We start from the raw sequence: 57671 nt of genomic DNA, 5'->3' as shown, positions 1-57671 counted from the left end.
CCAGCGCGCCTCAATATATTCGAGGCCTTTGTTCATCATAGTGGCAGAATCGACGGAAATTTTAGGCCCCATCGACCAGTTCGGATGCGCAATAGCTTGAGCTGGTGTCACTTCCTGAAGAAGGGCCAAATCAGTGTAACGGAACGGACCACCAGAACCTGTAAGAAGGATTTTGCTAACCCCTTCTGAGGCCAAATCACAAACACCCGGACGCGATTGAATACTTGCAGGAAGACACTGGAAAATCGCATTGTGTTCACTGTCGACGGGCAGGAGCTCAGCGCCGTATTGGTGAACCGCATCGATAAAGAATTGCCCAGACATCACCAGCGCTTCTTTATTTGCTAACAGTATGCGTTTCCCAGCCTTCACTGCTGCCATAGTAGGAATAAGCCCCGCCGCCCCCACCACTGCAGCCATGACAGTATCAACATCAGTGTGCTCAGAAATCGCAGAAAGACCTTCAATCCCGCTGAGCACTTCTGTCGCACAGCCTTGATTTTTCAATGCCAGACGTAAACTTGCAGCAGCTTCAGCATTCGCCATAGCGGCAAACTTTGGACGCCACTTCAGACACAAAAGAAGCATTTCATTGACGTTGGCATTCGCCGCGAGCGCGAAAACCTCGTAGGCGTGAGGATTCTTTTCAATCACAGAAAGCGTGCTGGTACCAATTGAGCCGGTTGCACCAAGAATCGTTATCTTACGCATAGGAAACTCTGAATTTTTGTTCCATAAAGCCTGAATACAACTCACCGGCGAAACGCCGGTGAGAGAGTTACGCAAGCCAGAAATACAATACGGTGAAAACTGGGAATGCGGCCGTCAGGCTATCTATTCTATCCAGTATACCGCCATGTCCAGGCAAAATGCTGCCACTGTCTTTCACACCCGCGACACGCTTAAACATGCTTTCCGCAAGATCGCCCAAAACTGAAGCGAAGGAAGTGATCAAAGCAACAAGACCTAACATAGCAAGAGAGGAGAAAGGAATAGAGAAATACTGGGCAGCGGTCAAGGTGACAGCAACGGCTGCAATCAACCCGCCAATCAGACCTTCAACCGTTTTATTTGGGCTCACTGAAGGTGCCATTTTGCGCTTACCGAAGGTCTTACCCGCAAAATACGCACCAGTATCAGCAGACCAAACCAACAAACAAACCAAAAGCACCATCTTCGCGCCAAGGTAAGGGGAAACATCGAAGTGGTAGGCACGGAGAAGAATAACGCTCCAAAGGAATGGAAGCAGCGTCAGTACGCCAAATCCTTGCTGCACTGCGTTGCTATCACCCCACCAGCTAGTCCCTCTTGGATAGCGCAGCACCATCACAGTAGCAGCCAGCCACCATAATGCACCAGCAATCGCCAACACACTGCCACTTGTAGTGGTGAGTTGAAGGCCATCTTGAGTCACAGGTAACGCAAACAGTGAACCGACAAGAATGATTGCAGGGAAAACAAATGCGCTAAAACGGGACGAGGCAGCCACAAACTTGGTCCACTCCCAGTGGCCAAGTAAAGTGACACCTGCCACAGCAATCACGAAAAGTTGTAACGGCAAAAAGAAAATACCGGCGATAACAAGCGGTGCCAGTACCAGTGCCGTTAAGACACGTTGTTTCAGCAAACGAAACCCTCTATTTTTCTACTTGTAACATGGCCTTGATCTGCTCACCGGTACACCCAAATCGGCGTTCACGGTTGATAAACCAAGCAATAGCATCGGTGAGACTTGTCTCGTCGAAATCAGGCCAGAATTGTTCGGTGAAATACAACTCTGCATAGGCCGCTTGCCACAGCATAAAGTTGCTAATGCGGCATTCGCCACTGGTGCGTATCATCAAATCTACGTCTGGTAGACCAGAACAAGACAGGTGCACCTGAAGATCACCTTCAGTGAGTTGCTCTGCAGGAATTTCGCCACGCTCTACCTGAGCCGCAAGCTTTTTGACAGCCTGCATAATATCCCACTGACCGCCATAGTTGGCAGCCACGTTCAATACCAATCCGGTATTGTTGGCCGTTAAAGCTTCCGCCGCGGCAATTTTATCTTGTAACGACTGGCTAAAGCGCGTGGTATCGCCAATTACCTTGAGCTTTACACCATTTTTGTGAAGACGTTTCACTTCACGTCCCAGCACAGTGACAAAAAGCTCCATCAACAGGCTGACTTCTTCCTCTGGACGACGCCAGTTTTCACTGCTGAATGCAAACAGGGTTAAAACCTGAATACCAAGACGATTAGCAGCTGAAACAGTTTTTCGAACGGCGTCAACACCGGCTTTGTGGCCAAACATACGCGCTTTGCCACGCGCTTTGGCCCAACGGCCATTTCCGTCCATGATGACGGCGATGTGTTTGGGAAGTAAGCTGGGATCGATTTCTTGATGGAAAGATTGGGAGCTCATCATTATCCTTCGCAAATAAAAAGCGCTGTACTGCTAGCACAGCGCTTCGGCAATGGAATCAGAGTGTAGCCGGAATTAAACTTCCATCAACTCTTTTTCTTTGGCTTCAAGAATTGTGTCAATTTCTTTAACAGCCGCGTCAGTCAGTTTTTGGATATCGTCCTGACCACGACGCTCTTCGTCTTCAGAAATTTCTTTCTCTTTCAGCAAACCTTTCAGATCGCTGTTGGCGTCACGGCGGATGTTACGAACAGCAACTCGGCCACCTTCAGCTTCACCACGAACAATCTTAACCAAATCGCGACGACGCTCTTCGGTCAACGGTGGCAATGGAACGCGGATAACGGTACCCGCAGACATTGGGTTCAGACCCAGATCTGAAGTCATGATCGCTTTTTCGATAGCTTGCGTCACAGACTTATCGAATACAGTGATAGCCAGAGTACGTGCATCTTCTGCAACGATTGAAGCCAATTGCTTCAGCGGAGTTGCAGAGCCATAGTAATCGACAGACAGGCCATCAAGCAGTGCTGGATGCGCACGACCAGTGCGGATTTTAGATAGAGTGTTCTTCAGCGCTTCAACGCTTTTCTGCATGCGCTCTTTCGCATCTGCGTTAATTTCATTGATCACGAGAATATCCTTGAAGATTCTTTTTTCTAACGACGGAGATTATGCCACTAAAATTGATTAACCGTTATTAATTAGTGTGCCTTCTTGCTCACCCATCACAACTCGGCGCAGTGCACCTGGCTTATTCATGTTGAAAACACGAATCGGCATCTTGTGATCGCGAGCCAGAGTAAAGGCAGCAAGGTCCATCACTTTCAATTCTTTTTCCAGCACGTCCTGGTAAGCCAGGTGGCTGTAAAGTTCTGCATCCGGGTTTTTCGCTGGGTCGTCAGTGTAAACGCCATCAACCTTGGTGGCTTTAATCACAACATCAGATTCGATTTCAATGCCGCGCAGACATGCTGCTGAATCTGTGGTGAAGAATGGGTTGCCTGTACCTGCAGAGAAAATTACCACACGGCCGTTGCGCAGTTGACTGATAGCTTCCGCCCAGTTGTAGCTGTCACACACACCGTTCAGAGGGATAGCAGACATAACCCGCGCGTTCACATAGGCACGGTGCAGTGCATCACGCATAGCCAGACCGTTCATTACAGTCGCCAACATACCCATGTGGTCGCCCACAACCCGGTTCATACCCGCTTCTGCAAGGCCTGCACCACGGAATAGGTTACCACCACCGATAACCAAGCCAACTTGTACTCCAAGTTCAACCAGTTCTTTGATTTCTTGTGCCATGCGGTCAAGCACAGCCGGATCGATACCGAAGCCTTCTTTACCTTGCAGCGCTTCGCCACTCAATTTAAGCAAAATTCGTTGATAAGCTGGTTTTGGGTTTGTAGTCATTCTCACTACCTTTAGGCACTAACTTCTACGGATGGGATTGTGAAAAGACCGCAGGGTTCTGCGGTCTTTTGGGTCTCAAAGAGGAATTAACCTTTCTGAGCGGCTGCAACTTCTTCTGCGAAGCTCATGCCAGCTGCTTTCTCGATACCTTCACCCACTTCCAGGCGGATGAAAGTAGAAACAGAAGCGCCTTTCTCTTTCAGGATGTCACCTACAGATTTCTTAGGCTCCATGATGAAAGGTTGACCAGTCAGAGAAACTTCGCCGGTGAATTTCTTCATGCGGCCTTCAACCATTTTCTCTGCGATTTCTTTAGGCTTGCCTTCGTTCATCGCGATTTCTACTTGAACTTCGCGCTCTTTAGCAACTACGTCAGCTGGTACGTCGTCAGGAGTTACGTACTCTGGACGTGATGCAGCAACGTGCATTGCGATGTGCTTCAGAGTTTCTGCGTCGCCTTCACCAGCAACAACAACACCGATGCGCTCGCCGTGACGGTAAGAAGCCATCGCTGAACCTTCAACGTAAGCTACGCGACGGATAGAGATGTTTTCACCGATTTTAGCAACCAGCGCTACGCGGTCATCTTCGAATTTCGCTTGCAGCTCTTCTACAGTCGCTTTGGTTGCCGCTGCTTCATCAGCAACTGCGTTTGCGAAAGCAGTGAAGTTGCCGTCTTTAGCAACGAAGTCAGTCTGACAGTTAACTTCAACCAGAGCAGAAACACCATCAACTTCTTTGATGATGATTGCGCCTTCAGCAGCTACGTTACCTGCTTTCTTAGCAGCTTTAGCAGCGCCTGACTTACGCATGTTTTCAATCGCCAGCTCGATGTCGCCGTTAGTTTCTACCAGCGCTTTTTTACATTCCATCATGCCTGCGCCAGTGCGTTCGCGCAGTTCTTTTACCAGGGCAGCGGTAACAGCCATTGTTCATTCCTCGATTCGAAACTATTTGGGTAAAAATCAGGGGCCCATAGTTGGCCCCTGCTAACCTACTTAGCTTACAGTGCTGTCTGTGACAGTCTGATGGCTAAGAACGCTCACAAGGAGCAAGTGTCTTATTCAGCGACTTCAACCAGCTCGTCTTCTGCTTGAGCTACGATGTCCTGGCTACGGCCTTCAGTGTATGACTGAGCTGCAGCATTCAGGTACAGTTGAACTGCGCGAATCGCGTCGTCGTTACCTGGGATAACGAAGTCAACGCCGTCTGGGTCAGAGTTGGTATCAACTACCGCGTACACTGGGATACCCAGGTTGTTTGCTTCTTTAATAGCAATGTGCTCGTGATCAGCGTCGATTACGAACAGTGCGTCTGGCAGACCGCCCATGTTTTTGATACCGCCCAGAGACTTCTCAAGTTTCTCCATTTCACGGGTGCGCATCAGAGCTTCTTTCTTAGTCAGCTTCTCGAAAGTACCGTCAGTTGACTGAGTTTCCAGATCTTTCAGACGTTTGATTGACTGGCGAACAGTTTTCCAGTTAGTCAGCATACCGCCCAACCAACGGTTGTTCACGTAGTACTGATCACAGCTTTCTGCTGCTGCTTTAACAGATTCGCTAGCGGCACGCTTAGTACCAACGAACAGTACTTTACCCTTACGCTCACCAACTTTGGTCAGCTCAGCCAGTACGTCGTTGAACATTGGTACAGTTTTTTCTAGGTTAATGATGTGAACCTTGTTACGTGCACCGAAGATGAACGGCTTCATCTTAGGGTTCCAGTAACGAGTCTGGTGACCGAAGTGAACACCAGCTTTCAGCATGTCGCGCATTGAAACAGTAGCCATTTTAATTCCTCTTGGGGTTAGGCCTCCACATATCCCATACATCCGACCCTCAAAGGGCACCCCGGAGCATGTGCCGATATGTGTGTGTGTTAAAAAATAAGTGTTTGTCGAAACCACCTAAACAGAACCGGAAGACCCGATTAACCATTAAGGCGTATTTCGGCGCGCTTTATACCATAAAAAGCGCCTTAGAATCCAGCATAAAAAAGTCAGTGAGTCGCCGGGTAAGGTTCCCACATGGCGATGCGATTGATAATATGTAGTAATAGCAGTCAATTCCTCCCTTGCTGTTTCAGTTAAGGGAGCCAACTGAGAGAAAGCAATGAGCGCCACTATTAAATCGGCTGAAGAAATCGAAAAAATGCGTGAGGCCGGTCGCCTTGCGGCAGAAGTGCTTGAGATGATCGAACCGCACGTAAAAGCGGGTGTGACGACTGAAGAGCTAGATGATATTTGCCACAAATACATCACAGAGACACAGCAAGCGATCCCAGCACCGCTCAACTACCACGGCTTTCCAAAGTCTATTTGTACATCAATTAACCACGTTGTATGTCACGGTATCCCGAGTAAAACTGACGTGTTGAAAGATGGTGATGTCATCAACATCGACATCACAGTGATTAAAGACGGCTACCACGGCGACACGTCAAAAATGTTCCTGGTAGGTGAAGTGTCAGCGGAAGACAAAGCACTGTGTCACGTCGCACAGGAAAGCCTCTACCAAGCCCTGAAAAAAGTGAAACCTGGCGCGCGCATTGGTGACATCGGTACGGAAATCCAAAAGTTCATCAAAAACCGTCCAAAGCGTTACTCAATCGTGAAAGATTACTGTGGTCACGGTATTGGTGCTGAATTCCATGAAGAGCCGCAAGTGGTGCACTACAAGAACAGTGACCGCACCGTCATTAAAGCGGGTATGTGCTTTACCATTGAGCCAATGATCAACGCAGGTAAATTTGGCACTCTGCTGGATGATGATGATGGCTGGACGGTATATACCGTTGATGGCAAGAAATCCGCGCAATGGGAACACACGATTCTGGTCACGGACACCGGTTGTGAAATCCTGACTCTGCGCAGTGAGGAAAAACTGCCTCGCATTTTGAACAACGCATAATTCAAAAAACAGAAGTCGGCCAATGCGCCGACTTTTTTTATCAAGGATGACAATGAACAACGTTTTGCTCTCACCCAATGAACTGACCGCTGAGCAGCTGAATCTTACTGAGCTTAAAAATCAGCTGTCACTGTTCGGTGAACAACAGAAAGCCGCTTTTCTTGAACGCAAGCCCGTCACGGATTTGGTTTACCAGCGTTCAGATTACATTGACGCCTTGCTGGAAAGGCTGTGGCAACATTTCGAATTTCATCATCATCCCAACCTTTCGCTGATTGCCGTAGGCGGTTACGGACGCAGAGAGCTTCACCCTCTTTCTGATATCGACCTTTTGATCCTCTCTGAAAACGGCATAGATAAAAACTACCAAACGCGTCTCAGTGAGTTCGTAACACTGTTATGGGATTTAAAACTGGAAGTTGGTCATTCCGTGCGTACCCTCGCTGAGTGCATGGATGTCGGCCTCGACGATTTGACCGTCGCCACCAATTTACAGGAATCCCGATTGCTTTGCGGCAGTGAACGAATCTTCCATGAATTGAAAAACCGCATTCACTCTGAGCAGTTCTGGCCCAGCGAAAGATTCTTCAAAGCCAAAGTTAAAGAGCAAAAAGAGCGTCATGCCCGATACCATGATACAGCCTACAATCTGGAGCCAGACATCAAATCCAGCCCAGGCGGTCTTCGTGATATCCATACCCTGAGTTGGATTGCGCGCCGTCATTTCGGTGCCACTAGCCTGCGAGAAATGAGCAAATACGGTTTTTTGACTGATGCCGAATTCCGTGAACTCGACGAATGCCAGACGATGCTGTGGCGCATCCGTTTTGCCCTGCACCTTGAACTCCGTCGTTATGACAACCGCCTCACCTTCGCCCATCAGCCTTCTGTTGCTGAAACTCTCGGTTACCAAGGCGAAGGAAACCGTGGCATAGAGCTCATGATGAAAGACTTCTACCGCACACTGGGAAGAGTGTCTGAGCTCAACAAAATGCTGATCCGCCTGTTTGCACAGGCGATTGAAAACGAGCCCGACAGCAAAACCATTGAAGTGCTGAGCGATGATTTCCAGCGTCATGGCCGCCAGATTGAAGCGCGCAAGCCAGCATTGTTCCAGGCACGTCCCGACACCATCATCGACATGTTCCTGCACATCGCTAACGACAAATCGATTGAATCCATTTCAGCACCGACGCTCAGACAGCTCCGCACCGCGCGCCGACGTTTGAACCGCTTTCTGTGCGATGTGCCAGAAGCGAAAGAGAAATTTATCGCCCTGACCCGCCACCCAAATGCGCTGCACAAAGCTTTCCCTTTGATGCATAAGCACGGCGTGTTGTCAGCCTACCTGCCACAATGGAGCCAAATAGTTGGCCAGATGCAGTTTGACCTTTTCCACGCCTATACCGTGGACGAGCACACTATCCGCCTGCTCAAACACATTAACGGCTATAGCTACGAAGAAAACCGCGACAAGCACCCTATCTGTTGTGATGTTTACCCTCGCTTGGCGAAACCGGAGCTTCTCTTACTGGCAGCGATTTTCCATGACATTGGCAAAGGACGCGGTGGCGATCACTCAGAAATTGGCGCAGAAGAGGCCTATAGCTTCTGTATCGATCACGGCTTCTCTCGCCCTGAGGCGAACCTTGTCAGCTGGTTGGTCGGCAATCACCTCCTGATGTCTGTCACCGCTCAGCGCCGCGATATTTACGATCCGGAAGTCATTACTGAATTTGCCCAGAAAGTGCGTGATGAAGAACGCCTCGACTACCTGATTTGCCTGACCGTGGCCGATATCAACGCCACCAATCCAGAGCTTTGGAACAGCTGGAAACGTACTCTTCTGGCAGAGCTTTACTACTCCACCCAGAAAGCGTTGCGTCGTGGGTTGGAAAACCCGCCAGATATTCGTGAACGTATCCGCCATAACCAACATTTGGCATCAGCCCTGCTGCGTAAACACGGTCACACACCGCGGGAAATTGAGCTGCTTTGGCAGCGTTTTAAAGCGGATTACTTCTTGCGTCACACCCACAAGCAAATCGCCTGGCACAGTGAGCACATTCTGAGCCACGAAGGTGATGAGCCTTTGGTACTGGTCAGCAAGAATGCCACCCGTGGTGGCACCGAGATTTTCGTTTACAGTCAGGACAGACCAAGCCTGTTTGCCCGTGTGGTCGCCGCGCTTGATAAGAAAAATCTCAGCGTCCACGACGCACAAATCATGACCAGTAAAGATGGTTTCGCACTGGACACTTTTATGGTGTTGGACTCACATAACGAAGCGATTCAACCCGACCGGCACGAGAAAATCCGCGAGGGTGTCACATTGGCACTCACTCAGGATGGGCCGATCACGATTCCGGTCAAACGTGCGTCCCGTAAGTTGATGGCCTTTAATGTGAAAACGCAGGTCTCTTTCCTACCGACTCGCACGGGACGTCGCACACTCCTTGAACTGGTCGCCCTGGACACACCGGGACTCTTGGCACGTGTAGGTGCAGTATTCGCCCGCGAAGGTGTGTCTCTGCAAGCGGCAAAAATCACCACTATTGGTGAGCGTGCAGAAGACTTTTTCATTGTGACTGATGGTGAACGCCAGGCGCTTTCTGACGAAGTTCAGAAAACGCTGAAAGAAGCACTATTTGATGCCTTAAATGATGCAAATTAGTGGTGAATGAAACTGGAGAATTTCGCTCAGTCAGCATATTGGGCGATCTCGACCACAAGTCTCAGACATTGATCATAACAATGGTTGGGGCTGAAGAAAGGATGCTGCTAAAGTGAACAATAAGTGATTGAACCGTAGTCTGTTCTGACGATAGAAGGGGTAAAACATGTATCAGAATCTGAAAAACATCGGTATCGAACATCCAGAGAACATCGAGCGTTACACCCTGCGTCAAGAAGCCAATTCAGACACGCTGAAAATCTACTTTCACAAAGCCAAAGGCGAGCTGTTTGCCAAGAGCGTTAAGTTCAAATACCCACGCCAGAGAAAGAATGTGGTGGTTGACAGTGGCAGCGGCCGCTTCCGTGAAGTCACGGAGATCAACCGCAGTTTGTCGCTGGTCGTAGATGAACTGGATAAAATCGTGCGCCACGAGAAAAGCGAGCAGGATACCAAGAAGAAAATCCTTCGCGACCTACGTCACTTAGAAAAAGTGGTTGCCAGCAAGATCGCCGAAATCGAAGCCGATCTGGAAAAACTCTAGAAAAAAGGTCTCAGGATCTAGGATCCTGAGACTTGCTCTTCCTCAGAGCGCTCTGCCCCATCCCAAACCTTCAAGCACCCTTCGCCAAACTTCATCAACCTTGGCCTCAATCACCAGGTTTTCACCGGTTACCGGATGCTGAAATTCCGTTCGTGACGCATGAAGCAGCAGTTGATGACATTCAAATTCCTGACGGAACAGGCGATTGTGTCGCCCGTCTCCATGATTCACATCACCCACGATATGGTGACTCAAGTGATGCATGTGACGGCGGAGCTGGTGCTTACGGCCAGTATGCGGTTTCATTTCCACCAGCGTGTAACGGCAGCTTTGGTAGCGCCCCATAGGGATCGGTAACTCCGCATGCGCAACCGGTCGGTATTCAGTGACCGCCTCTTTGGCTTCTGGCTCAGCCGTCGCGAATTTATCAGCCACCTTATCCAGTTCTTCTTTGAGTGGATAATCGAGCGTTGCACCTTCTTTAATCCAGCCACGAACAACCGCATGATAGGTTTTGTGAATGTCGCGCCCGGCGAACTTTGGCATCATTTGTGAAGCCATTTCGGACGAAAGCGCAAAAAGCAAAACACCGGAGGTTGGGCGGTCCAATCGATGAAGTGGAAAAACATGCTGGCCAATCTGGTCTCGCAACGTTTGCATGACAAAGCGGGTTTCGCCTTTGTCGAGCCAAGAGCGGTGCACCAACATACCTGAAGGCTTGTTAACGGCGATCAGCCACTCATCGCGATAAATTATTTCTAGTTCAGTTTGCATCTTAAAAACGGTTATTGCGGTATAAACAGAGCATCAATGTCCATCGAAACACGGGTAATGTCTGCATGCCCTTCCTGACCACGCATGGCTTCTTCCACATAAGGAGCAATAGAAAATGACTCTGGCAAAGGTTGGCCGTGTTGTAACAGGAACGCCATTTTCGGGATAAAAATCCATTGAAGCCATTCGGCACAACTCAAAGTATCAACCGCGAAAGGCTCGACACTTGAAAGAGCCTCGCTCGAGGGTGGCTCACTTTGCCAGTGACCATGCACTTCTAGCGTGTCTTTGAGTGCCAACAGCAAGGCACCGACTTTTTCGTGTTTGCTCATAGAAATTGCTCTCTTTTACCCGCTTTTGCGTCCAATGGGTTGAAATATCAAACTGGCGCAAGCATATCACTAATCAATGCCGAGCGATCTGAAATCCACACTCCCATCGTTCAGCAACATTCAGTGAAAAGCGCTGTTACGAATCCATCGCCGCCCAAAGCCGCGAGAATGGTACACTCACCGCTGTTTCACTCTCCGCCAATGAAGGCAACACGAATTAGAAGTCATCATGGAAAATACGCTCTCTCTTAACGCCATATTGAGTCAGGCAAACTGCGAATTTCTGGTATTCGATCTCAGCCGACGCGTCACGCCTATTAGTAACAAAGATTTTGTGGCGATTGAAGAAAACCGCATGCCCTATCCTTTTCCTGCGCAGCAACATGCGCAAATCGGCATTGCATTCTGGCAACCGAATCAAGCCCCATGGATCTGGTTTTTAAAAATGCCTCTGGATGAACGTGGCCTTCTCAACCAGGCAGCACTTGGCGATTTCATCCAATATGTGGCTCAAGCCATGGGCGCGACACTGGATAAAACCCCGACGGAAGAAGAACAGGAAAAGCTTGCTGCAAACCCATATACCTTCAATCCGCAGGATGATAAGAAAGCCATTTTCCATGCTTTCCTCACCGCTAAGCTGAACCAGCCTGCCAGCCAGTATTATGACCATGCACAACATTACGCTTCAGGTGAGCTTGGCTGGGAGGAGTGGCAAGGAGTAGGGCTTCAGGGAATTGCCGATCTGTGCGCGCGCATGGACAAGCACAACAACCTTACCCGTTTGCGTAAAGCCCTCTCGAACATGCCGCAGCCACCCAAATATGCATTACTGGGCTGTCTCGAGCATTGCGATATTCCGGACTCACTGGCTGCGCGTCTTGAGGAAGACATTCAGGCCATGCTGTCTGGTGACGAAACAGACCTGTTCCTTCTCACTGCTCATGTTAGGGCATTGGCTGGCGCCAAGCCGGACGTTGTGCACGGTGTCATTGAACGTATGCTGGCAACTGAAGCGCTCCGTCACCGTGAAATGTTGATTGCGATTGCAGGGCGCTGTTGGCAAGCACTATCAAATGAACCACTATTAGACGCCTTTCTTATCGCCGTTGCTGATCAAAAAGATCAGGCTTTCTTCCAGCAGATGGTCGCTGATCTGGTGATGATCCCAGCGCTTCGTCCACAGGTGTTAGCTTTACTGCACGGCTCCGCATCGCCAGCTTTGCTTGATGCAGTGAAACAACTCCAGCAATCCGTGAAGGCTTAAAATGACTGCTGATCTGTTTTGGATATTACTTATCGCTATCGTTGCCAGCTTATTCTGGCAACAACGCCGGCAGAGTGAACTGGCGAAAAACTATATCGTCCGTCGATGCCAGCAAACTAACGTGCAGTTGATTTCAATAGCGCGGGGCAGTCATTCCTTTGGTTGGCCAAAAGGCCCATTGGATATTCAAACCCGCTACTACTTTGAGTTTTCTGTGAATGGTCTGGATTGCTACCAGGGCTATGCCGTGATGAAAGGGATGCGAATCAAAGAGATTTATATGCCGGCATATCCGGTGTTGGAGGAGTAATACCAATCGCACAAAAAAGAACGGGCGCGACTTTCGTCGCGCCCTTAAGGTCTTACTTGCAGCTATCCGGCTACGAAATTTGCTCCCTGCATCAATCCTTGATCAGTAGCTGATTCCTTCAGCGTTATCCTTATCTCTCCGTCCTGGAGGTGTCCTTCGGTCTTACCTTGACCCATCGAGCTGTCCCAGTCTCGACTCTCATCCTCGTCCTGAGGGTGTCCTTTACTTCGTCCTGAAGTGATTCCTTAAACCCCCAATCCCGGGTTGTCCTAAGTGTCTTCCTGACCAGCAAACTTCCTGTCTACTGTACGGTTCCTTCCGTGTCCCTAATCCGCTTTCCTTGCTGGTAACACAATCCTTGCATCACCTGCTCTTCCTGAGCTGCCAAGTTCCGTGGCGTTAGTTCCTGTTCCGTGTGTCAGTATCCTTCCGACACCGCAAAGATTACGCGAAACAGTTTCCTAAGCAACCCACCCAAGCCAGACTGCAGTCACAAAATTAGTCCCTCAGCAAAACACAAATAGTAACTCATTGTTTTTAATGTCTTTAATAAAAAGAAAAAAGACATTTCCTCGTAAGAAAACAGGATAGTCCTACCAGTTTGTAAGAGATCTCTCACAAGCGATTGAGACCGGATTGAACACGAGCTTCTATACTTTCGAAACACTAAAAAGTCGTTGGGCCGATGGAGGAAACATTGATGGAAGTGTTTAACCACAATCTTGAAAACCTGTTTCAGCAATTGGGGCTCCCCTCTGATAGAGAAGCTATCAACTCCTTTATTGCTGATCACCATTTAGAATCAGGTGAAAATTTAACCTCAGCTGCTTTTTGGTCTGCGAGTCAAAAACAGTTTCTCGAAGAGGCAAAGTTGCAGGATGCCGATTGGGTTGAGCAAATTGACACTCTCGATACTTTATTGCGTAAGGACTGAAGTTGCGTTATTCATTGCCCCTAGCCACGTCGTGTAAACCACGGATTTTGAAATTAGGGAAGAGACAATGAGTACTGATTTTACCCCCCTACTTGAGCAAGCCATTCAATCTTTGGTGAGTGAGGGGAAAGAGCCGACTGTCGCGTTAATTAAAAGTCGTCTCACCAGCCCGGTGCCCATGCCGCTTATCATCAGCGCGCTCCAGCGTTGGAAAAAAAGCGGCACAGTGCCAAAAGTCGAGCTGGTGAAAAAGGATGACAGTGCGGAAGCCCGCATTAAAGATTTAGAAGAGCAGGTTAAGGCACTGACAGAACGTCTTGAAGCCCTTGAGCAACGCCTTCCTTAATTGGCTTAAAGTAGGATTACTGAAAATCCCACGATAAGTTCGATACCAACCGACAATCGTCGCATTTGAAGTGGAATACATCGTGCAGTGGTGACTCAAGTAACCAGTCGCCACCGCATTTTGGGCATTTCCGAGTCAACTCCGATTCCGCATCCTTCCCGCCAACACGGTACTGATAGTAATAGGTGGGCACTTTGGTCAGATACTCGATACGTCCGCGAATGTCCCAGCCTTTTCGAAACAGCAGACTCTCTACGTCCTGAATTTCCGCCAGCGCGGCGTGTTCAGCTTTGAACGCCCCAGCCATCTGAATTTCATCGCACGCTTGCCATTCAGTTTGCCACTTCACTTCCGCTTTATGATCGCCGTTAAAGGTCGCAGGGATGTGGTAAAGCGGTATGGGCAATAAGGTTTCACCGCAACGCAACGGTGAACAGGTATGAACATAAGTGGTGTACATCACCTGCCAGCTGCGCTCAATCTCTGGTGCGCTCTCTTCAGAATTGATATCACGCCCTAACACCTTCACCTTGGGTGACAAAAGACTCGCATCCGCCAGTTGGTTCAACTTCTGTTTAACCTGTGGGCTATTGTTCTTAGGGTTCAGACTATCTTTTTCAGGACAAACAGCTCGGACATGGAATTGCCCATCGCCCAGTACCATCGGAAATTCGCGCCCCAGCACCTGACCGTTGTAGCGAAGGGCATCCATCAGGCCATTTACTGCGCGGTCTACCGCAGAAATGGTTGTATCGTCGAAGCACTCAAACGTCAGTTCAACCACATACATAGACGATTATACCTCTGGCTCTAACTGCTCTAGAAACGCTTCAATGTTGGGTGCCAGCACCATTCGCTGTTTGGTGCCAATACGCTCCTTGATCACTTCACCGCTGACGTTACAAATCGAAACCACATCCAGTTCATCATCCGTCGCCGCAATAAAGATGGTCGGGTTGTGTTTAAGGCGTTTTTGCATCAGAAGATGGCCCAGCATGTTCTCTTGAAGACGCGGTAAGTCTTCTTCGCTCCACACTTGGATGAGCTCCAGAGAGTGTCCGTCAAACCTTGCCGTCATATCACCGCAATACTGTCCCGCATAAAACGACTTAATGTCCTCATGCAACGAAATACCAATGCCTTCTTCAACATTGGAGAAATCCGCCAGCTCTTTACGTTGAACCGGTTGCCAAATCACCACCTCGTCAGTTTCCTGCACCACACAAGGCGATTCCAGGCCAAGATAGGCCTCGCTTTGTGGCTTAGAACCGTGTTTCTTGTGCCAGGCGTCCACAAAGCGCTCACTGAAAGACCAAAGCGCACGGGAGACAGAGTGATTCATTAGCAAGATTCCTCAAGATTCAGTAAACTTTGCGCATTCTAATCGATCCGTGGCAAAACCGTATGAGCAAATATCAAGATGCAAAAGAACTTGCTGGCCTGACGTTGGGTCAGAAAACGGACTATCAGGAGCATTATGCCCCTGAGCTGCTGCAACCCGTACCACGAAGCCTTAACCGCGATGACCTTGATTTGGGCGATTCGCTGCCATTTACCGGGTACGATATCTGGACGCTCTACGAACTGTCTTGGCTGAACAAAAAAGGGCTACCGCAGGTGGCGATTGGTGAAGTTCGCCTGCCATCCACGACGCCAAACCTGATTGAATCCAAGTCTTTCAAGCTTTATCTGAACAGTTTTAACCAAACCAAGTTTGAAAGCTGGCAGGAAGTGGTAGACGCGCTGGCGAAAGACCTATCAGCGTGTGCAGGTGCTGATGTGGACGTAACACTTTCCCCTCTGGAAGAGTTCACCAATACCCCAGTGATTGCTTTTGGTGGCGAGAACATTGACGAGCAAGATATCGAAATCGACAACTATGAGTTCGATTCATCACTGCTCGAAGGCGCGGCTGAAGGGCCAGTAGTGACTGAAACCCTGAACAGTAATCTGTTGAAGTCTAACTGCCTGATCACCAGCCAGCCAGATTGGGGCTCTGTACGCATTGCTTATAAAGGTAAGCGCATCAACCGTGAAAAATTGCTGCGCTACATTGTGTCATTCCGCCGCCATAATGAGTTCCATGAGCAGTGTGTTGAGCGCATCTTCACTGATCTGATGAAGTACTGCCAACCAGAGCTTTTGACCGTTTATGCACGTTACACCCGTCGTGGTGGCCTAGACATCAACCCATACCGTACTAATATGGGTAAAACGCCAAGCGAAAACAATCGATTGGCGCGTCAATAACCTCGCGAACAGGCTCTGACTTCAGAGCCTGTTTTTCTTTATCCGATGAGGGTCTGTAGACCCGGAAACGACATTATTCAGCCATGCGATTCTTGCCAGCCGCACTGTTTTCTTTCTCTTTGTTCTTTAGTGTCTATGCCGATGCCAAACTCTATTCCACACCGATTTTGGCGGAAGCAGAAGCATTGATCCCCACCGCACCAGAGAAAGCGCTGGCCGTCACAGAGCGCTACCTGTTGCAACGCCGTTTGGCCGAATCGACTAACCGTCCCCACAGCAACAACGAATCCGACCGCTCTATCCGCACGCCGTTGAACACAGTGCACGCCTACCTTATCACCGCCAAAGCACACAGCGCCCTTGGCAATCAGGAAGCGGCATGGCAGGCATTAGATAACGCAAAAAGCACGGTCGAAGGACACGGCATGAAGCAAGCCAAGCTTGAAATCATGCTCACGCAGGCCAGCATACTCTATTATCTCGATGATAAGCCCGACGACGCTGTCGCCCTCTTACAAGCGCTGCTGAACACTATCGCTGGCCAAAAAGGTCCGAAAACGACTAGCGTTGAGCGAATCGATTTCGAAGCCAAACTACTCAACGCGATGATCACCACCAGCGACGAGACAGAAGCAGAAAGCCTTGCGCAGTTTTCTCAGGTGGAACAGGCTTTGGGTGAGCAGCCAGATCTGGAACAGAAGGTGCGTTACCAAATTGCCATTGGCAATTATTACCTTGGGATAGAATCTTACGAGCGTGCGCTTTCTGAGCTTCTCAGCGCGTACTGGCTTGCCAGCGAAAATGACTTTGCTTCACAGATTGCTAGCGCCAGTCTTTCCTTGACCAAACTCTACCAGCAGCAAGGTGCAATGGATAAAGCGTTGCAACACGCTAATCAGGCTGCTGAATTCTACGAACAATACGATCTGAGCCGCGGACTGTCCGAAACCCAAACCCTTCTGGCCAACATATACAGCCAACAGGGTCGCTACAACTTCGCACTGGTTCATTACTTCAACGCACTAGACCTGGAAAACTTGCTCTCCAGAGCAACGAACATTGCCGATATCAACGTCTCGATAGCACGAACCTACCTCAAGCTACTGCGCTTTGGTCAAGCAGAGGAATACGCGACCCGCGCCATCAAGGTGGCCAGTGAACACGAACTAAACCTGCCACTGGCACAGGCTCTCATCCTCAAAGGAGAGTTGGCGGTGATAAACAAAGAGCCTGATGTTGCTATTGATGCGCTGAAACAAGCGATGACAAACGCAGAAGCGTTGAAAAACCGGGGATTGATGATCGAATGTCTAGCCCGTCTATCACAGGCTTATGAGCAAAAAGGTGATTTCAAGCAGGCACTGAACATCCAACGCCGCTTCGACATGCTCGAAAAACGCAATGAAAGCCAAAAGCAGATACTCGAAGCGGAATCGTTCAAACATCGTCAGCGTGTGATTGAACGCCAACTGCAGCTTGAAGATATGCAGCGAAAACAGGCTGCCGACGAAGAAATCATTGTCGAACAGAAGAAAATCAACCTGTTTCTGTTGGGGGGCCTGGCCGTGTTGTTGCTGGTTTTGGTGCTGCGACATCGGGCTGCGAATCTTCGCCAACATCAGCTGGAAGATCTACAAAAAGAGCTCTACACCCACCCAAGAAGTGGACTAAGAAACCTGCGTATGCTGAACGACAGACTCTCTAATTCTCTGGCGAAAAGCAGTGCTCACTTCGAACAGTGGTATCTCGGCGAGATGATCCATGAGCCCTTGAGCGACAAACTCAGCTTCGCGATGTTTGAAGTACCGTTTCTTAAGGTGGTTTATCTTCAACACGGTTACCACCAAGGGTTAGAGTTAGAACGAAAACTTGGGGACTACCTACAATCCCATATCGAGAAGCCAACGCGCCTTTATCACTTCTCTGACGCCATGTTCATTTACATTGAGCCAAATGCAGAAACGCTGAATGAACCTGAAAAGCTGGCTGGAAAAATCCAGTCGCTCATTGATGATTTTGTCCAGGAAAGCAGACTTGAAGACGTCGATGACCGTCTTCGTATCGGTATGGCGGATTACCCCTTCCTGCCACGCGCTTTTACCTCAATAAACGACAAGGAATTGATAGACATCCTACTGATGGCAACGAGTGCAGCACGTCAGGCCAGTAAACTCGAACACACCAGCCAATGGGTGCATTTAAGCGCCATAGATTCGACACCTGCCGCCTGTTTTGCTGACAACAATGTTCGTCAGGCTTGTCTGGACGGCATCAACACAGGTCTTATCAAGGTCAAAACTTCGGCACTCAGCGGAATTAACTGGCAGACGGTTCACGAATCTGATAAAAACTGACGCCAATCTATTGATAGCCCTAGTAATAAACCGTTATAGCTAACCGTTGCCCACATGTAATGGTGAAATAGTAACTTCTATTGCAGACTTTTTTCGTGCTGCATTGAAGTTCGGAGATGTAGTCGCGTTTTATGTCCAACTTCTCGTCAGATGACGATGTCATTCTATTGAAAGAAAAGTTGCAGCAATCCCAGCTGGTTTTCCGTGATTTAGCCCTTAAATCGCGGCGCGAAGCGACGATCCTGAAACGTCTCATTTCACGATTAATTGCAGCCTCCCAGGCTCATGATGACCCTCTTCTCAACGAGCGCCTCTCACAAATCCGACGTGAGCTTGACTCTCAGGAAGATGTCAGTAGATTGATCCCGCAACTTGCATTGGTAGAGCGCATGGTCAACAGACACAATCAGGCAACGGAACGTGCTAAAGATTCACTGGAATGCCAGTTCCAGCAAAGCGGGGAAACGCTTAAGTGTCTGCCCGGCTTGCCTGCGCAATTAAAACGCGACCTGCGTACTCTGTTGACCAGCCCTGCCGCAGAACAAAAAGGCAGCACTGAAAAAATTGTGGCACTGCTTCAGCTTTATGAACGCGCCCTCAAATTACTTTCTCTGCCATCCAACGGCCTCAGTGCCCGCGATCTGCTGAACATCGATCGCATCAACCAGCTATGCAGCGAACTCCAACACCTGATCACCGAACTCGACTTTGACGGCGAAGTTGGAGACCGCTTGTTGGATATCCGTAGCCGCTTGTTGCTATCACCGGATGCACAGACCCTGCTTGAACTCACTCTGGAATCTGTTCAGCTGATCCTCGACGGAACGCGCAATGAGCGCAAAGCGTCTCAAGCGTTTCTTTCCCAGCTCAATGAAGATTTGTCGATTCTGCAGCGCCACAATGGCCGTTCAATCGACAGCTCGCAGGCCATTGCTACCCAGCGCAGTTCGCTCAATGAGGAACTGGCCGCATCAGTTGACTCTATCCACAACCATCTTCAGGAAGCGGAGACGCTTGAAGAGCTGAGACCGAACCTGTCACAGGTCGCCGTCAACCTTGCTTCTCTTGTCGCTCGCAATCGCGAGTTGGAAGAACGAGAGCAACAGTTGATGGAGCAGTTGCAGCACAACGAACAAAAGCTGGAAGCGCTGTATCAACAAACCATGGATTACCGTCGCCGCCTTGGCGATCAGGAGCGTAAGCTGCTGCTTGACCCTCTCACCAAGGTATATAACCGCGCCGCGCTCGATGATCGCCTGGAACATGAATACCGTTGCTGGATTCGCTACCAGACGCCTTTCTGTCTGGCAATGATCGATATCGACCATTTCAAGAGCGTGAATGACCAATATGGCCATTTGGTCGGTGACAAAGTGCTGAAAGTGGTAGCCCGCACCATTCACCAATGCCTGCGTGATACTGACTTTATTGCACGATTTGGCGGTGAAGAGTTTGTGGTCCTGTTGCCGGATGCGGATGAAGAAACCCGCAAAGCCCTTCTGAACAATGTTCGCGAAACGGTTTCACGTTTGCCCTTCAAGTTCAAAGACACCCGCCTGACTATCACGGTTTCTATCGGTGGCAGTCTTTTCAAAGACAATGACAGCACAGTGGATGTACTGGAACGTGCTGATAACGCCCTGTACAACGCCAAACACAACGGTCGCAATAAGCTGGTCTGGGCTTAATCCTTAAGCAATCAATCACCTACCCCTTTTTCTTACCCTACAGCGTTTTGGTTTTTTAATGCCTGAACTGGATAAACCGCTTTTCTGTGTGTATGGTTAATTAACACACTGATTTTTAAACCATTGAAAATAAATTCTGATAAAAACGAAATGGTGTCACCTACACCCTCCCTCTAATACAGTGTGTTTTCTCTACACAGGAGGTGATTATGATCACTCACATCAGCCCCGTCGGGGCCATGGATCTTCTTTCCCAGCTTGAAGTAGACAGACTGAAAGACACTGCGAAAAGCGACCTTTATCGCCTGTATCGCAACTGTTCGTTAGCGGTACTGAATTCCGGCAGCCACACAGACAGCTCCAAAGAGTTGCTGGAACAATATAAGTCTTTTGACATCCGCGTGATGCGCCGCGAGCGTGGCGTGAAGCTAGAGCTGATTAACCCGCCCGAACATGCCTTCGTTGATGGCCGTATCATTCGTGGTATTCAAGAGCACATGTTCTCGGTGCTGCGCGACATCATTCACGTTAACGTCCAGCTTGAGCATGCCAAAGTGTTCAACCTGACCAATTCAAACCATGTGACCAACCTGATTTTCGATATTCTTCGGAATGCCAAAACTCTGGTGCCAGGGAAAGATCCGAACCTGGTAGTGTGTTGGGGCGGTCACTCCATTAATCCGATCGAGTACCAATACACACGCGAGGTCGGTCATGAACTTGGGCTTCGTGAACTGAACATCTGCACCGGTTGCGGACCCGGCGCGATGGAAGGCCCAATGAAAGGGGCGGCTATTGGCCACGCAAAACAACGCGTCAAAGGCAGTCGATTCCTTGGTTTGACTGAACCTTCCATCATTGCTGCTGAACCACCCAATCCTATTGTGAATGAACTGGTGATCCTGCCGGATATCGAAAAACGTCTTGAAGCGTTTGTGCGTGTTGGGCATGGCATCATTATCTTCCCTGGCGGTGCGGGTACCGCTGAAGAGCTACTGTATCTTCTTGGCATCTTGATGCATCCAGACAATGCTGATCAACCTATGCCTGTGGTTCTGACGGGACCAAAAGAAAGCGCCAATTATTTCCGCGTTATTGATGAGTTCATCCGTGATGTGATTGGTGAGGAAGCCACCAAGTACTACCAAATCGTGATCGGCGATCCGGCAAAAGCGGCGCGTATCATCAAGCAAGGTATGCCTGCGGTAAAAGAGCACCGCCAATCAACGGGTGATGCCTACTCATTTAACTGGTCACTGAAAATTGCGCCTGAATTCCAACTGCCGTTCGAGCCGACCCATGAAAACATGGCAAACCTCGACCTGCACATGAATCAGCGTCCGGAACTACTGGCTTCGGCGCTTCGCCAAGCCTTCTCAGGCATCGTTGCTGGCAACGTTAAAGAGGAAGGTATCAGGGAAATTGAGCGTAATGGCCCGTTCAAGATCAATGGCGATGCTGTGCTGATGAAGAAGATGGACAAGCTCCTTCGCGGATTTGTAGAGCAGCAACGCATGAAGCTGCCCGGCTCAGAATATATTCCCTGTTACGAGATCGTTCAGGGCTCTGATGGGCGATAGGCTTTCATTTATCTCTCAAGCAATTAGAATGGCCCCAACGGGCCATTTTTATTTGGGTAATCCATGTCAATTCATCTTGTCATCATTGATGCCATGAACCTCATCCGCCGGGTGCACGCTGCGCAGCCAGATCCGGAAGATATCGCTTCGACGATTCAAGTCTGCAACCGCGCTTTGACCAAGATTATCCGCTCTTCAGAACCTACCCACATTGTCGCTGTGTTCGACCATACGGAGCAGGACAGAGGCTGGCGGGCTGAGCTGGTCCCCGAATACAAGCAAGGCCGCAAACCCATGCCAGAAGCTCTGCAAGCTGGACTGGATAAGATTCAGGATGCGCTTTGGGATATGGGCATTGACTCGCTGCTTTCGTCCGGCGATGAAGCGGATGACATGATTGCGACACTCGCGGTCAAAGTGGCCAGCCACGACGGTCAAGTCACCATAGTGTCAACCGACAAAGGCTATTGCCAGTTACTGCAACCAACGCTGCGCATACGCGATTATTTCCAGCAACGCTGGCTCGACAGTCCGTTTATTGAAAAAGAGTTTGCCGTTCAGCCTCAGCAACTGACCGATTACTGGGGGCTGACGGGCATTAGCTCTAGCGGTGTTTCTGGTGTACCGGGTATTGGCCCTAAAACCGCTTATACCCTCCTGCAGCGTTATGGCAACTTGGAACAACTTTATGCCGCTGAAGATGTTGAGCCCAAATGGCAGAAAAAGTTAGACGGGACAAAAGAACTGGCACTTCGCTGTAAGCAAGTCGCGACGTTGAAAACAGATATAACGCTGGGTTTTAACCTTCAGGATATCCGCTACACCGCCCCCTAACTCTTGCAAAGCCCAAATACGAAGAAGGCAGCCGATTGGCTGCCTTCTCGTTATTTCAGTACACGAATATGAACCGTGATTTCTTCCCGGTCGTGATAAAGATGCTTCGCCTGCATCTCAAATTTCACACCGTTTTCAATCAGGAACTTTTTCAGATTCTGTAGATCGTCTTTCACTTGCTCGAAGCGGCGATTCATCGGCAATTTAAGGTTAAAGATGGTCTCTTTCGCCCAGCCTTCAATCAGCCACTCACCCATCAGTTGTGCTACCCGGTAAGGCTTTTCAATCATGTCACACACTAACCAGGTCACGTTCTTACGTGGTGGCTCGAACTTAAAGCCGTCAGCAGCATGGTATTTCACCTGCCCGGTTTCCATCAGGCTCTCCGCCATCGCACCGTTATCCACCGCGTGAACGAACATTGAGCGCTTCACCAGTTGATACGTCCAGCCACCCGGACAAGCGCCAAGGTCAACAGCCCACATTCCCGGTGCCAATCGTTCATCCCACTCTTCACGAGGAATAAATGCGTGGAAGGCTTCTTCCAGCTTTAACGTCGAACGGCTTGGCGCATCCGCTGGGAACTTCAAACGATGGATACCCATGTAGTGTGGTGAGTTGTTATTCGACAGTGAGTAGCCGACGAAACAGCAGCCCGGCGCAGTGAAACACACATGCAGTACTGGCTTTTTCGGGTTGTCTTTTGCCAGCAATACGCCACGTTTACGCAGCGCCTGACGTAATGGCACAGTAAATTTTCGGCAGAATTTCAGTAACTCTTTTGCCTGCGCGGTATCTGGCGTTTCCACGCGGATATCACCGCATTTTGGCAGTTCCCCGCCGAGCGCCAGAATTGGCGAGATGCGGTCGCCTGGATCCAAATCGTTCAGGGTATCCACTACCGCAATCATCTGACGCGCAAAGATCAATGAGTTCAGCGGCAACGTCTGAAGCAGTTTTTCTGCATCGCCTTGCTGGTAACACTCAAACAGCACGTAGCCAGTGTTTTTTTCCACACGTGGAAAACCATACACTTCGACTCCTGTCGCTTTGTCCTGAATCTCACCCGCACACTCTTTTTCAAAGCCCTGGCGGCAATACAATAAAATCTGGTTCATCTCGGGCCTGTTACCTATAAAAATGACGCGACATTATGATGAAGCAAGGTGCTGAACTCAAGCTTTGCGCCAGAGTGTTACCGCAGCGAGAAGCCATCCCACCAAGAAGCTGGTGCCGCCAAGTGGCGTGACAGGCCAAAGCCATCGCCAATCTGTCAGCGCCAAACCATACAAGCTGCCACTAAAACAAAGCATGCCGATGGCAATAAACCCGCAAGCAAGCGAAAGCATACGCTGTGGCTGGATATGATTCCAAAGCCCCAAGGCGATTAATGCCAGCGCATGCCAGAACTGATACTGCACACCTTTTTCGATAATAGATAGCTCATAGGCGGGAAGCTGCGCTTTTAAGGCGTGAGCTGCAAACGCCCCGAGTGCCACTGCAATACCCGCGAAGATACAGCCAAGTGAAGCGTATTGGCGGCCATTCATTAGCACACCTCTTTGATAAACGCCGCGATGTGATCAGCTGCCATCTGACGGTTACCAGTTTCGGTGTGGCCCGATGCTTTTCGCGGTTTAAAGCTGTGGTCACCATCAGGAATGAACGTCAGGGTGACCTTATCTGACAATGGGTAGCCTTCCAGCTCAGTGCGGTTACCGAAAGTGTCACGCTCCCCCTGCAAGATCAGTGTGGAAAGTGACAAATCGGCAAGATGCTCGCCCTTGTCTTTTTCTGGCTTACCTGGTGGGTGAAAGGGAAAGCCTAAACAAGTTACGCCTTTCACCCTCTCGACATCAGTGAGGTGACTCGCCATTCGCCCCCCCATGGATTTTCCGCCAATGACCGTTTTCTCTGTGCCATATTCCGCAATCACTTCTTTGAATGCTTCCAGCAGTTTGGGCGCGCGGTCTGGCGGGCGCTTCTTACCATCTTCAGCACGTTTGACCATATAAGGGAAGTTAAAACGCACAACACGAATGCCATAAGCGGCAATCATTCCAGCGACTTGCTCCATGAAGTCGTGCTCCATGCCTGCTCCGGCACCATGTGCAAAAATAAACGTACGTTCAGCCGACGCCGGACCATCAATCAACACACTCTTTTCTGAAAACTCACTCATGCAGAAATACTCTCCTGTTCGGCAGCAGCTTTCGCCAATACCCATTCCCTAAATGCTGCGATACGGCCTGAATCCGCATCTTTTTGTTGGCTGACAAGATAAAACGCATTTTTACTCATCAAGAAATGCTCAAACGGACACACCAGTCTGCCAGATTCCAACTCCGGCTGTGCAAGTACATTGTTACTCAATGCGATGCCCTGCCCCAGTGCGGCAGCCTGAAGCACCATGGTGGAGTGACTAAAAATCGGGCCATAATTTAGATTAATGTCACTAATCTGATAGTACTTGGCGTAAGTCTTCCAGTCCTTTCTTGTTCTGTCATGAAGCAAAGTGTGATGCTTCAAATCTTCGAGACTATGCAGTGGCTTAGGCCCATTGAGTACTGCTGGACTGCACACTGGCAGCAGAAACTCCGGATAAAGCTCATCACAGCGCAGCCCAGGCCAATTTCCTCTTCCGTAGTAAATGGCTACGTCGACATCGTCCGTCAGGGAGCCATCTTCCATGTCTACCGCTTTAATGCGCACATCAATCTCTGGGTGTTGCTGGTTAAAGTCCGCCAAGCGAGGTACCAGCCACTGAATCGCAAAACTTGGCGGTAAACTGATGGTCAGAGCCCCTTTCGCCCCTCGCTCTAACACCCGATCCGTGGCATCCGCCAAAGAAGTAAATATATCTTTTATATCAAGAAAATAGCTCTGTCCTTCTTCCGTTAACAGGAGGGAGCGGTTACGACGTCGGAACAGCTTTAAACCAAGGAACTCTTCCAGCGCTTTTATCTGATGGCTCACGGCAGCTTGAGTCACAAACAGCTCTTCAGCGGCACGGGTAAAGCTCAAATGACGGGCTGCGGCTTCAAACACACGGAGCGAATTGAGAGGGGGAAGACGTCGGGCCATGGTGCGTCCTTAACATATAAGTTTTTCTAATGAACAGTATTATAAAATGTCGATTGTTCTGGCTCCAGAGAAAACCTATAGTTTGCGCGCACCACGGGATTCTCGTTCCCTACGTACGACAGATTTTGTGGTTGCGATGTTGTGTTTGCATATTTCGGCATCGCCGAAATTCGGTAGAGATATCTACCTTTCATACTTGCTGTATTTTTTGAATCCTATCAATCAAAAAATTTGTCGTAGCACTGAGCAGATTGCCCGGTGCTTTTTTTTGCCCTTCGTTTCGCCTTGAAACCATTTCACATCCATTACTTTCTCTTGAGTTAATATGACGAAAAAGCGATCATTCGCCTCCATTAACTGAGTCAGTGAAGCGAAACCGAAACCATGACCAACCGCCCTTTTGATGTAGATATCATCCGACGCGATTTCCCATCGCTGGATCAGCACATCCATAGCCAGCCACTGGTTTATCTGGACAGTGCAGCCACGTCGCAAAAACCACGGGCGGTGATCGAGAGCATTAGCCAATACTACTCGGGTGCCAACGCCAACGTGCATCGCGGTTCCCACTCACTAACGGCTTCAGCAACTAACCGCTTTGAAGCGGCGCGTCAAACTGTCGCAGATTTCCTGAATGCCCCTGTTGAAGGTATTGTCTGGACCCGTGGCGCGACAGAAGCCTTAAATCTTATCGCGCAAAGTTATGCCCGCCAGAACCTGAAGCCGGGCGATGAAATCATCGTGACCGAAATGGAACACCACGCCAATATTGTTCCCTGGCAGTTAGTCGCCGAACAAACGGGCGCAAAAGTGGTGAAATGGCCTGTTAATCCCAATACCTGCCAATTAGAACTGACCACGTTAGATAACCTGCTGAACACCAAAACCCGCATGGTGTGCATTGCGCATATCAGCAATGTGACAGGCACCAGAAACCCGATAGAGGCGGTTATCGAAAAGGCTCATCAGTCAGGTGCAGTAGTCGTGGTTGATGGCGCGCAGGCAGTGGTACATGAGAATATTGATGTGACAGCGATGAACGCAGACTTCTATGTTTTTTCCGGTCATAAGCTGTTTGCTCCAGCAGGTATAGGGGCGCTATATGGCAAGCCTTCACTGCTCGAAGCGATGCCTCCGTGGCATGGTGGTGGGAAAATGGTCGAGAAGGTCAGTTTTTCCGGCACCCTGTATGCCGAGTCGCCTGCGAAGTTTGAGGCTGGCACTCCCAACGTTGCAGGCGCCATAGCGCTCGGTGAGGCCATTCACTGGTTTGGCAATATTAACCACATAGGGGCAGAAGCTCATATCGGCACACTTCAGAGCTTACTGGTTGAAGGCATCCAACACATTGAGGATGTACGCATTATCGGCTTACAACGCGGAGCCAGTGTCGTCGCATTTACTGTCGATGGCGTTCATCACTCCGACATTGCCACCTTGTTGGATCAACAAGGCATTGCGGTGCGATCAGGACATCATTGCGCTCATCCTTTAATGGATGCGCTTGGCATCAATGGCTGTGTCCGTATATCAATCGCCCTTTACAACACAGAAGAAGATATCGCCCGATGTGTTGCTGCCATTCAGAAAGCCTGTGATTTGCTTTAAAATACCGACAACCTCTTTTCGCTGACCATTGAGCCGAACCATGACAAACATTCAGCCAACCCATCCTTTTGGTACCGATATTTCGACCGAAGACATCTTAAACGAAATGTCTCAATGCAAAAGCTGGGAAGATAAATACCGTCTGGTTATTCAGATGGGAAAAAAGCTGCCAAACATGGACGAAACATTAAAAGAAGAAAGTATTTCCGTGCCTGGCTGTGAAAGTAAAGTTTGGCTTACATGGAAAATTTGCGAGGGAGTCTACTATTTTTCTGCCGACTCAGACGCAAGAATTGTTAAAGGATTGTTGGCTATCATTCTTGCTGCCGTCGAAATGAAATCTAAAGAAGATATCCTCACTTTTAATTTCGAAAACTACCTTGAAGCCTTGGATCTTCTTGCTCATATCAGCCAATCAAGAAGTAACGGCGTCCGGGCGATCATCAATCAGCTAAAAGCCTTATAAAACCTGCCTAACAGCCCTGTTTTCGTTATAAATTCACTGCTTTAACTGACCACTTTACCGTACAAGAATCACTTTAAAGCTGAGAGGCTGGTCAATTATTCTGCGTTTATAGTTGCGAAAACGGAGGTTTCTTCCTTAAATTCATCTGGTGCATTTTTAAGCAGCACGAATACCTATTTAGTGCATCAATAAATGGTGAATAAAAAAGAAAATCGTTTATTAAACACAAAAAATACCTCAAAAGATCCAAATGAAAACCATAATTTAACACACTGTTAACTTATGGCGTTTTGTTGTAGATCAAGATCTTGTTTCTGTAATTCTCTCCTAATTCCTTTTGCCTTACTCATAAGATTGTATATCTTTAATTTCGGTGGTCATAAAACCATCACACATAATAACTATTCTAAATTCGAGACTAGATGAGTTTCCTTAGTCTCAACCCTTACGCGCTAAAACTAATAAATTACAGGTGCCTGTATTTTTGGATAACCAAATGCAGTTACAGGGGTCAAACGTTCAATTGCTTGTTGTTAAGAATGGAGTCAACAATGAAGAAACTCGCGCTCATCACCGGTTCAAAAGGTGGTATCGGCTCGGCGATCACAGAAAAATTGGTAAGTCAGGGCTATCGCGTGATTGCCACCTACTTCACCGGGAACCTGCAATGCGCCGAGGAATGGTTTGAAGAGAAGAAATTCAACTCAGACCAGGTACGCCTGTTCGAACTGGACGTGACCAGCACAGCTGACTGTGCAGAGCGTCTCCCCAAGCTTCTTGAAGAAGAAGGCACTATCGATGTTGTAGTCAACAACGCCGGTATCACACGTGATGGTCTCTTCAAGAAAATGGCAGCAGATAACTGGCATGCAGTTATCGATACTAACCTCAATAGTCTTTTTAACGTAACCCAACCTCTTTTTGCCGCTATGTGCGAAAAAGGCGGCGGCCGTGTCATCAATATCTCATCTGTTAACGGCCTAAAAGGCCAATTTGGTCAAACCAACTATGCGGCGGCAAAAGCCGGCATGATTGGCTTCACCAAGTCACTGGCATTTGAAGGTGCGAGATCCGGAGTGACCGCCAATGTTGTAGCCCCTGGCTATACAGCAACCCCAATGGTAGAAGCTATGCGCGATGAAGTGCTGGAGTCTATCAAAGGTGAGATTCCAATGAAGCGTCTGGCTCGTCCAGAAGAAATTGCTGATGCAGTCGCGTATCTTGCGAGTGATGCAGCTGCTTACATCACTGGGGAAACGCTGTCGGTCAACGGCGGCTTGTACATGAACTAAACGGGAAAAGACGACACATGGAAAAAGTGTATATTGTCGCGGCCAAGCGTACCGCGATCGGCGCATTCACAGGTTCTCTGAAAGATGTTCCAGCCGGAAAGCTGGCAGCATTTGCAATCAAAGGCGCTCTGGAAGCAGGTAATGTTTCCCCAGACGCTATCAACGAAGTGATTCTCGGCAACGTAGTCAGTGCAGGCCAAGGTATGGGTATTGGTCGCCAGGCCGCCATCTATGCTGAATTGCCAGAAACCGTTCCAGCTTATGCCATCAACATGGTTTGTGGCAGCGGCATGAAAGCGGTCATGGATGCAGTTGCACACATCCGCTGCGGCGACGCAGAGGTCGTGGTTGCAGCTGGTGTCGAGAACATGTCTCAAATTCCGTTCGCAGCGTCAGGCTCTCTGCGCGGCGGACAGAAAATGGGCGACATCGGCCTCAAAGATCTTCTGATCAACGACGGTCTGACTGACGTCTACAACCAATACCACATGGGCGTTACTGCTGAGAACGTTGCTGAGCTCGTCGGCCTAAGCCGTGAGCAACAAGACGCGTACGCGCAGCAGAGCCAACAAAAAGCCGTTGCTGCTGTTGAAGCAGGTCGATTCAAAGATGAAATCGTGCCTGTTGAAGTAAAGCAACGTCGCCAAACTGTCACTTTCGATACTGACGAATACCCTAAAGCAGACTGCACACAAGAAGGTCTGGCGAAGCTTCGCCCAGCCTTTAACCGCGAAGGTACAGTCACAGCTGGTAACGCGTCTGGTCTTAACGATGGTGCCAGCGCTGTGATCGTCGCTTCAGAAGCAGCGGTTCAGCGCCTTGGTCTGAAACCGTTGGCTGAAATCACCAGCTATGCGCAAGTTGGGTTAGATCCAAAAATCATGGGCCTTGGCCCTGTAGGTGCTGTAACAGAAGCTCTGAAAAAAGCAGAGCTGTCTATTTCCGATGTGGATCTGTTTGAGCTCAACGAAGCCTTCGCTGCTCAGGCTCTGGGTGTTGTTCACCAATTGGCGGACAACCACAGCGTCAGCCCTGACAGCATTCTGGAGAAGGCAAACGTCAATGGTGGCGCAATTGCATTGGGTCACCCGCTCGGCGCATCAGGTAACCGCGTTCTGGTTTCACTGATCCACGAGTTGGAAAAACGCGAAGGCACATATGGTGTTGCTTCGCTTTGCATCGGCGGCGGCATGGGTACGGCAGTTGTCGTGAAACGTGCTGATAGCTAAGAACGTTAAACCCCCTTGGATCTAATTAATACACTTAGGAGAAACACCATGTACACCGATATGTTTAAAGCATTCTCTGAGCAAACAGAAAAAACGCTGGCACCTTACGTTAAGTTCAACAAACTGGTTGCTAAGAACGTTGAAACTCTGACTGAACTCCAACTGAGCGCTGTTAAAACTTACAGCGAAATGGGTCTGGCACAAGTTAAAGCAGCAAGCGAAGTGACTGACGTGACTTCTATGACTGCATACAGCAGCCAACAACTGGCAGCGCTGACTAAATTGTCTCAGCAAATGATGGACGACAGCGCGAAGCTGCAATCTATCGCGAAAGAGTTCAAAGACGATCTGGAACAACTGACTACTGAAAACCTGAAAGCTGCTCAACCAGCTTAATTTTAGGTAGACCCGCCCTCTCGCTGCAGAGGGCGGTGTTGTTTCCGATCAAGAGGGTTTACACATGTATCAGAACTTCTTCTCGGACTACCTTGTAAAACTCCAAGAGAGTAACCAGCAATGGTGGAAGGATCTTGAGCAAGGCAAGGCAGCCGTAAACACCCCCCTGAACAAAGCCATCCAAGAGCAGAGTCTCGAAGACACAGCCAAACTTCTTGAGGGTGCTGCAAATCAACCCGCCGCGATGCTGCAAATTCAAATGCAGTGGTGGGAACAGCAAATGCAAATCTGGCAAAACGTTGCGCTTGCGGCAAACAAAGAAGAAATCGTTACGCCGGAAAAAGACGACAAACGTTTCCAGGACAAAGGCTGGCAGGATGAAGTGTTCTACAACTTCATCAAACAATCTTATCTGCTGTTTGGCCGCACTTATCTCGAAACCATTAACGCGGTGGAAGGATTAGATGACAAAGCCAAAGAGCGCCTGAACTTCTTTTCTCGTCAGGCTATTAATGCCATGTCACCAAGCAACTTCGTGGGCACAAACCCTGAACTGCTTAAGCTGACCATGGAAAAGAACGGCGAGAATCTGGTGAAAGGTCTGCAAAGCCTACAGGAAGATATTGAGTCCAGCTCAGATATCCTGAAGGTTCGCATGACCAACAACAACGCATTCCGTATTGGCGAAGACATTGCCAATACTCAGGGTGATGTTGTGTTCCAGAACGAACTGTTCGAGCTTATCCAGTACCGTCCATTGACTAAAACTGTCAATGCAACGCCACTGCTGATCGTGCCGCCGTTCATCAACAAGTACTACATCCTCGATCTTCGCGAGAAGAATTCGATGGTGCGCTGGTTAGTTGAGCAAGGCCACACTGTATTCATGATGTCTTGGCGCAACCCAGGTGTTGAGCAAAAAGACGTTGAGTTCGGTGACTACGTGACTGAAGGTGTTGTGAAGGCGGTGTCTGCGATTGAGGACATCACTGGCCAATCACAAATCAACGCTGCTGGTTACTGTATCGGTGGTACTGTGCTGGCAAGTACTATCGCGTACTACGCAGCAAAACGCATGAAAGCGCGCATCAAGTCGGCGTCTTTCTTCACCACTCTGCTCGATTTCGCGCAACCAGGTGAAGTAGGTGCTTACATCAATGACAGCGTGATCAGTGCGATTGAGCTGCAAAACACGGCACGTGGTTATATGGATGGCCGCTCACTGAGCGTGACCTTCAGCTTGCTGCGCGAAAACAGCCTGTACTGGAACTACTACATCGATAACTACCTCAAGGGCAACAGCCCGGTAGATTTCGATCTTCTGTACTGGAACAGTGACAGCACCAACGTCGCAGCAGCAACGCATAACTTTATGCTTCGCGAGCTGTACCTGAACAACAAACTGGTTCAGGACAAAGGCGTGAAAGTGGGTGGCGTTTGGATTGATTTGAACAAAATCAAAATCCCTACCTACTTCATCTCAACCAAAGAAGACCATATTGCACTTTGGCAAGGGACTTACCGTGGCGCACTGAATGTGGGCGGCAACAAGACCTTTGTATTGGGTGAGTCCGGCCACATTGCTGGCATTGTGAACCATCCAGCGAAAGGTAAGTACGGTTACTGGGTGAACGATGAACTGAGTGAATCTGCAGACGAGTGGTTTGAATCTGCGGAACACACTGCCGGTTCTTGGTGGACTCATTGGGATGAGTGGCTATCTGCTTACAATCCGAAGGAAAAGATCGAGCCTTATGCACAAGGTTCAGAGAACTTCCCTGTACTCGGTGTTGCACCAGGTAACTATGTGAAGCAAGTGCTTCCGATTCAGCCTGAAACTGAAGCCAAACCTGCTGCAAAAAAAGCACGCGCTAAAGCTGACGCTTAATGCTCCAAAACCAAAAAGGCCGCGAACGTTCGCGGCCTTTTTTTGTGCTTTTTAAAGCAGCTATTTTTTCGCTGTCAGTTTGGTGATGATGCGTGAAACGGCGACAAAGCCAAACGTCGCGGTGACCATGGTTGCCGCTCCGAAACCGCTGGCACAATCCATTCGCTTTGGTCCTTCTGCCGTCGCTTTGGTCTCACATACAGAGCCGTCTGGCTGAGGATACTTCAACTGCTCGGTCGAGAACACGCAATCAATACCAAACTTGCGCCCTTGAGTTTTGGTGAAGTTATGGAAACGGCGAAGGTTATTGCGAAGTTTTGCCGCCAGTGGATCTTGAATCGTTTTAGTCAGATCCGCGACCTGAATTTGGGTCGGATCAATCTGCCCACCAGCACCACCTACTGTGATGATTTTGATCTTATTGCGCTTACAGTAGGCCAACAATGCCGTTTTTGGCTTGATGCTATCGATGGCATCAAGCACGTAGTCATAGTCTTTGGTGATGTATTCTGGAATGTTGTCTTCAGAGATAAAGTCGTCAATCAGGTTGATTTTACAATCCGGGTTGATTGCCCGAACACGCTCAGCCATCACCTCGATTTTGCTTTGACCCACAGTGCCAGACATAGCGTGAATTTGACGATTGATGTTGGTAACACACACGTCATCCATATCAATCAGTGTCAACTCGCCAATACCGCTTCGAGCCAGCGCTTCAACTGCCCATGATCCCACTCCACCAATACCGATCACGCAAACGTGCGACTGGCGCAAAATCTCAAGCTCAGTGGCGCCATACAGACGGCGAGTACCGCCGAAGCGTTGCTGATAGCTTTCCGATGCAGGTTGAGTTGTTGTCATAGTAGTTCGCTCTGTTGCTCGATTTTCGACGTGGACTGCGGTTTATACTCGCTTGGACGCAAAATGTCCATGACTCCCAAAACCGCAGTCACGAGTGATTAATGCGCACTGGCATCAACTCTTGTTTCAACCAGTCTATTACCTGTTTCACTGGCCCCAATCGTCGTTTATAGCCATGGCTAAACAGAAAGTAGCCATACAAACTGTCGAAGCTCAATGAAAGTGGGTTGCTCACTTCCTGGCAATCTAACGCATCTTGAATCAAAAACTGGGGTATCAGCGCCATTCCTTCATGATGCTTCACAGCCTCCAGTGCCATGTAAAAGTGCTCAAAGCCAGCGCCATAGTTGGGGCCGTTAGGTGCGACTTTTAGCTCATGCCAGAACTGGTTCCATATTTGGGGACGGGTAATATGGCTGATGGCATTGAGCGGCAAAAGATCTTCCAGTGACTCTGCATCAGAAACCAAGAATGAGGAAGCCACCAGCATCAGCCTTTCTCTCACTAAAAGCTCCGCTTCTTCTTCATGGGTCGACAAGGGCAAACAATGAATCGCGATATCGCTTTGATATCGGTTATGGCTGTCCGACGTCACACTAGCACGGACCGCCAGTTCAATGTTCGGATAAGCTTGCCTAAATGCCGCCAAGCGAGGGATCAACCACATACTCGCCATCGAAGGTGGTACCGATATTTCGATACGGTTCTTGGTTTCTGATGTCTGCATGACGGTCGATGTAGCGTGCTGGAGGTTTTCCAGCGCTTCGACCACGGAAGGCAAATAGCGTCTTCCCGCGTCTGTCAGCTCGACCTTTCCGCCAGTACGTTCAAACAGTGAACACCCCATCAATTCTTCCAAATGAAGGATTTGTTTACTGATAGCACTTTGTGTCAGGTTTAACAGTTTCGCCGCTTTTGAAAAACTCAATGTTTGCGCCACCACCGTAAAGGTTCGCAAGGTTTTCATTGGCGGAATAGGCATTGCCATATAGCTACCCTATGAATTTTAGGCATACCCTCCGAATTTATATCGTTTGCTGTTCAATTTCCAACCTGTTCATACTGAGCATTATAACAACGATACATTTTGCTCAGGAAAACCATGACACACATACTACAAAGACACTGTCACTCTGACTTACCTGTCGTCGCAGGCGGCAGCGGTGTATTTCTTGTTGATAGTGAAGGACGTCAATACCTCGATGGATGCGGCGGTGCTGCTGTATCTTGCCTCGGACACAGCCATCGCGGCGTACTAGGTGCGATAGAAAATCAATTGCACACTATTCCATATGCTCATACTGGATTTTTCACCTCGCCAGCAGCGGAAGAATTGGCTGCACGTTTGGCAGACAAAGCGCCAGGCCCTTTAAACCATGTTTATTTGGTCAGCGGTGGCTCTGAAGCCGTAGAAGCTGCACTTAAAATGGCGCGCCAATACTTCCTTGAGAAAGGCGAAACCTCTCGAACACGATTCATCGCGCGCCGCCAGAGCTACCACGGTAATACGCTTGGTGCGCTGGGGGTTGGGGGGAACATGTGGCGCAAAGAGCCCTTCGCGCCTCTGATGCAAAATGGTGAGTTGATTGCACCATGCTATGCCTATCGGGATAAGCGTGGCGATGAAACTGACTTTGATTACGGACAACGCGTGGCCAATGAACTTGAAGAGAGATTATTGGCTGTCGGCCCAGAAACTGTGATTGCGTTTGTGGCCGAACCCGTGGTTGGCGCGACCGCTGGCGCTCTGGTCGCTGAGAAAGGTTACTTCAAACGCATCCGTGAAATTTGTGACAAGTACGGTGTCTTGCTCATCCTCGATGAAGTGATGTGTGGGTGTGGCCGCACTGGCACTTATTTTGCCTATGAGCAGGAAGATATCGTTCCTGATCTGGTGACCATGGCAAAAGGACTCGCTGCAGGTTACCAGCCTATTGGCGCGGTGATGATCCACGACAAAATCTATGAAGCGATTTTCCATGGCACGGGATATTTCCAGCATGGGCACACTTTTATGGCTCATCCTTTGGCATGTGCCGCAGCGTGTGCCACGCTTGATGCACTGGAAGACGGCGTGCTCAGTGAAGTGACTGAACGGGGTCGTTATCTGGTCAAACAGTTAAACAATACATTGGGCGATCACCCTTTTGTCGGGGACATCCGCGGACGTGGCATGTTCATCGGTCTGGAGTTTGTGCAAGACAAAGCGTCAAAAACACCGTTTGACCCTTCGCGCCCTCTCCACGTACAGGTGAAAAAGACTGCGATGGCGAATGGCCTGATGTGCTACCCCATGGGCGGCACCATTGATGGTAAACGTGGTCATCACATTCTGTTGGCTCCACCATTTATCATCACAGAGAACGAAATTGACGAGCTGGTAAAACGTTTGGCCGTCACATTAGACAACGTATTCGCATAGGAACGTCGGGTGCAAAAAGGAAGAACCATTATTGTTGCGCCGAATGGTGCAAGACGTGGCAAGGAAGACCATCAACAATTGCCAATGACCATTGACGAAATGGCCGTATGCTTAACGCAGTGTCACCAAGCTGGTGCTGCGATGGCTCACATGCATGTGCGTGATGGACAGGGCAAGCATTCACTGGATGTTGGACTGAATAAAGAGTGGCTCGTGGAAACACGGGCCCGTTTTGATTCTGACATGGTCATCCAACTGACGACCGAGGCAGTTGGACTGTATCAACCCGAAGAACAAATAGCTTTGGTACGAGGCACCGAGCCGGAAGCTGTCTCCCTCGCCCTTCGCGAACTTCGCCCCAACGCTGCGTTTGAAAAAGACGCCAGCCGTTTCTTTTACGAGCTCAATGAGCGACGTATCTATGTGCAGTACATTTTGTATGACGCTGCAGATTTGTCGCTTTACTTTCAAATGGTTAATGACAAGACGTTGCCTAATAGTGGTCATCACCTACTATTGGTACTAGGCAAGTATAAAAAAGACATGTTGTCAGCACCAACTGATTTGCTCGAATTTGATATTAAACGCATAACCAGCGAGGGAATTTCGTGGGCGACCTGTGCATTTGGAGAACATGAGCATCAATGTCTAAGTGCAGCGATGTCATTGGGAGGAGATGTACGCGTTGGTTTCGAAAATAATCTAATGAATTTAATGGGACAGTGTGCGGATAATAATGCAGAACTTGTACAGCAAATCGCCGTTATGTCTCAAAACATGGGTTTATATATCAACTCTGCAGAAGATTTAAGAAAAAATATCTCCTGTAGCTTTGAACCGTGAGGCGCATCTCTTGCGATCGAAAAACTAACTATCAGATAATTTCGGCGCAATATGGGCTCACAAATTATTAACAGCGGACTCTCACCGCGTTAGCAATCACATCATCGACAAGGACTAAAGCATGAAAGCGTTAAAACCAACTTTGGCCGCAATGAGCTTTGCAGCTGCTTTAACTGCCGTACCCGCACAAGCTAATCAATTCGTTACTATCGGTACTGGTGGTGTCACTGGTGTTTACTATCCAACAGGTGGTGCAATCTGCCGTCTGGTAAACAAAACCAAGAAAGAACACGGCATCCGTTGTTCGGTTGAGTCTACCGGTGGTTCTATCTACAACATCAACACCATCCGCGCTGGCGAGCTGGACATGGGTATCGCCCAGTCTGACTGGCAATTCCACGCTTACAATGGCTCAAGCAAATTCCAAGACCAAGGTGCTTACAAAGACCTGCGCGCAGTCTTCTCTGTTCACCCAGAACCGTTCACTGTTGTTGCACGTGCAGACTCAGGCATCAAAACATTTGATGACCTGAAAGGCAAGCGTGTCAACGTGGGTAACCCTGGTTCAGGCCAGCGCGGTACTATCGAAGTACTGATGGGTGAAATGGGCTGGACCATGGACGACTTCAAGCAGGTTTCTGAGCTGAAAGCCGCTGAGCAGTCTAAAGCGCTGTGTGATAACAAAATCGACGCAATGGTTTACACCGTGGGTCACCCAAGTGGTGCAATTCAAGAAGCAACCACTGCGTGTGATAGCGTGATTGTTGAAGTGAACAACGCAGCATCTAACAAGCTGGTTTCTGACAACGACTACTACCGTACTGCGACTATCCCAGGCGGCATGTACCGTGGTAACGACGGTGACGTTCAAACCTTCGGTGTTGGTGCAACTTTTGTTTCTTCAGCTGAAGTACCAGAAGACGTTATCTACAACGTAACCAAAGCGGTATTTGAGAACTTTGATGACTTCCGTCGTCTGCACCCAGCATTCGCAAACCTGAAGAAAGAAGAAATGGTTTCTGACGGTCTGTCTGCACCTCTGCACCCTGGCGCAGCGAAATACTACAAAGAAGTTGGCCTGATCAAATAAGCCACTCTTTCCAAATGAAGAAGGCGGGTTTCAAACCCGCCTTTTTTGTCTCTATTGGTTAGGGGCTGTTGACCTTTGGTGGTTAAATTTTGTTCTCGCTATAAACGTTTTAGGCGCGGCGAGGTGTGTGCCGCCTAGTCATTCTAAGCAAATACACCTCAACAAAGCATAAAACGCTTAGAGTACGGGACGCGCAGTCGAACCCTTCGGGCAGCGTTTGTGGGGAATTTCTGCTGCGTTATCAGCGTCTCATGTAGGCTAGCTACACATCGAAGCCTCTGCCTTGCATAAAATCCCCACGAACTGCTGCAAAAATCACCACCAAAGGTCAACAGCCCCTATGTTACTGCTGAGCAGGCTCTTCAGTCTCAACTAGCTTTGTCAGCTTCCACACACGGCCGAAGTGTTTGTGGTGACCGGCTTTAATACCGGCATCCTCACCCATGCCATGATAAAGATCGAGGTGGTTTTTCTTCACAGCGCCACCTGTATCCAGCGCCATTAGCAATTTCAGTACATGCTGACCGTTCCAGTTACCCTCTTCATTGAGCTGAGGCACTTCTGCCAGTAACACTGTACCCATTGGCAAAAATTCACGGTCAGCGGCCACTGACACACCGGACAACAATGGAATACCCGCAGTCCCTGTCACCGGATGCGCCGCTTTAGGGGCGAAGAAAACAAATGATGGATTCTGATTGAGCAACTCAATCACAGTGGGTTCGTCTTGCTGTGCGACCCAATCTTTAATGGCTTTCAGCGACATCTTTTCACGCGGCACTTCATCACGCTCTATCAACACCTTGCCAATGCTGACATACGGGTGACCGTTTTTGCCACCGTAGGCAAAGTACTCAAGCTGGTCGTTATCACCAAAATGAATGAAGCCACTGCCCTGCACTTCCATGATGAAGTTGTCGATCAACGATGCACTGTAACCCAGTTCCAAACCCAAACCATCGAGCGCGCCGTTGTAGATCTCTTCACGTGTCGGACACTTTTCATCGCACTGAGGCATGGCGTATACCGGATAACGGAACAAGGCATCCGGCTCGTGGCGCATTTCAATCACTGGAGAGAAGTAGCCGGTAAACAGCACATTGCCATAACCGTCACCGCCGCCCATCTGCTCAAGAGACAAACCGTAGTCGCTCAATGCCGTTGGCTCTCCACTTTCTGCCAACCAGGCTTTCACGCTTTCATAAACGGCCTGATTCGCTTTCGTCAATGAAGGAGAGCGAGACTCAACCTTCTCCAGTTGAGCCGGAAACAAAGAGTAGTCTCGGGATTTATCCGAGGCAACTTGCTCGACCGGATTAAGAACTTGATTAAAACGCCCATCAACATATTGCTGACCTCGGTCAGTGGGACGCGCACACGCGGCAAGGAGTAGGGAAATGCCGACAACAGAAAGTGCCTTTTTCACAGGTCATCCTGAATCAGAAAACAATGAAAAAGAGGGTGACAGAACCCTGTCTTTTCTGCAATCAAAAGGCGAGATAGACCGCATAAACCCTCAAAATTACTGGGAGATATAATGCGATCGAAAGCATATGCGCCGAACTTTGAAACACTTTGTCACATTTCTGTCATAGAAATTCGTTTAAATCCGATGAAAAGAAAATGTCTTAAAAACTAAACACATTCGTAAAGGAGTACGGTATGGACTTAAAAGTAGGACGTAAGACGCTGCTCGACACTGACTCTATCGAGTATCAATGGATTCGCACGTTAGCCAGTGACGGTAGCAGCGATGAAATGATTAATAACAGCATTCGCCGGTGCCTCGGTGGGAATGAAGATATCGCAGATCGGATTCGCCGTGTGGCACTTGGCTTGTGCCCCGTGACTGAACTATTGAGAGTATTACCCGCAAACTATTGATTGAGCGTCAACGCTTCGTAAATGGTGTGCTGTAGTGGTAAGGCTTTTCTCTTTGTAACGTATTTTTATCTTCCACGGTGTAAAGGTAGGTATTATTTCCCACCGTATAAATGAGTTTGCTGCCAGTAAACTCATAGTAACTGGTCGTGCGGGCACCTTTTATATAGATACCATCTTTTCGCACTTCGAACTTGTCCGCAGCGTACGACGGCACACCCTGCTCAACCCATTCACCGTATATGATTGTTTGGTCCACTTCAGTGAAGATAGGAATATCATTTGCCACCAGGTAGCCAATGGCCCCCGAAATCAACACGACGAAAAGCGTTAAAGATTGTCCGACGATACCCACAAATAAACTCTCAAATAAGAGACAAACTCTCAATTACTAACAATAATATTATAAAAAGGACATCACTGCCGACCAAATCAGGCATCCAATGTTTGAATCCGTGTCACGCCCCTTGCCAAATCTAGAATAATTAGTCACTATCACAGCATATAAAGTCACAATCATGGAGTAAGGTGTTGAAACTTCGCAGTACAGCACTCGTAAATGGATTTAGGCAATCAGCGCCTTATGTGAACGCACACCAGAACAAAACCATCGTTGTCATGCTAGGTGGTGAAGCGATTGCAGACCCCAATTTCGGCAATATTGTCAATGATATAGCTCTTCTTAACAGCCTGGGTTTGCGGCTGGTATTGGTGTATGGCGCCCGCCCTCAAATCAGTCAGAACCTTGCTAAGCAAGGGGTTGAGACGCCTTACCATAAAGGTGTTCGTGTCACAGATTCTGCTGCACTCGAAGTGGTAAAACAAGCTGCAGGTCAGCTCCAACTCGATATCACTGCCCGCCTCTCCATGAGCCTAAATAACACGCCCATGGCTGGCGCGCAGATCAACGTGGTCAGCGGGAACTTTGTGATTGCACAACCACTGGGTGTCGACGAAGGTGTGGACTACTGCCATAGCGGACGGATCCGCAGGATCGATATCGACGGTATACACCGCCAACTCGATCAGCACTCGATCGTTCTTTTAGGCCCTGTTGCCAGCTCCGTCACCGGGGAATGTTTCAACCTGACCTCCGAAGAAGTCGCAACACAATTGGCGATTCGCCTTAATGCTGACAAGTTGATTGGCTTCTGTTCGCTGCAAGGTGTGATTGGTCCTAATGGCAATGTACTCTCAGAACTTTTCCCGCACCAGGCAGAAGAAATTTTGCGTCAGCGAGCAACAGCGGGTGATGAGAACTCCGGTACTGTCAGATTCTTACGTGGTGCCGTTGCTGCATGCCGTTCAGGCGTGCCAAGAAGCCACCTTCTCAGTTATAAAGTCGATGGTTCACTGATTCAGGAACTCTTCTCCGTGGAAGGTATCGGTACACAGATTGTGACCGAAAGTGCAGAGCGAATCCGTCAGGCCACTATTGATGATATCGGCGGTATTCTTGAGCTGATCCGTCCATTGGAGGAGCAAGGGATTCTGGTGAGACGCTCACGGGAGCAACTGGAGCAGGAGATTCCACGTTTTACTGTGATTGATAGAGATGAGCGCATCATTGGTTGTGCGGCACTTTACCCTTACCCCGAGTCACAAACAGCAGAAATGGCCTGTGTTGCCGTTCATCCTGAATACCGTGATAGCGACCGCGGCACCAACCTGCTTCAATATATCCAGCAGCAGGCGGCGCAATCGGGTATCAAAACGATTTTTGTACTGACCACCCGCAGTATCCACTGGTTCCGTGAGCACGGGTTTGTAGAAGCCGATGTCACTGCACTGCCGGATGCCAAGCAAGAACTTTACAACCTGCAGCGCCGCTCCAAGATACTGACCCTCGCACTTAACGGACGTGTAATGCGTCTGCCAAGCCGCTAAACCGCTGCGTTTTCCGTTTCACCGCCCGCGCCAAACTGGTGCGGGTGGCATAAACATCCAATCTGTCTTTTGCCCGTGTCACACCGGTGTACACCAGCTCTCTTGTCATGACGGGGGTCGGGGTAGGTGGCAACATCAAAATGGTATGACTGAATTCAGACCCCTGGGATTTGTGAATCGTCATTGCGTAGGCAGTTTGATGCTCAGGAAGACGGCTTGGCAGAAAGGCTTTTACTGAACCATCCGCCATTTCAAACACTACGCGAAGTCCTTCTTCCTGCTTCACCACAATGCCGATATCGCCGTTGTACAAACCAAGGCCGTGGTCGTTCTGCGTCACCATAATTGGCCTCCCCGGGTAGAAAATCTCTTCTCCTGGTGCGATAAGCTCCACTTTGGCTAACGCTTTTTCAATCGCTGTGTTCAAGCCCTTAACCCCAAACGGGCCATCTGAAAGCGCACACAGCAGACGGATATCAGAGAAATGTTTCAGCAAGGTGCGGTTATCTGCACCCTCTGATAATGCCGAAAGATAGCCGCGGTACCCATTGACCACCATAGTAATGGCTTCGCCATACACATCGCCATCAAGATCATGAAGGGCGATATCACTAAAGCCTTGTTGCAGCACCCTTTCAACCCAGCGTGTTTCGCCGGCGTTAATGGCATAGGCCAGTTGGCCAACACCGGATTTAGCATGGAAGCGGTAGCTTTTGCGCAGCAAACATACGCCATCAGACACAGCAGGTACAGAAGCTTCCTGCGGTAAACAAAAGCCTGTCAGTGACGCTAAGGTCTTTGCGCGTTCAGCACTAAAACCACTTCCGGCATGCAGACAGATATCACCCAACACAGCACCCGCCTCAACAGAAGCTAACTGGTCGCGATCTCCCAGAAGAATCACTCTGGCATGCTGAGGCAATGCCGCGAGCAATCGGGCCATCATAGGCAAATCAACCATGGATGCTTCATCTACCACCAGCACATCAAGGTGAAGACGGTTGCCAGCATGATGTCGAAACTCAACACGGTTTGGAATGGCACCAAGCAATCGGTGAATGGTTGATGCCTGAGTCGGAATTTTGTCTCTCACCTCATTGCTCACCGGCAATGCCGCAACGGCTTTTCCGATGGATTCGGTCAGACGGTTGGCCGCTTTCCCCGTCGGTGCCACCAGCTTGATTTCAGGGCCATTCGGGTTGTCGCTACTGCTGACGATCGCCGCCAGAAGCTTCGCCACTGTTGTCGTCTTACCCGTTCCAGGGCCGCCAGAAATCACTGCGAAGCGATAACTTAGCGCCACGGCAGCCGCGACTTTCTGCCAGTTCAATCGTGCCGAGTCTGGCACTAGACTCAGCACCTCAGCATCCGTGGCTTTTGCATCTAACGCCTTTTTCAGCGCGTCTATATCGACCTGTGTCAGATCGTTGATGTCGAAGAAGTCGGCCAGTTTCTCCGCCTTTTCGTTGTCTTCCCATGTGCTGTAGAACTGACGAAGCAAAGCCATATCCGGTAGGAAAAGATCGTTCAACACGCCACGCAGCGTCATCGGCACAGGAAGCTCAGTGGCACGTGCTGTAATTTCGTTAGTCACCAGACGTTCTGCAGCCCAATAACGATGAAGGTAGAGGCGGGAACCACTCAGCACCATAGGTGTCGGTACACTTCCATCACCGACAACCGGAGATGCGGACACCAACGCGAGCGCATTTTCAGGTGTCATCAAGATGGCAAGTTCCGCGGATTCCGCGGGCATCACGTCAAAAAGTCTAGCGCTGTCTAATGCTGCAAGATCAACACAGACATTACCTTTACCCAGCTCAAAGCTGACCAAAGCCGCCCAGCCCACCATGGGAGATTCAACGTCCCCAAGCTGCTCACCGATAAACTGGGAAAACTGACGGTCGATAGCTCTGATGGCTTTACGTTTATACAGCGCGTTGAGTTTTTCACTTATCGCCATTTAGGCACTCTCCATCAGAAAGCTGTCCTTCGCCGGAAAAAATGGCATCAAGACCATCGAGAAGCTCAAGGGAAGGTGAGGTGTAAAAAATGCCATGGCGAGTACCCGCTTCAATACCACGAACAAAGAGATAGAAAACACCGCCAAGATGGCGTTCAGGTGAGTAATCAGGTATACGCTGTCGCAGGAATCGATGCAGGGCGAGTGAGTAAATCTGGTATTGGAAATCGTAGCGGTGATCCGCCATGGCATCTGCCAGCGCCTCCTCAGTGTAATCGGCAGGCGAATCTCCAAGATAGTTGGACTTCCAGTCCAACACGTAATAACGCCCCTGCCAGCAGAACACTAAGTCGATAAAACCTTTCAGCATGCCACTGGCGGTATCAAAGTGAAGCTCACCAGCCTGCGCTGAAAGAGGATCGTGTTCGGCAATTAACCGGTTCACACGGCCACTATCAAGCCTTTCCACCGGCATCACGAATTCCATCTCGGTCAATCTTGCGGGTTCATCGACCTCAGACAGCATCAATCCTTCGTCATTAAGAGGTTGAGATACGACATCAGACAACAATTTCTGCAATACAGGTATCCAGCTTTCGTCGTAGTTTTCGAGCAGCAGGTGATGGCGGATCATCTCGGCCACTTCCTCGCTGAACATGTCTTGCCCAAACTCGACGTTCTCAAACAAGGTGTGCAGGAAAGTTCCCGGACGCGCACCTTTCGGAAACTGGAATATGGTAGGCGCGCTGTCGGTCTCCGTCTCGCTTTCTTCGTGCTGCTCTTCTGCAGCATCAATATCAAAGGCAGGTAAATCGGGTAGCGCACTGCTGTGGCCTTGCTTGACTAAACCGGAATAGCTGGTCAAGCGCCAATCGCGGCGGATACGCCCTTCGAAGGTTCGCGCTTCAATGACGTCATCATCCGCCAACTCTGGCTCCAATTTGCCGTCCACCACTTTAGGCGGTGAGGTTTTCTCAATGCCGTCGCAACTCTCTGCCAAGAAATCAACCGCAGCAACCAACCCCGCTGCATCTGATGCCTCACCTTTTTGAATCAGGTAACCCAGTGCCGATTTATGAAGCCCGGTATCACCGGAAGATTTTCTCCCATCTTTGAGCGGTGCCAGACCAATAAAGCAGCCGTAGACGGCACGGGTCAGAGCAACGTAAACGAGTCGGAGATCTTCGGCCAAACGCTCTTTATCTGCCTGTTCAATAGCAAAGTCAGGTTCAGTCAACGACAGCACTGGCTTATGGTCTTCATCATGGAAAAATGGTCTGTCTGACGGACGGAAATTGCAGGCGAACGGTAAGTAAACCAGATCGTATTCCAGACCTTTAGATTTGTGGATGGTGACGATTTGCACCAAGTCACGCTCAGACTCCAAACGCACCTGCTGCTCTTCACTGTTGCCGTTAGGGTTATCGATATGGTCAGCCAGCCAGCGGATCAACGCATGGTGACTATCCAGTGTCTGGCTTGCCTGTTGCAGCAGTTCACCAAGATGCATCAGGTCAGTGAGTGCCCGCTCACCATTGTCTTCACAAAGTAAGCGTTCCGCGATACCACGGCGTTGCATCACCTGACGGAGCATGGGCATCACGCCTCGGGTAAACCATACCGTTTGGTAGGTAGAAAACTCCATCACCGCCCTCTCCCACGCTTTTTCGTCATGGTTCAAGGTATCGATTTCACTGGCCGTCAGCGCAAATAGGCCGCTTGCCAGTGCAGCACGAAGTGTTCGCTCACTATCAGGCGTCAGTACAGCAGCAAGTAGCCTTTGAACATCCGCTGCCAGATGGCTTGAGAACACGCTGTCGCGGTTCGAGAGATAAACAGAAGCAATGCCCTGCCTTGCCAGTGCAATCTTTACTTTGGCTGCTTCGCTACCGGTTCTCACCAGCACTGCGATGTCTCCGGCATGAATAGGCTTGCGTTTGTCGCCTTTGCAGAAATGCGCGTTACCTTCCTGCGCTTTGGTCAGCACTTCGCGGATGCTGCTCGCCGTGGCATGGGCCATTTGCTTTTCGTAATCCGCTTTCGAAACCAGATCTGCCGTTTCATCCAGCCAAAGGGTCATCGAGGCTTGTTGATTACCATTGACCTCCCAATAGCGTTCATCAGCCCCCGGCGAGTAAGCGACAGCAGTAAAAGGAATATCTTCGTTATAGATAAAAGGCGATTCCGCATTTTCAAAGACATGATTGACCGCTTTTACCACCCCTGCCGTCGAACGCCAGTTGGTGCCAAGGTTGTAATGGTCGGCCACCTGACGGCGTGCATGGATGTAAGTGAAAATATCAGCACCACGGAAAGCATAAATCGCCTGCTTAGGGTCCCCAATCATAAAGAGGCCACATTCAGGCTGCTCGGCATAAATATCGCTGAATATTTGGTATTGCTGAGGGTCGGTATCCTGGAATTCGTCAATCATGGCGACCGGATACAATGTGCGGATACGTTCAGCCAGAATGCCTTCACTGTCACTTTCCAGTGCCGATGAAAGCTGTGACAGCAAATCATCGAATGACAACCAACCAAAGCGTCGTTTTTCTTGAGCCAGTAATGTTCTCACCTGACGAATGGCGTGTGCCGTCAACGCATCTTTCAGTGTTGGTGGGTTGGCCACCAGCATATCAATTGCCTCAAAAACCGGATGCGTCGGCACTTCGCCTTTCTTGGTTTTCTCTGCCAGCATTGACGCAGAAAAGCGCTCAAGGTTTTTCGGCAATTCATAGCTGGTTGTTGAACAGGACGCCCAGTCCGTGACTTCAGAAAGCCAGTTTGGCAGCGATTTTTTACTGTAGCTGCGTTTATCAACGCCTGATCCTGAGATCAAAGCTTCAAGATCAGCGGCAGCTTCTCGCCACAGTCCTTTCACCTCTTCGATTTTGGCCAGGTTCTCCTGATGCAAGTCATCGAGGTTTTCCGGCATATCCGGCGCTTTGATGGTGACCAGCGGTCCAGAGAGATAAGTGCTAATGTCTTTCAGCAGTGACAGTGGCGATTCCCAGTAACCCCGTACGACACCTGCAAGCGACTTTGGCAATGGATAGAACTGACGTCGCCAGTAATCCGAAACCGCGCGTTCGCGTAAAGCGCTCTCATCAGTAATGAACTCATTGGTAAACAAGCTGCCCGACTCGAAAGCATTTTGGGTCAGCATACGCTGACAGAAACCGTGAATGGTGTAGATCGCTGCCTCATCCATCTGGCGCTCGGCTTGCAGAAGCAAACGCTCTGCGTGTGAATAATCCTGCACCTCTTCCAGTAGCGGTTTGATCACCGGATCTTCGCTGTGCCCTCGACTAAACGAAAGACGGGCATCATGGATACGTGCGCGGATACGATCACGAAGCTCCTGAGTGGCCGCTTCGGTAAAGGTCACCACCAGAATCTGATCAACACTCAGCGGCGAAGCGTGCGCTGAATCTTCGGCGCCATGCCCCAACAGTAGTCGTAAATATAGACCCGCAATGGTGAAGGTTTTCCCCGTACCAGCAGACGCTTCAATCAGCCTTTGTCCGTGAAGGGGAAATGACATGGGGTCAAGAAGTTGGGTTGGCATGCACTGTTGGCTCAAAGGGGAATAATGTCCCTAGTTTATACCCAAAACACCTGAAAATGCTCGCTTTCAGAGTTCATTGTTCGGTTCAATTCGAGGCTAATTTCACGATAAATAGTCATTCCATTTCCATAGAGGCGAATGAAGGAATGCAAACGTTGAAACTCTCTCTTTAACCGAGTTATCTGAGTCAAAAACACGCAGTTTGTGTAGAGATATTAATACTGTGACATTTTGTCATTGGACTGCAGACGCTGAAATTATCGACTTCCTTTACAAGCACGTTGCAAAAACTGGACATTTTATGTAATGAAAAATAAGTCTGCGAAGCAGATCAATCAAAAACAATTATCATTACCAGTCGTTCTATTGATACTTTGCTCCAATTAAGTGAACCTTCATGTTTCATTTTCGTTACGGACATCTAAATACACGGATATACTGAGTATGAAATTTGTTGCAAACCTATCTGTGCGATATAAGCTACTTCTTATTGTGTGCATCTCAGTGATTAGCATTGTCCTGCTGACAGCTTTCCAAGCGAGAAGCCTGCATAAAGACCTCCTGTTGGAGAGAAAATCTAGCTTAATGCAAACCATCGAGCTGGCGACGCAAATAATCGACAGTCATTATCAGAGTGATCCCTCCGAAGCCGGTCGTGATAAAGCGATGGCCGCTATCCAACCGTTAACTTTTGGTGCGGACGGTTATTTCTTCGCTATCGATAAAAAAGGCATCATGTTAGCAGGCGCAAAAAGTCTGCTCGGTAAAGATTTCAATAGCTTCCGAGACAGCAAGGGAAACCTGCTTCTCAAAGATTTCCGTCGTGTTGCCCAGCCAGTAGAGGGCGGCTTTACCAGCTACTGGTTCCCAAAACCGGGCGGTAAAGAGCCATTGGAAAAAGTCAGCGCCGTAAAACGCTATGAACCTTGGGGGTTGCTGATTGGTACTGGCCTCTACGTTGATGACTTAGAGACACTGGTATGGAAAGAAACCTCACAGGCTGCATTTTTTGCACTGTGTGTCACCGCTATTCTGGTGCTGCTGGCAACCATGCTCTCTCGCATGCTGGTCAATGCAGTACGTGAAATTCAGCGCGCACTGAGCGTGGTAGCTAGTGGTGATTTGACCGCCCGCGCCAATGTCAACAGCACTGACGAGCTGGGCGAAATGTCACGTAACCTCAACGCTGCTTGTGAGCAATTGCAAGGCCTGCTTTCCAACGTGGATTCCACGCTGCTTCAGCTAGATTGCGACAGCAAAACCATGGCTGATTTGGCGAACCGCTCTACGGATGGCATTCGCAACCAAAGCCAGGAGCTGGATTTAGTGGCCAGTGCGATGGAAGAAATGTCCTCTGCCATCAAAGATGTTGAGTCCAGCACACTCAATGCACAAGAGAGTACGCGTCACTCCCGTAAACTGGTGACTGAAGCTGAAGCATCACTATCTGCCTCTCTGGGTAAGTTTGAGCAGGTGAATGACGATGTAATTGATGCTGAAAAGAGCATACGTGAGCTGGCCGCATCAAGCGACCAAATCAGCGATGTGGTCACTGTGATTAACGATATCTCTGAGCAAACCAACCTGTTGGCGCTCAATGCCGCGATTGAAGCAGCACGTGCAGGTAGCGCAGGCCGAGGGTTTGCGGTGGTAGCAGATGAGGTACGTAAGCTTGCGCACTCCACGAAAGAGTCGACAACTCAAATCAACGCCATCATCGAAAGGCTGCAGGAGCGTGCTCAAGTCGCCGCGAAAATCATGAGCAGTGGTACAGACAAAACCGCACAAAGCCTTGAGCAGGCAAGACTTGCCCAAACGCAGCTGACAGCGCTATCTCAGCTGATCAATGAATTGGAGCAAATGAACACTGCTGTGGCAGCATCCACCTCACAGCAAGCCAGCGCTTCGCAGGAAGTTGCACGCAGTGTGGTCAATGTCAGCGATATTTCTCACACCAACCGCGAAGCATCGGAAGATACACTGGGACTGAGCGACAAGGTGAAATCTCTGAGCGACACCGGACGCAGTCAATTGTCGAAGTTCAAGATCAACGCTTGAGTTTACTAAGAAGACTGACTCCTCAGTCAGTCTTCTTTTTTCTCGCCATTTAGCGCAGGTAGCAACAAAGTCTTACCCAGTTCAAAAACCTGATCGAGCAGCTCATCTTCTCCCTGTGGCCAGACCCGAGCCACATAAGTATTTTCTCCTTCTCCAGAGACCATATAGCCCCCTTCAAAGGCTGAGCGCATTTTGCTGCGCGCTTTATCCAACGTGGCGTCGTCTTCCGACCAATGACCTTTCTTATCAATACAAGTCGCTAAGCCCGCCTGCGCAGTATTTGGTAGATAAGGCAGTGGTGCTTCCGTCCCCGCAAGATAGTATTCGATGTAAACCCCAAGGCTCGATAAAGCGTCTTCTTTGGCAATAGAACTCCACACCACATCGTCATCCACTCCGATGAAGCGTGTTTCCAGTTGCTCGCCTGCCGCGCACTGGCAAAGGTGATCAATCCATGCTGCCAGCTTGTCTCTCGCCCTGACTTTTCCGCTTCGATACAGAATGCGACCAGCGCGGTAACGCTCATCCAGCCAGCCTTGAAGTTTGACCGCGCCACGGGAGGTGGCGACAGAAAGATTAATCTCCAACGCTTGTCGTTTGTCGCTCAACAATGGTTTCAACTGCGCGTACTGAGCCAAAATTCCGGCTTGTTCTGTCTCAAGTGTCAACTCACCAAAATGATTGAGTGGCAAGCTGCCGCTCGCTTTTTGCTGCCTGAAGAAGGCTTCCAGCGAGGCTTCACTGTCATCATGGGCAATAACATGGGAAAGGAGCGCATCGCGTAACTGGTAACGGTGAAGATTATCGAGCGCAAAGGGTTCAGCATCTTCCATTGCCCCTTCCGGCGACTCAAAGAATACCTTTAAGCGGCGGTTGAAAAAGTACTGAACAGGTAAGCGCCAAAATCGCTGAAGCTCTGCAAGTTCGACCACACCGGATTGCAGATCAGGCTCTTCACTCAGAGCTTTACCATCAAGGAAAGGCGATGCAAGTTGCCCTTCGCCACGCGCTGCTGGTAACCATTCCGCCGCGTAACTTTGACGACTTTCAGTAAAGGCCTGTCGGCTGAAAGGGACGAGTGGATTATGATGATTCAAGGCGTTGAGCAGACGCGCGCCGGATTCATGCTCCGGCAGAGCTTGGTCGCCTTCAAGGCAGTATCCCAAACGGCAATAATCGAGTAATTCAGTCACCAATACAGAAGGCACTTTTTCTGTGTTGTCCTGAACGGAACGGCCTACATAGCTGATGTATAAACGTTGCTGTGCTGATTGCAGCGCTTCGAGGAACAGGTATCTGTCATCATCCCGACGGGAACGGTCACCAGCGCGGGTACGACCCGCCATCAAATCAAAGCCAACCGGCGCGATGGTGCGCGGATAATCGCCGTCGTTCATACCAAGCAGGCACACCACCTGAAACGGGATAGAACGCATTGGCATCAGGGTACAGAAGTTCACCTGACCGGCAAGGAAGCGCTGACTGACACGCTCGCCCCCGAGCTTTTCTTTCAGATAATCACGCACGATCGGGAGCGCCAATGTTTGGTTGAAGCCAGCGTCATCCAGTTGGGTCAGCCAGTTATCCAATTGGGTGCGGATAAGCTGCCCTGCTAATTCTTCGTCTGTATCCAGCGCAAACATATCGTCAAAGAGTGCTGTCAGTGCCTGCACCCAGGCATGTCCGTCTTTCGCGCCCAGCAGCACTTTTTGCGTCGCCGACATCACACGGAAGAACTCACCTAACTTACCTGCCAGCTCTGCTTCCAATCCTTGTACTTCGTCATACGCCAACACATCGTTGTAAAGCCCGACGTCGCTCGGCATGGCGTAACCCAGCAACATGCGGTTAAGACCAAACAACCAGGTGTTCTGATGTTGATGAGGCAAGGAGAAATGTTCCGCCGTCGAATCATCGAGTCCCCAGCGAATGCCTGATTCTTCTACCCAGAATTTAACCTTCTCGAACTGGCGGTTATCAAAACCAAATTGACGCATCACGGAAGGAACTTCGAGGATTTCCAGAAGCTCCGCTGCGCTACAACGGCTGTCCGGTAGCCCCAATAATCGCAAGAACGTTGTTAGGATTGGGCTTTCCTGATCCGCGGTGCGGTCAGAAATCGAGAACGGAATAAAGCGCTCACCGGGCGCATTGCCAAATACTGCCTGAATCGCCGGGCTGTAGGCATTAATGTCGGCGACCATCACGATAATATCCCGCGGCGACAGGTTCGGGTCTTGTTCGAGCATCTCAAGCAGCCTGTCATGCAGCACTTCCACTTCACGCATCGGACTGTGGCAAACCTCCACCATGACAGAGCGATCTTCAGCAGAAATACCCACCTTGCTCTCACTGGTAAGGGTTTCCTGGATGTTACCCGGTTCAATTAAATCAAGAATATCAGCCTGAATATGATGAAGTAGGCTGTCACGCTGCACATCGACAAAGCCCTGATCGACCTCATTACATTGGAGGTCAGAAATCAGCAGTAGGTTGTCTCGGCCAAGCTTACCCATAGACGCCAGCAGGCTATTACCGACTTCGGCCGAGTCATCTTCACTGACTAATGGCAGGGCAAACTGCGCCGGCTCTTGAGTATCACTGGCACGGCTGATGCGTGACTCCATGCTGGCTGCACGTCTCGCCAGATAACGTTTGTCGCGGATATCCCCCCAGTAATAACGACAGGGGTTGGTGAACATATAGTGGACATCAACATTCTCACCCAATGCTTTAAGGGCATCAAGATAACGAGGAGGCAAAGCAGAAATGCCAAACACAAAAACGCGCTCAATGCCTTTCAGACCGTCTGGTTTCCCTTTATGAGACGCTAGTGCCTCAATAAACTCTTCATAAAGATTGGCACGGTGAAAAGGCGACTGCTCCTGCTGAAGGGTGTAATCGTAAAGCGCCTGCCAAAGCGTGGGTTGCCAGCTTTTCTCCTCAGCCAACTCATCAACAGTCTGCTCGTTTTCCCATGCCTTTATCCACTCTGGTCGGTACACCAGATATTGGTCATAGATATCGGCAATCTTACCTGCCAGTTGGTAAAGCTTCTGATTGTCGTCATCGCCTTCGAGGTAACGTTTCAGTTCATCAAAGTCTGGTTGGTTTAGGAGCTCTGGCAGGACAGTCATCAACTTCCAGGTCATCGCTTCTTTGTTGAAAAAGCTTCGCTGCGGCACATCATCCAGAATCTGAGTGAACATCTGCCAAATGAAAGTGGCGGGAAGTGGGAACTCAACATTCGCAACAATCCCTTGCTCTTTGGCCATTTCCAGCTTGAGCCACTGCGCCATACCCGGGCTTTGCACCAGGATTAATTCCTTTTGGAAAGGATTATCCAACGGCTTTTTCTGAATGATGGCGACCAGCAGACTTTTCAAAAGATCCAACTGGTTAGAGTGATAGACAGTGAACACGGGCAAGACTCATGAGAACGGTATTGGAGAGATTGTGGCGGAATGCCCTCAAGAGTGCAATTTCATGCAGTTAGAAATGAAAAAGCCTGCACAAGATGCAGGCTATTTGGGGCGATTTTGCGAAGGTTATGCTGTGGCTGGCATTTTCCATTGCAGGGAAATGAAGCGGCGGTAATGCATGGCCACATACCCAACCACGATAGTGGCGACCACCAATTCGATAATACCCAGCACATAAACCTGATTCACATAAGTTGCCGCAACGCCAACCGACTCTAACCAAGCCGCAGTTTTAAACAATGCTGTCGCGCCGATCACCATTGGGAAGGTAAAAGCGGCATAACCCGGTGAGAATGGCAAACGCAACAACTTGGCAAATGACACGTAAATCACCAGTGTCATCAGCAAGGCAATCCCCAGAAGCACTGCCACAATGACAGGTGAGGGTGATTGGCTCACGGTTAGGTAGCCAGCCAAAGACAGGCTTGCTGGTGCAGCCAGAATCGCAATGGTTGGCTTTGCCGCATCTGGCACCTCACCACAGAAAATCAGGCGGTAAAGCATGAGTGGCAACAACACAGCATAAGCCAGTAAACCAAATAGCATAATGCCATCCGCCACGGGACGCAGCGCAGGGTTACCCGAGAAAGCAACATCCGCAACTATCAGGCCCACAGGTGGCACAAACCAGCTTGGTACCATGTGTGTGAGTGAGAAATCACGGGCACGGTGATAAACAAAAGAAACGAGGAACGCGACGTGGGCGACCACGGCCAGCATCCAAAGAGAATCGCCCGCAAGAGGAGACACTTTGCCAACAGAAGCAGAAACAATCATCACGCCCATAGCAAAAGTAGGCACCACACTGCCGACAACAGGGTGCTGCAAATCGCACCAAAGACCTTTGGGAGAAAAAGTAAATTTCAGTGCGATCATCAATAGCATCACACCACCGAGCACCGCCCCTAAAACCTGAGCATTCCCACCGAAATTACCGGCATTTTCCCAGCTCCAACCAAGGCTTGCGATTGCCAGCGCGAGGCCAGCCATTGGAGTAGGAAGTAAGTTGAGACGTCTACGCATTGCTCTGTCACATCTTTAGAAGAAAAACACATAAAATATGATAGAACGACATCATTATTTAGTATATCTGAATATCTTTAACCTAAAGTTAAGTTAAACTTAAACCAGGTTAAATCGATGGGTAGATAGCTAGATGTCATTGTCTCTTCGCCAGCTACAGGTTTTTGTCGCCGTTGCGCAGGAAAAAACCATCACGGCTGCATCCAGTCTACTTTTCCTCTCCAAACCTGCTGTCAGCATGGCTATAACAGAGCTGGAAAGTCAGCTAGGACACAAACTGTTCGAACGGGTCAACAACCGTTTGATACTCAACGATCAAGGTCGTCGACTCCTCCCTATGGCAGACGAACTGCTTACCCGAAGTGATGAAATCACGAAAGTACTGAACTCTGATGGCGAGCTCTCTGGCCACCTTAGGTTGGGCGCAAGCGATACAATAGGAAACCAACTGGTGCCATTTTTGCTGAGGGACTTCAGGGCACAAAGCAATCATATTGACCAGGAGTTGGTGATATCTAACAGTCAGTCGATCATAGACAGATTGCTCGCATTTGAGCTCGATATCGGACTGATTGAAGGACAAGGTGAAAGTAAGCACCATTTGGGAAACGATGATTTACACATGCAGCCTTGGCTCTCTGACGAAATGTGTATTGTTTGCGCCATCGACCATCCTTTGGCTCAAAAAGAAGGTATTACGCTGTTTGATTTGGAAAATCACGCATGGTTGTTGAGGGAAACAGGCTCCGGCACCCGTGAGCATTTCCTCTCACGAATTGCCCCTAGATTGGAGAACTGGACGGTAGCTTTTGAGCTTCGAACCACTGAAGCCATCATCAATTGTGCTGCTGCAGGGCTTGGTTTGGCTTACCTTTCAACGCTGGCTGCCAGGCATGCCATCAGCAATAAAAGACTTCATAAGCTGACATTGCCACTCGATCTGCGCCGTCAGTACTGGTTGGCACACCACAAAAGCAAACACCACTCGCTGCTGTTTGAACGTTTTCTAACCTTTACCAGCGAGTGGCAAGTTAACGATTAATAGCTGTTATCACCCACGCTGAAAGCGATAATCTGGCTAATTTGGCAAAGTGGACGTCCACTCTCTTCCTGCCATTGATTAAAGGCTTCCTGCGCCGCATGCAGAGATTTTCGGGTATCCCGGCCGCCATCAATGATCTTTTGAGCCCGCAGATATCCCTCAACATCGCCAGACAAAATAAAAGTATCTTTACCCATCATACGAAGTGAATAAGGCCCGGTATTTCCTCCCAAACGACTTCCATGCTTTTTCAGGTGTGCCCATAAGCCAATGATGTCATTTTCCGGCCACTCCGCGACAAACTTGGCAAAGCTGCCGTGCTGCTTCGCTGCACTTTTCATCATCTGGGCATTGTGGGGAATAGTCATGACTTTACCCAGATGGCGAATGATCGCAGGGTTTGTGGCTTTCTCCTCCCACATTTCGGGCGGAGTTAGGCACATTTTTTCAATATCAAAGCCCCAGAAGACTTCTTCAAAACCTGGCCACTTGTTTCTCACAACCTGCCAATTCATTCCCGACTGGAAGATCTTCTGACTGAATGTCGCTAGCCATCGATCATCCGGGATCTCGCTAAGTTCTTTTACGCTCTTAGGGTGTGCCAGACGCTGCTCCAGATCGCTGTTACTTCCCTTTCTTGTTGCTGCTCGATGATAAATATCTGAGAATTTTTCCAATGCCATCACAGTAATCACGGTTAAACTAGACAGGTAACTTTACTCTACTGTATAAACAGACAGTAAACAAATTAAGAGAGGTTAACCATGGCCGTTATCGTCAAATATGTGGTTGAACGCAACGGAGAAGAGAAGATGACTTTTACCTCTAAAGCGGAAGCTGACGCGTATGACAAAATGCTCGACATGGCAGATGAGTTATTTGAGCTGCTGGGTAAAAGCGAAGTCACAGGCGATGAAGCGCAACGCGAAGAACTGTCCCTTTTCCTTGCGCAAAATCGTGAAGAAGTACTCTATGCTCTGGGGGCTAAACGCAAGCCCACCCCAAAACCAGTAAAGAAAAAGGCTGAAGCCCCAAAGGAAGATGACGCCGAAGCGGCTTAACTTCTCAATAAACGCTCCCATACGGAGCGTTTTTTATTTCAACATTGTCCTAATTTTCGGTCTATTTAACCCATATTCACTGCAAGAGCCGTTAATCTAAAGGATTCTCTCCACTCACCCTTCAATCTTGATGCACTTCACTTTAAGATGTCTCCAGCTATCACAATTATCATGCAGCATCTGATATCAACCGATGCTGGTGTAAGAGACAAGGAGACTCCCGGATCATGGCCAGTTTTGCTTTAGCGTTTGGCACCGCGACCAAAAACAAAGACGGAAAAATCATCGAAGCATTTTTCCCAACCCCAGTTCTTAACCCTTCAGATTCTCTGGTTTCAGCTCTTGCTGACGTTGTGGGTTACCAGGGCAGTAACGAAGCGTTTGAAGTGGAAGCAGCACAATGTGCAGCTATCGCTTCTGCTTTCTCAGCAGCTGACGAACAAGCAGCAGCATCATTTGCGACCAAAGCAGCGGAGTCTAACCAACCTCTCGTTTTGACTATTCTTGCGACGGACGAAAAGCCAGCAAGCGTAGCAGAGGGCTTCCTTAAGCTTCAGCTTATTTCTCACCGTCTTGCTAAGCCTCATGGCATCGTTCTGGATGGAATTTTTGGTCTACTGCACAACATTGCTTGGACTAACCAAGGACCAATCGATCTACCAGAGCTCGCTGAACGTCAAATGGAAGCTCGCCTGAAAGGTGAAACCCTGACAGTAGATTGCGTAGACAAGTTTCCTAAGATGGTTGATTACGTGGTTCCTGCAGGCGTCCGTATTGCAGACACCGCGCGTGTTCGTCTGGGTGCACATGTGGGTGAAGGTACCACTGTTATGCACGAAGGCTTCATCAACTTCAATGCAGGCACTGAAGGCGTCAGCATGGTGGAAGGCCGTATTTCTGCAGGTGTGATGGTCGGTAACGGCAGTGACATCGGTGGTGGTGCTTCAATCATGGGCACCTTGAGCGGTGGCGGCCAAATCGTTATCTCTATCGGCGAAAACAGCCTGTTGGGTGCGAACGCGGGTCTTGGTTTCCCACTGGGTGATCGCTGTACCATCGAATCAGGTCTGTACGTGACTGCAGGTACAAAAGTCTCCATGCTGGATGCGAACGGCCAAGAAGTGGAAACAGTAAAAGCACGCGACCTTGCTGGTAAGACCGACCTTCTGTTCCGTCGCAACTCAGTGACCGGTAAGATTGAGTGTCTGACTAACAAATCTGCGGTTGAGTTAAACGCTGAGCTACACGCGAATAACTAATGCTTTGAGATATGCACTAACAACAAAGGCTGACATTCTCGTCAGCCTTTTTTATATGTATCTGTGTTGTTCGGTAGCTCAGAAAGGAAAATGATCCATTTGCGATGAACCGCGCCCGATGTTCCAGTTTTGATAGAAAATCCAGCCGTCATTTCTATCATCACAAAATCCGTCATATCGCTCACCCATAAATCCCATTTTGAATGCACGGGATGGGTCACAGAACTGCTCTTTTGAAGATTCGTATGAAGTTAAATAGACTTCTTTTTCGCCCATATCGTTAGCTCCAAGCTCTGCTAAAGACTCATTGGAGCGCTTTGGCAATTGCAATGAAACGTCTCTTTCAGCTAGGCCAGTCCAATCTTGGTTTTGTGCGAGATCAAGCGTCGAGGTGCTGGTACACCCAGCTGCGAGTAAAACTGGCAAAAGTACCATCAGCTTTTTCATAATCACACTCCTCTACGCTAAAGATTTAATCTAACACACTTTTATGAACGGTTACTGAACACTTAAGCAATTGGTTACGTAGTATTTAGCCAAAGAGATTTCATTACCACCAAAACGCAAAAAGGCCATCCTTTCGGATGGCTTTTTTGACGGTATTAGAAGCCTGGCGATGTCCTACTCTCACATGGGGAGACCCCA

The 57671-nt window shown here is 49.3% G+C and carries 52 protein-coding genes (1 of these 52 running past the window's edge); 27 read left to right on the top strand and 25 right to left on the bottom strand.

Translation table 11 applies throughout. From position 1 onward, the window contains the following. From ispC to rpsB, 7 genes are all read right to left on the bottom strand, one after another. Nucleotides 1-711: the 5' portion of a 1-deoxy-D-xylulose-5-phosphate reductoisomerase gene (gene ispC, locus D515_RS04430; protein WP_002536384.1), read on the bottom strand. Its footprint begins 486 nt before the window's first position; 711 of the gene's 1197 nt are visible here — the first part of the coding sequence; its start codon is at nucleotides 709-711; its stop codon lies off the left edge, out of view. Between the two features lie 67 nt (nucleotides 712-778). After that, the gene (locus tag D515_RS04425) at nucleotides 779-1627 is read right to left on the bottom strand and encodes a phosphatidate cytidylyltransferase (protein ID WP_002536383.1); all 849 of its coding nucleotides are present in this window, start codon (nucleotides 1625-1627) and stop codon (nucleotides 779-781) included. A 10-nt stretch (nucleotides 1628-1637) separates the two neighbouring features. Then, nucleotides 1638-2408 (bottom strand): isoprenyl transferase, encoded by a 771-nt coding sequence (locus D515_RS04420; protein WP_002536381.1) that lies wholly within the window; start codon nucleotides 2406-2408, stop codon nucleotides 1638-1640. 75 nt (nucleotides 2409-2483) lie between these two features. Then, a complete protein-coding gene (gene frr / locus D515_RS04415; protein ID WP_002536380.1) occupies nucleotides 2484-3041 on the bottom strand; it encodes a ribosome recycling factor in 558 nt (185 codons plus the stop codon). A 57-nt stretch (nucleotides 3042-3098) separates the two neighbouring features. Further along, complete coding sequence (gene pyrH / locus D515_RS04410; RefSeq protein WP_002536378.1) at nucleotides 3099-3827, bottom strand: UMP kinase; 729 nt, start codon at nucleotides 3825-3827, stop codon at nucleotides 3099-3101. Between the two features lie 86 nt (nucleotides 3828-3913). Continuing rightward, nucleotides 3914-4756, bottom strand: a complete 843-nt coding sequence (gene tsf / locus D515_RS04405) for a translation elongation factor Ts (RefSeq protein WP_002536377.1) — start codon at nucleotides 4754-4756, stop codon at nucleotides 3914-3916. Nucleotides 4757-4887: 131 nt separating this feature from the next. Beyond that, nucleotides 4888-5616, bottom strand: a complete 729-nt coding sequence (gene rpsB, locus D515_RS04400) for a 30S ribosomal protein S2 (protein WP_002536376.1) — start codon at nucleotides 5614-5616, stop codon at nucleotides 4888-4890. A gap of 322 nt (nucleotides 5617-5938) precedes the next feature. On the opposite strand from rpsB, the gene map reads away from it, so the two are divergent. The 3 genes from map to D515_RS04385 all read left to right on the top strand — a co-directional run bounded on the left by map (nucleotide 5939) and on the right by D515_RS04385 (nucleotide 9954). Beyond that, on the top strand, nucleotides 5939-6736 hold the full coding sequence (map, locus tag D515_RS04395; RefSeq protein ID WP_002536375.1) for a type I methionyl aminopeptidase: 798 nt from the start codon (nucleotides 5939-5941) through the stop codon (nucleotides 6734-6736). Between the two features lie 52 nt (nucleotides 6737-6788). Next, nucleotides 6789-9410, top strand: coding sequence for a bifunctional uridylyltransferase/uridylyl-removing protein GlnD (gene glnD, locus D515_RS04390; RefSeq protein ID WP_002536373.1), 2622 nt, complete (start codon nucleotides 6789-6791; stop codon nucleotides 9408-9410). Between the two features lie 166 nt (nucleotides 9411-9576). Continuing rightward, nucleotides 9577-9954, top strand: coding sequence for a DUF3461 family protein (locus tag D515_RS04385; RefSeq protein WP_002536371.1), 378 nt, complete (start codon nucleotides 9577-9579; stop codon nucleotides 9952-9954). Between the two features lie 42 nt (nucleotides 9955-9996). Here the strand turns inward: D515_RS04385 and truC are convergent, their stop codons facing one another. Continuing rightward, a complete protein-coding gene (gene truC / locus D515_RS04380; protein WP_002536369.1) occupies nucleotides 9997-10728 on the bottom strand; it encodes a tRNA pseudouridine(65) synthase TruC in 732 nt (243 codons plus the stop codon). An 11-nt stretch (nucleotides 10729-10739) separates the two neighbouring features. After that, nucleotides 10740-11060: a YqcC family protein gene (locus D515_RS04375; protein WP_002536367.1), complete on the bottom strand. Its 321-nt coding sequence runs from the start codon at nucleotides 11058-11060 to the stop codon at nucleotides 10740-10742. A 229-nt stretch (nucleotides 11061-11289) separates the two neighbouring features. On the opposite strand from D515_RS04375, the gene D515_RS04370 reads away from it, so the two are divergent. From D515_RS04370 to D515_RS04355, 4 genes are all read left to right on the top strand, one after another. Then, nucleotides 11290-12327 carry a DUF3549 family protein gene (locus D515_RS04370; RefSeq protein WP_002536365.1) on the top strand — a complete coding sequence of 346 codons (1038 nt, stop codon included), beginning with the start codon at nucleotides 11290-11292 and terminating at the stop codon, nucleotides 12325-12327. A 1-nt stretch (nucleotide 12328) separates the two neighbouring features. Continuing rightward, nucleotides 12329-12637: a DUF3301 domain-containing protein gene (locus D515_RS04365; protein WP_002536363.1), complete on the top strand. Its 309-nt coding sequence runs from the start codon at nucleotides 12329-12331 to the stop codon at nucleotides 12635-12637. Nucleotides 12638-13337: 700 nt separating this feature from the next. Then, complete coding sequence (locus D515_RS04360; protein ID WP_002536361.1) at nucleotides 13338-13571, top strand: DUF2789 family protein; 234 nt, start codon at nucleotides 13338-13340, stop codon at nucleotides 13569-13571. Nucleotides 13572-13638: 67 nt separating this feature from the next. After that, nucleotides 13639-13917: a DUF5320 domain-containing protein gene (locus D515_RS04355; RefSeq protein ID WP_002536359.1), complete on the top strand. Its 279-nt coding sequence runs from the start codon at nucleotides 13639-13641 to the stop codon at nucleotides 13915-13917. Nucleotides 13918-13933: 16 nt separating this feature from the next. Here D515_RS04355 and D515_RS04350 read toward each other — a convergent pair whose 3' ends face one another. Beyond that, nucleotides 13934-14707, bottom strand: coding sequence for a Zn-ribbon-containing protein (locus D515_RS04350; protein ID WP_002536357.1), 774 nt, complete (start codon nucleotides 14705-14707; stop codon nucleotides 13934-13936). A gap of 6 nt (nucleotides 14708-14713) precedes the next feature. Next, nucleotides 14714-15259, bottom strand: a complete 546-nt coding sequence (gene syd / locus D515_RS04345; protein ID WP_002536356.1) for a SecY-interacting protein — start codon at nucleotides 15257-15259, stop codon at nucleotides 14714-14716. A 62-nt stretch (nucleotides 15260-15321) separates the two neighbouring features. Between syd and queF the strand changes: the two genes are divergently transcribed. The 5 genes from queF to xni all read left to right on the top strand — a co-directional run bounded on the left by queF (nucleotide 15322) and on the right by xni (nucleotide 22623). Continuing rightward, on the top strand, nucleotides 15322-16167 hold the full coding sequence (gene queF / locus D515_RS04340) for an NADPH-dependent 7-cyano-7-deazaguanine reductase QueF (protein WP_002536353.1): 846 nt from the start codon (nucleotides 15322-15324) through the stop codon (nucleotides 16165-16167). Nucleotides 16168-16250: 83 nt separating this feature from the next. Further along, complete coding sequence (locus tag D515_RS04335; RefSeq protein WP_002536351.1) at nucleotides 16251-18521, top strand: tetratricopeptide repeat protein; 2271 nt, start codon at nucleotides 16251-16253, stop codon at nucleotides 18519-18521. A 131-nt stretch (nucleotides 18522-18652) separates the two neighbouring features. Then, nucleotides 18653-20209 (top strand): GGDEF domain-containing protein, encoded by a 1557-nt coding sequence (locus D515_RS04330; protein WP_002536349.1) that lies wholly within the window; start codon nucleotides 18653-18655, stop codon nucleotides 20207-20209. A 209-nt stretch (nucleotides 20210-20418) separates the two neighbouring features. Next, nucleotides 20419-21789: a nucleotide 5'-monophosphate nucleosidase PpnN gene (gene ppnN / locus D515_RS04325; RefSeq protein ID WP_002536348.1), complete on the top strand. Its 1371-nt coding sequence runs from the start codon at nucleotides 20419-20421 to the stop codon at nucleotides 21787-21789. 63 nt (nucleotides 21790-21852) lie between these two features. Next, nucleotides 21853-22623, top strand: a complete 771-nt coding sequence (gene xni / locus D515_RS04320; protein ID WP_002536346.1) for a flap endonuclease Xni — start codon at nucleotides 21853-21855, stop codon at nucleotides 22621-22623. Between the two features lie 50 nt (nucleotides 22624-22673). Here the strand turns inward: xni and rlmM are convergent, their stop codons facing one another. The 4 genes from rlmM to D515_RS04300 are packed head-to-tail and all read right to left on the bottom strand — an operon-like array spanning nucleotide 22674 to nucleotide 25707. Beyond that, a complete protein-coding gene (gene rlmM, locus D515_RS04315; RefSeq protein WP_002536344.1) occupies nucleotides 22674-23741 on the bottom strand; it encodes a 23S rRNA (cytidine(2498)-2'-O)-methyltransferase RlmM in 1068 nt (355 codons plus the stop codon). A gap of 57 nt (nucleotides 23742-23798) precedes the next feature. Continuing rightward, nucleotides 23799-24173, bottom strand: coding sequence for a DUF423 domain-containing protein (locus tag D515_RS04310; RefSeq protein ID WP_002536343.1), 375 nt, complete (start codon nucleotides 24171-24173; stop codon nucleotides 23799-23801). Further along, the gene (locus D515_RS04305) at nucleotides 24173-24805 is read right to left on the bottom strand and encodes an alpha/beta family hydrolase (RefSeq protein WP_002536341.1); all 633 of its coding nucleotides are present in this window, start codon (nucleotides 24803-24805) and stop codon (nucleotides 24173-24175) included. Before D515_RS04305 ends, D515_RS04310 begins: the two co-directional genes overlap by 1 nt. Further along, entirely contained in the window at nucleotides 24802-25707 is a 906-nt protein-coding gene (locus tag D515_RS04300) for a transcriptional regulator GcvA (protein WP_002536340.1), read from the bottom strand. Before D515_RS04300 ends, D515_RS04305 begins: the two co-directional genes overlap by 4 nt. Before the next feature lie 384 nt (nucleotides 25708-26091). On the opposite strand from D515_RS04300, the gene csdA reads away from it, so the two are divergent. From csdA to phaC, 6 genes are all read left to right on the top strand, one after another. Next, entirely contained in the window at nucleotides 26092-27315 is a 1224-nt protein-coding gene (gene csdA / locus D515_RS04295) for a cysteine desulfurase CsdA (protein WP_002536338.1), read from the top strand. Between the two features lie 40 nt (nucleotides 27316-27355). After that, on the top strand, nucleotides 27356-27781 hold the full coding sequence (gene csdE / locus D515_RS04290) for a cysteine desulfurase sulfur acceptor subunit CsdE (protein ID WP_002536336.1): 426 nt from the start codon (nucleotides 27356-27358) through the stop codon (nucleotides 27779-27781). A gap of 551 nt (nucleotides 27782-28332) precedes the next feature. Beyond that, entirely contained in the window at nucleotides 28333-29073 is a 741-nt protein-coding gene (locus D515_RS04285; protein WP_002536335.1) for an SDR family oxidoreductase, read from the top strand. 17 nt (nucleotides 29074-29090) lie between these two features. Continuing rightward, a complete protein-coding gene (locus D515_RS04280; protein WP_002536333.1) occupies nucleotides 29091-30302 on the top strand; it encodes an acetyl-CoA C-acetyltransferase in 1212 nt (403 codons plus the stop codon). 48 nt (nucleotides 30303-30350) lie between these two features. Next, a complete protein-coding gene (locus D515_RS04275; RefSeq protein WP_002536332.1) occupies nucleotides 30351-30698 on the top strand; it encodes a phasin family protein in 348 nt (115 codons plus the stop codon). Nucleotides 30699-30762: 64 nt separating this feature from the next. After that, complete coding sequence (gene phaC / locus D515_RS04270) at nucleotides 30763-32586, top strand: class I poly(R)-hydroxyalkanoic acid synthase (RefSeq protein WP_002536330.1); 1824 nt, start codon at nucleotides 30763-30765, stop codon at nucleotides 32584-32586. A gap of 60 nt (nucleotides 32587-32646) precedes the next feature. On the opposite strand, the gene tcdA is transcribed toward phaC, so the two are convergent. Next, a complete protein-coding gene (tcdA, locus tag D515_RS04265) occupies nucleotides 32647-33447 on the bottom strand; it encodes a tRNA cyclic N6-threonylcarbamoyladenosine(37) synthase TcdA (RefSeq protein WP_002536327.1) in 801 nt (266 codons plus the stop codon). Between the two features lie 88 nt (nucleotides 33448-33535). Continuing rightward, nucleotides 33536-34435, bottom strand: a complete 900-nt coding sequence (locus D515_RS04260; RefSeq protein ID WP_002536325.1) for a LysR substrate-binding domain-containing protein — start codon at nucleotides 34433-34435, stop codon at nucleotides 33536-33538. 114 nt (nucleotides 34436-34549) lie between these two features. Between D515_RS04260 and D515_RS04255 the strand changes: the two genes are divergently transcribed. From D515_RS04255 to D515_RS04245, 3 genes are all read left to right on the top strand, one after another. Continuing rightward, nucleotides 34550-35869, top strand: a complete 1320-nt coding sequence (locus tag D515_RS04255) for an aspartate aminotransferase family protein (RefSeq protein WP_002536324.1) — start codon at nucleotides 34550-34552, stop codon at nucleotides 35867-35869. Between the two features lie 9 nt (nucleotides 35870-35878). Next, complete coding sequence (locus D515_RS04250) at nucleotides 35879-36712, top strand: beta-keto acid cleavage family enzyme (RefSeq protein WP_002536322.1); 834 nt, start codon at nucleotides 35879-35881, stop codon at nucleotides 36710-36712. A gap of 121 nt (nucleotides 36713-36833) precedes the next feature. Further along, nucleotides 36834-37802 (top strand): TAXI family TRAP transporter solute-binding subunit, encoded by a 969-nt coding sequence (locus D515_RS04245; RefSeq protein ID WP_002536320.1) that lies wholly within the window; start codon nucleotides 36834-36836, stop codon nucleotides 37800-37802. Nucleotides 37803-38145: 343 nt separating this feature from the next. Here the strand turns inward: D515_RS04245 and mltA are convergent, their stop codons facing one another. Beyond that, on the bottom strand, nucleotides 38146-39228 hold the full coding sequence (gene mltA, locus D515_RS04240) for a murein transglycosylase A (RefSeq protein ID WP_002536318.1): 1083 nt from the start codon (nucleotides 39226-39228) through the stop codon (nucleotides 38146-38148). 236 nt (nucleotides 39229-39464) lie between these two features. Here mltA and D515_RS04235 point away from each other — a divergent pair, with 236 nt between their 5' ends. Continuing rightward, nucleotides 39465-39686 (top strand): hypothetical protein, encoded by a 222-nt coding sequence (locus D515_RS04235; protein ID WP_002536314.1) that lies wholly within the window; start codon nucleotides 39465-39467, stop codon nucleotides 39684-39686. A gap of 7 nt (nucleotides 39687-39693) precedes the next feature. Here D515_RS04235 and D515_RS04230 read toward each other — a convergent pair whose 3' ends face one another. Continuing rightward, entirely contained in the window at nucleotides 39694-40038 is a 345-nt protein-coding gene (locus D515_RS04230; RefSeq protein WP_002536313.1) for a DUF2850 domain-containing protein, read from the bottom strand. A gap of 176 nt (nucleotides 40039-40214) precedes the next feature. On the opposite strand from D515_RS04230, the gene argA reads away from it, so the two are divergent. After that, a complete protein-coding gene (gene argA, locus D515_RS04225; RefSeq protein ID WP_192815490.1) occupies nucleotides 40215-41570 on the top strand; it encodes an amino-acid N-acetyltransferase in 1356 nt (451 codons plus the stop codon). Here argA and recD read toward each other — a convergent pair. Then, nucleotides 41536-43533 (bottom strand): exodeoxyribonuclease V subunit alpha, encoded by a 1998-nt coding sequence (gene recD / locus D515_RS04220; protein ID WP_002536309.1) that lies wholly within the window; start codon nucleotides 43531-43533, stop codon nucleotides 41536-41538. The two genes, argA and recD, sit on opposite strands and share 35 nt — an antisense overlap. Next, the gene (recB, locus tag D515_RS04215) at nucleotides 43520-47101 is read right to left on the bottom strand and encodes an exodeoxyribonuclease V subunit beta (RefSeq protein ID WP_002536308.1); all 3582 of its coding nucleotides are present in this window, start codon (nucleotides 47099-47101) and stop codon (nucleotides 43520-43522) included. The genes recD and recB overlap by 14 nt, the downstream gene beginning before the upstream one ends. A 444-nt stretch (nucleotides 47102-47545) precedes the next feature. Between recB and D515_RS04210 the strand changes: the two genes are divergently transcribed. Beyond that, the gene (locus D515_RS04210) at nucleotides 47546-49159 is read left to right on the top strand and encodes a methyl-accepting chemotaxis protein (RefSeq protein ID WP_002536307.1); all 1614 of its coding nucleotides are present in this window, start codon (nucleotides 47546-47548) and stop codon (nucleotides 49157-49159) included. A 26-nt stretch (nucleotides 49160-49185) separates the two neighbouring features. On the opposite strand, the gene recC is transcribed toward D515_RS04210, so the two are convergent. Together recC and D515_RS04200 are read right to left on the bottom strand one after the other, a co-directional pair. Next, nucleotides 49186-52581 carry an exodeoxyribonuclease V subunit gamma gene (gene recC, locus D515_RS04205; protein ID WP_002536305.1) on the bottom strand — a complete coding sequence of 1132 codons (3396 nt, stop codon included), beginning with the start codon at nucleotides 52579-52581 and terminating at the stop codon, nucleotides 49186-49188. Between the two features lie 126 nt (nucleotides 52582-52707). Continuing rightward, nucleotides 52708-53664 (bottom strand): TDT family transporter, encoded by a 957-nt coding sequence (locus tag D515_RS04200; RefSeq protein ID WP_476729713.1) that lies wholly within the window; start codon nucleotides 53662-53664, stop codon nucleotides 52708-52710. 133 nt (nucleotides 53665-53797) lie between these two features. On the opposite strand from D515_RS04200, the gene D515_RS04195 reads away from it, so the two are divergent. Beyond that, complete coding sequence (locus tag D515_RS04195) at nucleotides 53798-54706, top strand: LysR substrate-binding domain-containing protein (RefSeq protein ID WP_002536302.1); 909 nt, start codon at nucleotides 53798-53800, stop codon at nucleotides 54704-54706. Here the strand turns inward: D515_RS04195 and D515_RS04190 are convergent. Further along, on the bottom strand, nucleotides 54703-55389 hold the full coding sequence (locus tag D515_RS04190) for a DNA-3-methyladenine glycosylase I (protein ID WP_002536300.1): 687 nt from the start codon (nucleotides 55387-55389) through the stop codon (nucleotides 54703-54705). The genes D515_RS04195 and D515_RS04190 overlap by 4 nt on opposite strands. Nucleotides 55390-55470: 81 nt before the next feature. Between D515_RS04190 and D515_RS04185 the strand changes: the two genes are divergently transcribed. Together D515_RS04185 and dapD are read left to right on the top strand one after the other, a co-directional pair. Beyond that, on the top strand, nucleotides 55471-55767 hold the full coding sequence (locus D515_RS04185; protein WP_002536299.1) for a YebG family protein: 297 nt from the start codon (nucleotides 55471-55473) through the stop codon (nucleotides 55765-55767). A gap of 227 nt (nucleotides 55768-55994) precedes the next feature. Then, nucleotides 55995-57026: a 2,3,4,5-tetrahydropyridine-2,6-dicarboxylate N-succinyltransferase gene (gene dapD, locus D515_RS04180; RefSeq protein ID WP_002536297.1), complete on the top strand. Its 1032-nt coding sequence runs from the start codon at nucleotides 55995-55997 to the stop codon at nucleotides 57024-57026. 78 nt (nucleotides 57027-57104) lie between these two features. On the opposite strand, the gene D515_RS04175 is transcribed toward dapD, so the two are convergent. Then, nucleotides 57105-57473 carry a DUF2799 domain-containing protein gene (locus tag D515_RS04175; RefSeq protein WP_002536296.1) on the bottom strand — a complete coding sequence of 123 codons (369 nt, stop codon included), beginning with the start codon at nucleotides 57471-57473 and terminating at the stop codon, nucleotides 57105-57107. Nucleotides 57474-57671: the final 198 nt, after the last annotated feature.

Source organism: Grimontia indica (assembly GCF_000333895.2).
GTDB classification, from domain to species: Bacteria; Pseudomonadota; Gammaproteobacteria; order Enterobacterales; family Vibrionaceae; genus Enterovibrio; species Enterovibrio indicus.
This window is presented reverse-complemented; position numbering and strand designations above follow the sequence as displayed.

Excerpts from the sequence above, each read along its gene's own strand:
- recB (WP_002536308.1), bottom strand. The coding sequence starts at position 47,101 with ATGCCAACCCAACTTCTTGACCCCATGTCATTTCCCCTTCACGGACAA.
- D515_RS04210 (WP_002536307.1), top strand. The coding sequence starts at position 47,546 with ATGAAATTTGTTGCAAACCTATCTGTGCGATATAAGCTACTTCTTATT.
- truC (WP_002536369.1), bottom strand. The coding sequence starts at position 10,728 with ATGCAAACTGAACTAGAAATAATTTATCGCGATGAGTGGCTGATCGCC.
- D515_RS04350 (WP_002536357.1), bottom strand. The coding sequence starts at position 14,707 with ATGTATGTGGTTGAACTGACGTTTGAGTGCTTCGACGATACAACCATT.
- D515_RS04310 (WP_002536343.1), bottom strand. The coding sequence starts at position 24,173 with ATGAATGGCCGCCAATACGCTTCACTTGGCTGTATCTTCGCGGGTATT.
- D515_RS04360 (WP_002536361.1), top strand. The coding sequence starts at position 13,338 with ATGGAAGTGTTTAACCACAATCTTGAAAACCTGTTTCAGCAATTGGGG.
- dapD (WP_002536297.1), top strand. The coding sequence starts at position 55,995 with ATGGCCAGTTTTGCTTTAGCGTTTGGCACCGCGACCAAAAACAAAGAC.
- glnD (WP_002536373.1), top strand. The coding sequence starts at position 6,789 with ATGAACAACGTTTTGCTCTCACCCAATGAACTGACCGCTGAGCAGCTG.
- D515_RS04285 (WP_002536335.1), top strand. The coding sequence starts at position 28,333 with ATGAAGAAACTCGCGCTCATCACCGGTTCAAAAGGTGGTATCGGCTCG.
- D515_RS04335 (WP_002536351.1), top strand. The coding sequence starts at position 16,251 with ATGCGATTCTTGCCAGCCGCACTGTTTTCTTTCTCTTTGTTCTTTAGT.
- D515_RS04255 (WP_002536324.1), top strand. The coding sequence starts at position 34,550 with ATGACACACATACTACAAAGACACTGTCACTCTGACTTACCTGTCGTC.
- D515_RS04260 (WP_002536325.1), bottom strand. The coding sequence starts at position 34,435 with ATGGCAATGCCTATTCCGCCAATGAAAACCTTGCGAACCTTTACGGTG.
- csdA (WP_002536338.1), top strand. The coding sequence starts at position 26,092 with ATGACCAACCGCCCTTTTGATGTAGATATCATCCGACGCGATTTCCCA.
- D515_RS04175 (WP_002536296.1), bottom strand. The coding sequence starts at position 57,473 with ATGAAAAAGCTGATGGTACTTTTGCCAGTTTTACTCGCAGCTGGGTGT.
- tsf (WP_002536377.1), bottom strand. The coding sequence starts at position 4,756 with ATGGCTGTTACCGCTGCCCTGGTAAAAGAACTGCGCGAACGCACTGGC.
- D515_RS04245 (WP_002536320.1), top strand. The coding sequence starts at position 36,834 with ATGAAAGCGTTAAAACCAACTTTGGCCGCAATGAGCTTTGCAGCTGCT.
- D515_RS04200 (WP_476729713.1), bottom strand. The coding sequence starts at position 53,664 with ATGCGTAGACGTCTCAACTTACTTCCTACTCCAATGGCTGGCCTCGCG.
- queF (WP_002536353.1), top strand. The coding sequence starts at position 15,322 with ATGAGCAAATATCAAGATGCAAAAGAACTTGCTGGCCTGACGTTGGGT.
- D515_RS04420 (WP_002536381.1), bottom strand. The coding sequence starts at position 2,408 with ATGAGCTCCCAATCTTTCCATCAAGAAATCGATCCCAGCTTACTTCCC.
- tcdA (WP_002536327.1), bottom strand. The coding sequence starts at position 33,447 with ATGACAACAACTCAACCTGCATCGGAAAGCTATCAGCAACGCTTCGGC.
- D515_RS04235 (WP_002536314.1), top strand. The coding sequence starts at position 39,465 with ATGGACTTAAAAGTAGGACGTAAGACGCTGCTCGACACTGACTCTATC.
- D515_RS04330 (WP_002536349.1), top strand. The coding sequence starts at position 18,653 with ATGTCCAACTTCTCGTCAGATGACGATGTCATTCTATTGAAAGAAAAG.
- pyrH (WP_002536378.1), bottom strand. The coding sequence starts at position 3,827 with ATGACTACAAACCCAAAACCAGCTTATCAACGAATTTTGCTTAAATTG.
- syd (WP_002536356.1), bottom strand. The coding sequence starts at position 15,259 with ATGAATCACTCTGTCTCCCGTGCGCTTTGGTCTTTCAGTGAGCGCTTT.
- recD (WP_002536309.1), bottom strand. The coding sequence starts at position 43,533 with ATGGCGATAAGTGAAAAACTCAACGCGCTGTATAAACGTAAAGCCATC.
- D515_RS04275 (WP_002536332.1), top strand. The coding sequence starts at position 30,351 with ATGTACACCGATATGTTTAAAGCATTCTCTGAGCAAACAGAAAAAACG.
- D515_RS04300 (WP_002536340.1), bottom strand. The coding sequence starts at position 25,707 with ATGGCCCGACGTCTTCCCCCTCTCAATTCGCTCCGTGTGTTTGAAGCC.
- ppnN (WP_002536348.1), top strand. The coding sequence starts at position 20,419 with ATGATCACTCACATCAGCCCCGTCGGGGCCATGGATCTTCTTTCCCAG.
- csdE (WP_002536336.1), top strand. The coding sequence starts at position 27,356 with ATGACAAACATTCAGCCAACCCATCCTTTTGGTACCGATATTTCGACC.
- D515_RS04375 (WP_002536367.1), bottom strand. The coding sequence starts at position 11,060 with ATGAGCAAACACGAAAAAGTCGGTGCCTTGCTGTTGGCACTCAAAGAC.
- D515_RS04195 (WP_002536302.1), top strand. The coding sequence starts at position 53,798 with ATGTCATTGTCTCTTCGCCAGCTACAGGTTTTTGTCGCCGTTGCGCAG.
- D515_RS04370 (WP_002536365.1), top strand. The coding sequence starts at position 11,290 with ATGGAAAATACGCTCTCTCTTAACGCCATATTGAGTCAGGCAAACTGC.
- D515_RS04280 (WP_002536333.1), top strand. The coding sequence starts at position 29,091 with ATGGAAAAAGTGTATATTGTCGCGGCCAAGCGTACCGCGATCGGCGCA.
- D515_RS04185 (WP_002536299.1), top strand. The coding sequence starts at position 55,471 with ATGGCCGTTATCGTCAAATATGTGGTTGAACGCAACGGAGAAGAGAAG.
- D515_RS04190 (WP_002536300.1), bottom strand. The coding sequence starts at position 55,389 with ATGGCATTGGAAAAATTCTCAGATATTTATCATCGAGCAGCAACAAGA.
- map (WP_002536375.1), top strand. The coding sequence starts at position 5,939 with ATGAGCGCCACTATTAAATCGGCTGAAGAAATCGAAAAAATGCGTGAG.
- xni (WP_002536346.1), top strand. The coding sequence starts at position 21,853 with ATGTCAATTCATCTTGTCATCATTGATGCCATGAACCTCATCCGCCGG.
- D515_RS04385 (WP_002536371.1), top strand. The coding sequence starts at position 9,577 with ATGTATCAGAATCTGAAAAACATCGGTATCGAACATCCAGAGAACATC.
- rpsB (WP_002536376.1), bottom strand. The coding sequence starts at position 5,616 with ATGGCTACTGTTTCAATGCGCGACATGCTGAAAGCTGGTGTTCACTTC.
- phaC (WP_002536330.1), top strand. The coding sequence starts at position 30,763 with ATGTATCAGAACTTCTTCTCGGACTACCTTGTAAAACTCCAAGAGAGT.
- rlmM (WP_002536344.1), bottom strand. The coding sequence starts at position 23,741 with ATGAACCAGATTTTATTGTATTGCCGCCAGGGCTTTGAAAAAGAGTGT.
- D515_RS04355 (WP_002536359.1), top strand. The coding sequence starts at position 13,639 with ATGAGTACTGATTTTACCCCCCTACTTGAGCAAGCCATTCAATCTTTG.
- D515_RS04365 (WP_002536363.1), top strand. The coding sequence starts at position 12,329 with ATGACTGCTGATCTGTTTTGGATATTACTTATCGCTATCGTTGCCAGC.
- D515_RS04305 (WP_002536341.1), bottom strand. The coding sequence starts at position 24,805 with ATGAGTGAGTTTTCAGAAAAGAGTGTGTTGATTGATGGTCCGGCGTCG.